The 55,417-nt window shown below is 68.4% G+C and carries 52 protein-coding genes and 2 tRNA genes (1 of these 54 running past the window's edge); 27 read left to right on the forward strand and 27 right to left on the reverse strand.

Going from position 1 to position 55,417, the window contains the following annotated elements:
- Positions 1-383: 383 nt before the first annotated feature.
- Genes ACWGL1_RS02380 through otsB form a run of 3 tightly spaced genes read right to left on the reverse strand, consistent with a single transcriptional unit; the run spans position 384 to position 4,320 of the window.
- Complete coding sequence (locus tag ACWGL1_RS02380) at positions 384-1,757, reverse strand: alpha,alpha-trehalose-phosphate synthase (UDP-forming) (protein ID WP_291782986.1); 1,374 nt, start codon at positions 1,755-1,757, stop codon at positions 384-386.
- Positions 1,754-3,538: a glycoside hydrolase family 15 protein gene (locus ACWGL1_RS02385; RefSeq protein WP_452111071.1), complete on the reverse strand. Its 1,785-nt coding sequence runs from the start codon at positions 3,536-3,538 to the stop codon at positions 1,754-1,756. Before ACWGL1_RS02385 ends, ACWGL1_RS02380 begins: the two co-directional genes overlap by 4 nt.
- Positions 3,535-4,320 carry a trehalose-phosphatase gene (otsB, locus tag ACWGL1_RS02390; protein ID WP_452111072.1) on the reverse strand — a complete coding sequence of 262 codons (786 nt, stop codon included), beginning with the start codon at positions 4,318-4,320 and terminating at the stop codon, positions 3,535-3,537. Before otsB ends, ACWGL1_RS02385 begins: the two co-directional genes overlap by 4 nt.
- A gap of 179 nt (positions 4,321-4,499) precedes the next feature.
- On the opposite strand from otsB, the gene ACWGL1_RS02395 reads away from it, so the two are divergent.
- Entirely contained in the window at positions 4,500-5,495 is a 996-nt protein-coding gene (locus ACWGL1_RS02395; RefSeq protein ID WP_452111073.1) for a KpsF/GutQ family sugar-phosphate isomerase, read from the forward strand.
- Between the two features lie 81 nt (positions 5,496-5,576).
- On the opposite strand, the gene ACWGL1_RS02400 is transcribed toward ACWGL1_RS02395, so the two are convergent.
- The 6 genes from ACWGL1_RS02400 to rpmH all read right to left on the reverse strand — a co-directional run bounded on the left by ACWGL1_RS02400 (position 5,577) and on the right by rpmH (position 10,303).
- Entirely contained in the window at positions 5,577-6,572 is a 996-nt protein-coding gene (locus ACWGL1_RS02400; RefSeq protein WP_452111074.1) for an LLM class flavin-dependent oxidoreductase, read from the reverse strand.
- Positions 6,573-6,647: 75 nt separating this feature from the next.
- Positions 6,648-7,151 (reverse strand): DUF3617 domain-containing protein, encoded by a 504-nt coding sequence (locus tag ACWGL1_RS02405; protein ID WP_291782971.1) that lies wholly within the window; start codon positions 7,149-7,151, stop codon positions 6,648-6,650.
- A 73-nt stretch (positions 7,152-7,224) separates the two neighbouring features.
- Entirely contained in the window at positions 7,225-7,893 is a 669-nt protein-coding gene (gene yihA / locus ACWGL1_RS02410; protein WP_312218592.1) for a ribosome biogenesis GTP-binding protein YihA/YsxC, read from the reverse strand.
- A gap of 4 nt (positions 7,894-7,897) precedes the next feature.
- Complete coding sequence (yidC, locus tag ACWGL1_RS02415) at positions 7,898-9,700, reverse strand: membrane protein insertase YidC (RefSeq protein ID WP_291782964.1); 1,803 nt, start codon at positions 9,698-9,700, stop codon at positions 7,898-7,900.
- Positions 9,701-9,705: 5 nt separating this feature from the next.
- Positions 9,706-10,134 (reverse strand): ribonuclease P protein component, encoded by a 429-nt coding sequence (gene rnpA / locus ACWGL1_RS02420; RefSeq protein WP_338576993.1) that lies wholly within the window; start codon positions 10,132-10,134, stop codon positions 9,706-9,708.
- 34 nt (positions 10,135-10,168) lie between these two features.
- Complete coding sequence (rpmH, locus tag ACWGL1_RS02425) at positions 10,169-10,303, reverse strand: 50S ribosomal protein L34 (RefSeq protein WP_003164000.1); 135 nt, start codon at positions 10,301-10,303, stop codon at positions 10,169-10,171.
- Positions 10,304-10,483: 180 nt separating this feature from the next.
- On the opposite strand from rpmH, the gene ACWGL1_RS02430 reads away from it, so the two are divergent.
- The 3 genes from ACWGL1_RS02430 to ACWGL1_RS02440 all read left to right on the forward strand — a co-directional run bounded on the left by ACWGL1_RS02430 (position 10,484) and on the right by ACWGL1_RS02440 (position 13,331).
- Complete coding sequence (locus ACWGL1_RS02430) at positions 10,484-11,212, forward strand: TVP38/TMEM64 family protein (protein ID WP_452111075.1); 729 nt, start codon at positions 10,484-10,486, stop codon at positions 11,210-11,212.
- Entirely contained in the window at positions 11,209-12,711 is a 1,503-nt protein-coding gene (locus ACWGL1_RS02435) for a sensor histidine kinase (protein WP_338577016.1), read from the forward strand. The genes ACWGL1_RS02430 and ACWGL1_RS02435 overlap by 4 nt, the downstream gene beginning before the upstream one ends.
- A gap of 104 nt (positions 12,712-12,815) precedes the next feature.
- Entirely contained in the window at positions 12,816-13,331 is a 516-nt protein-coding gene (locus ACWGL1_RS02440) for a cell wall hydrolase (RefSeq protein WP_338577018.1), read from the forward strand.
- Between the two features lie 67 nt (positions 13,332-13,398).
- Here ACWGL1_RS02440 and ACWGL1_RS02445 read toward each other — a convergent pair whose 3' ends face one another.
- On the reverse strand, positions 13,399-14,445 hold the full coding sequence (locus ACWGL1_RS02445) for a ribonucleotide-diphosphate reductase subunit beta (protein WP_312218584.1): 1,047 nt from the start codon (positions 14,443-14,445) through the stop codon (positions 13,399-13,401).
- 149 nt (positions 14,446-14,594) lie between these two features.
- On the opposite strand from ACWGL1_RS02445, the gene ACWGL1_RS02450 reads away from it, so the two are divergent.
- The gene (locus tag ACWGL1_RS02450; protein ID WP_338577020.1) at positions 14,595-15,251 is read left to right on the forward strand and encodes a glutathione S-transferase family protein; all 657 of its coding nucleotides are present in this window, start codon (positions 14,595-14,597) and stop codon (positions 15,249-15,251) included.
- 11 nt (positions 15,252-15,262) lie between these two features.
- On the opposite strand, the gene ACWGL1_RS02455 is transcribed toward ACWGL1_RS02450, so the two are convergent.
- The 3 genes from ACWGL1_RS02455 to ACWGL1_RS02465 form a co-directional block, all read right to left on the reverse strand.
- Positions 15,263-17,371: a response regulator gene (locus ACWGL1_RS02455; protein WP_452111076.1), complete on the reverse strand. Its 2,109-nt coding sequence runs from the start codon at positions 17,369-17,371 to the stop codon at positions 15,263-15,265.
- 72 nt (positions 17,372-17,443) lie between these two features.
- A complete protein-coding gene (locus tag ACWGL1_RS02460) occupies positions 17,444-18,763 on the reverse strand; it encodes an acetyl-CoA hydrolase/transferase family protein (protein WP_452111077.1) in 1,320 nt (439 codons plus the stop codon).
- A gap of 82 nt (positions 18,764-18,845) precedes the next feature.
- Entirely contained in the window at positions 18,846-19,583 is a 738-nt protein-coding gene (locus tag ACWGL1_RS02465) for a phosphatase PAP2 family protein (protein ID WP_291782930.1), read from the reverse strand.
- Positions 19,584-19,855: 272 nt separating this feature from the next.
- Between ACWGL1_RS02465 and ACWGL1_RS02470 the strand changes: the two genes are divergently transcribed.
- On the forward strand, positions 19,856-21,745 hold the full coding sequence (locus ACWGL1_RS02470) for a ribonucleoside-diphosphate reductase subunit alpha (protein WP_452111078.1): 1,890 nt from the start codon (positions 19,856-19,858) through the stop codon (positions 21,743-21,745).
- A 188-nt stretch (positions 21,746-21,933) separates the two neighbouring features.
- Positions 21,934-22,764, forward strand: a complete 831-nt coding sequence (locus ACWGL1_RS02475; protein WP_343830376.1) for a lipid A-modifier LpxR family protein — start codon at positions 21,934-21,936, stop codon at positions 22,762-22,764.
- A gap of 10 nt (positions 22,765-22,774) precedes the next feature.
- Here ACWGL1_RS02475 and ACWGL1_RS02480 read toward each other — a convergent pair whose 3' ends face one another.
- Positions 22,775-24,472: a gamma-glutamyltransferase family protein gene (locus ACWGL1_RS02480; protein ID WP_452111125.1), complete on the reverse strand. Its 1,698-nt coding sequence runs from the start codon at positions 24,470-24,472 to the stop codon at positions 22,775-22,777.
- Between the two features lie 233 nt (positions 24,473-24,705).
- On the opposite strand from ACWGL1_RS02480, the gene ACWGL1_RS02485 reads away from it, so the two are divergent.
- A tRNA-Arg gene (locus ACWGL1_RS02485) sits at positions 24,706-24,782 on the forward strand.
- A 67-nt stretch (positions 24,783-24,849) separates the two neighbouring features.
- On the opposite strand, the gene ACWGL1_RS02490 is transcribed toward ACWGL1_RS02485, so the two are convergent.
- The 3 genes from ACWGL1_RS02490 to ACWGL1_RS02500 form a co-directional block, all read right to left on the reverse strand.
- A complete protein-coding gene (locus tag ACWGL1_RS02490) occupies positions 24,850-25,275 on the reverse strand; it encodes a hypothetical protein (protein ID WP_338577027.1) in 426 nt (141 codons plus the stop codon).
- Between the two features lie 69 nt (positions 25,276-25,344).
- The gene (locus tag ACWGL1_RS02495) at positions 25,345-25,977 is read right to left on the reverse strand and encodes a hypothetical protein (RefSeq protein ID WP_452111079.1); all 633 of its coding nucleotides are present in this window, start codon (positions 25,975-25,977) and stop codon (positions 25,345-25,347) included.
- A 174-nt stretch (positions 25,978-26,151) separates the two neighbouring features.
- A tRNA-Arg gene (locus ACWGL1_RS02500) sits at positions 26,152-26,228 on the reverse strand.
- Between the two features lie 136 nt (positions 26,229-26,364).
- On the opposite strand from ACWGL1_RS02500, the gene ACWGL1_RS02505 reads away from it, so the two are divergent.
- Together ACWGL1_RS02505 and ACWGL1_RS02510 are read left to right on the forward strand one after the other, a co-directional pair.
- On the forward strand, positions 26,365-27,651 hold the full coding sequence (locus tag ACWGL1_RS02505) for a hypothetical protein (RefSeq protein ID WP_338577030.1): 1,287 nt from the start codon (positions 26,365-26,367) through the stop codon (positions 27,649-27,651).
- A gap of 69 nt (positions 27,652-27,720) precedes the next feature.
- On the forward strand, positions 27,721-28,026 hold the full coding sequence (locus ACWGL1_RS02510) for a hypothetical protein (RefSeq protein WP_312218205.1): 306 nt from the start codon (positions 27,721-27,723) through the stop codon (positions 28,024-28,026).
- 31 nt (positions 28,027-28,057) lie between these two features.
- Here the strand turns inward: ACWGL1_RS02510 and ACWGL1_RS02515 are convergent, their stop codons facing one another.
- Positions 28,058-28,690, reverse strand: a complete 633-nt coding sequence (locus tag ACWGL1_RS02515; protein ID WP_452111080.1) for a TlpA family protein disulfide reductase — start codon at positions 28,688-28,690, stop codon at positions 28,058-28,060.
- On the opposite strand from ACWGL1_RS02515, the gene argH reads away from it, so the two are divergent.
- Genes argH through lysA form a run of 3 tightly spaced genes read left to right on the forward strand, consistent with a single transcriptional unit; the run spans position 28,689 to position 31,670 of the window.
- Positions 28,689-30,119: an argininosuccinate lyase gene (argH, locus tag ACWGL1_RS02520; RefSeq protein ID WP_452111081.1), complete on the forward strand. Its 1,431-nt coding sequence runs from the start codon at positions 28,689-28,691 to the stop codon at positions 30,117-30,119. The genes ACWGL1_RS02515 and argH overlap by 2 nt on opposite strands.
- On the forward strand, positions 30,116-30,352 hold the full coding sequence (gene lptM / locus ACWGL1_RS02525; protein WP_046652811.1) for an LPS translocon maturation chaperone LptM: 237 nt from the start codon (positions 30,116-30,118) through the stop codon (positions 30,350-30,352). The genes argH and lptM overlap by 4 nt, the downstream gene beginning before the upstream one ends.
- A 37-nt stretch (positions 30,353-30,389) precedes the next feature.
- Positions 30,390-31,670, forward strand: a complete 1,281-nt coding sequence (lysA, locus tag ACWGL1_RS02530; protein WP_452111082.1) for a diaminopimelate decarboxylase — start codon at positions 30,390-30,392, stop codon at positions 31,668-31,670.
- Here lysA and ACWGL1_RS02535 read toward each other — a convergent pair.
- Entirely contained in the window at positions 31,667-32,206 is a 540-nt protein-coding gene (locus tag ACWGL1_RS02535) for a phosphoribosyltransferase (protein ID WP_291782898.1), read from the reverse strand. The two genes, lysA and ACWGL1_RS02535, sit on opposite strands and share 4 nt — an antisense overlap.
- Positions 32,207-32,274: 68 nt before the next feature.
- Positions 32,275-33,075 (reverse strand): MJ0042-type zinc finger domain-containing protein, encoded by an 801-nt coding sequence (locus ACWGL1_RS02540; protein WP_452111083.1) that lies wholly within the window; start codon positions 33,073-33,075, stop codon positions 32,275-32,277.
- A 69-nt stretch (positions 33,076-33,144) separates the two neighbouring features.
- Here ACWGL1_RS02540 and ACWGL1_RS02545 point away from each other — a divergent pair, with 69 nt between their 5' ends.
- From ACWGL1_RS02545 to ACWGL1_RS02565, 5 genes are read left to right on the forward strand one after another with little or no spacing between them, the layout of a single operon-like run.
- Entirely contained in the window at positions 33,145-33,888 is a 744-nt protein-coding gene (locus ACWGL1_RS02545; RefSeq protein WP_452111084.1) for a cell division ATP-binding protein FtsE, read from the forward strand.
- Complete coding sequence (locus tag ACWGL1_RS02550; RefSeq protein WP_452111085.1) at positions 33,885-34,766, forward strand: cell division protein FtsX; 882 nt, start codon at positions 33,885-33,887, stop codon at positions 34,764-34,766. Before ACWGL1_RS02545 ends, ACWGL1_RS02550 begins: the two co-directional genes overlap by 4 nt.
- A 10-nt stretch (positions 34,767-34,776) precedes the next feature.
- Positions 34,777-35,412, forward strand: coding sequence for a YdcF family protein (locus ACWGL1_RS02555; RefSeq protein ID WP_346519824.1), 636 nt, complete (start codon positions 34,777-34,779; stop codon positions 35,410-35,412).
- Between the two features lie 34 nt (positions 35,413-35,446).
- Positions 35,447-36,160, forward strand: a complete 714-nt coding sequence (locus ACWGL1_RS02560) for a lysophospholipid acyltransferase family protein (RefSeq protein WP_452111086.1) — start codon at positions 35,447-35,449, stop codon at positions 36,158-36,160.
- Between the two features lie 51 nt (positions 36,161-36,211).
- Positions 36,212-37,003, forward strand: coding sequence for a MipA/OmpV family protein (locus ACWGL1_RS02565; protein ID WP_291782880.1), 792 nt, complete (start codon positions 36,212-36,214; stop codon positions 37,001-37,003).
- 4 nt (positions 37,004-37,007) lie between these two features.
- On the opposite strand, the gene hisC is transcribed toward ACWGL1_RS02565, so the two are convergent.
- From hisC to ACWGL1_RS02580, 3 genes are read right to left on the reverse strand one after another with little or no spacing between them, the layout of a single operon-like run.
- Positions 37,008-38,117 carry a histidinol-phosphate transaminase gene (gene hisC / locus ACWGL1_RS02570; RefSeq protein ID WP_338577045.1) on the reverse strand — a complete coding sequence of 370 codons (1,110 nt, stop codon included), beginning with the start codon at positions 38,115-38,117 and terminating at the stop codon, positions 37,008-37,010.
- Between the two features lie 29 nt (positions 38,118-38,146).
- Positions 38,147-38,839 (reverse strand): hypothetical protein, encoded by a 693-nt coding sequence (locus tag ACWGL1_RS02575; RefSeq protein ID WP_338577047.1) that lies wholly within the window; start codon positions 38,837-38,839, stop codon positions 38,147-38,149.
- Complete coding sequence (locus ACWGL1_RS02580; RefSeq protein WP_291782872.1) at positions 38,839-39,897, reverse strand: DUF2125 domain-containing protein; 1,059 nt, start codon at positions 39,895-39,897, stop codon at positions 38,839-38,841. Before ACWGL1_RS02580 ends, ACWGL1_RS02575 begins: the two co-directional genes overlap by 1 nt.
- 102 nt (positions 39,898-39,999) lie before the next feature.
- Here ACWGL1_RS02580 and ACWGL1_RS02585 point away from each other — a divergent pair, with 102 nt between their 5' ends.
- Complete coding sequence (locus ACWGL1_RS02585) at positions 40,000-40,434, forward strand: VOC family protein (RefSeq protein WP_003166237.1); 435 nt, start codon at positions 40,000-40,002, stop codon at positions 40,432-40,434.
- Between the two features lie 5 nt (positions 40,435-40,439).
- On the opposite strand, the gene ybaK is transcribed toward ACWGL1_RS02585, so the two are convergent.
- Entirely contained in the window at positions 40,440-40,913 is a 474-nt protein-coding gene (gene ybaK / locus ACWGL1_RS02590; protein ID WP_291782870.1) for a Cys-tRNA(Pro) deacylase, read from the reverse strand.
- Positions 40,914-41,165: 252 nt separating this feature from the next.
- Positions 41,166-44,012, reverse strand: a complete 2,847-nt coding sequence (locus ACWGL1_RS02595; RefSeq protein ID WP_452111087.1) for an ATP-dependent DNA helicase — start codon at positions 44,010-44,012, stop codon at positions 41,166-41,168.
- Between the two features lie 58 nt (positions 44,013-44,070).
- Here ACWGL1_RS02595 and ACWGL1_RS02600 point away from each other — a divergent pair, with 58 nt between their 5' ends.
- Positions 44,071-46,701, forward strand: coding sequence for a ligase-associated DNA damage response DEXH box helicase (locus ACWGL1_RS02600; protein WP_452111088.1), 2,631 nt, complete (start codon positions 44,071-44,073; stop codon positions 46,699-46,701).
- The gene (gene pdeM, locus ACWGL1_RS02605; RefSeq protein WP_452111089.1) at positions 46,698-47,441 is read left to right on the forward strand and encodes a ligase-associated DNA damage response endonuclease PdeM; all 744 of its coding nucleotides are present in this window, start codon (positions 46,698-46,700) and stop codon (positions 47,439-47,441) included. The genes ACWGL1_RS02600 and pdeM overlap by 4 nt, the downstream gene beginning before the upstream one ends.
- On the opposite strand, the gene ACWGL1_RS02610 is transcribed toward pdeM, so the two are convergent.
- A complete protein-coding gene (locus tag ACWGL1_RS02610; protein ID WP_452111090.1) occupies positions 47,434-47,607 on the reverse strand; it encodes a DUF1328 family protein in 174 nt (57 codons plus the stop codon). The genes pdeM and ACWGL1_RS02610 overlap by 8 nt on opposite strands.
- A 79-nt stretch (positions 47,608-47,686) precedes the next feature.
- On the reverse strand, positions 47,687-48,175 hold the full coding sequence (locus ACWGL1_RS02615) for an Lrp/AsnC family transcriptional regulator (protein WP_291782849.1): 489 nt from the start codon (positions 48,173-48,175) through the stop codon (positions 47,687-47,689).
- A 148-nt stretch (positions 48,176-48,323) separates the two neighbouring features.
- On the opposite strand from ACWGL1_RS02615, the gene ACWGL1_RS02620 reads away from it, so the two are divergent.
- From ACWGL1_RS02620 to ACWGL1_RS02645, 6 genes are all read left to right on the forward strand, one after another.
- Positions 48,324-49,553 (forward strand): thiamine pyrophosphate-dependent enzyme, encoded by a 1,230-nt coding sequence (locus tag ACWGL1_RS02620; protein ID WP_452111091.1) that lies wholly within the window; start codon positions 48,324-48,326, stop codon positions 49,551-49,553.
- A gap of 2 nt (positions 49,554-49,555) precedes the next feature.
- Positions 49,556-50,581 (forward strand): alpha-ketoacid dehydrogenase subunit beta, encoded by a 1,026-nt coding sequence (locus ACWGL1_RS02625; protein WP_452111092.1) that lies wholly within the window; start codon positions 49,556-49,558, stop codon positions 50,579-50,581.
- Position 50,582: 1 nt separating this feature from the next.
- Positions 50,583-52,232, forward strand: coding sequence for a 2-oxo acid dehydrogenase subunit E2 (locus ACWGL1_RS02630; RefSeq protein WP_452111093.1), 1,650 nt, complete (start codon positions 50,583-50,585; stop codon positions 52,230-52,232).
- 6 nt (positions 52,233-52,238) lie between these two features.
- The gene (locus ACWGL1_RS02635; protein WP_338577065.1) at positions 52,239-52,721 is read left to right on the forward strand and encodes a hypothetical protein; all 483 of its coding nucleotides are present in this window, start codon (positions 52,239-52,241) and stop codon (positions 52,719-52,721) included.
- Complete coding sequence (gene lpdA, locus ACWGL1_RS02640) at positions 52,718-54,115, forward strand: dihydrolipoyl dehydrogenase (protein ID WP_452111094.1); 1,398 nt, start codon at positions 52,718-52,720, stop codon at positions 54,113-54,115. The genes ACWGL1_RS02635 and lpdA overlap by 4 nt, the downstream gene beginning before the upstream one ends.
- A 1,028-nt stretch (positions 54,116-55,143) precedes the next feature.
- Positions 55,144-55,417 carry the 5' portion of a hypothetical protein gene (locus ACWGL1_RS02645; protein WP_338577069.1) on the forward strand. It continues 83 nt past the right edge of the window, so only the first 274 of its 357 coding nucleotides appear in the window; its start codon is at positions 55,144-55,146; its stop codon lies beyond the right edge, outside the window.

The raw sequence follows: 55,417 nt of genomic DNA on the forward strand, positions 1-55,417 counted from the left end.
GGTCGCCGACGCTTCGGTGTTGATGTCGTCGATGATGTGGTAGCCGGCGTCGATCGCGCCGTACCAGCCATCGGGCTCCGCCGATGCAGCGCCGGCTGCGAACAGCCCCGCGGCAGCGACACTGGCCAGAAGTTTCAGCTTCATGGTGTCCTCACACTCTTGGTTGATCCGAAAGCCCGTGCGTTACCGCGAAGGCGCTCGAAAGCCGAACGGTATTGCAGTGCAGCGGTTCCCCATTTTGGCGCTGAATGTGTCCACTGTGGCGCCGTTTCAACACATAATGCCTTTCTCGTCGCCCAAGCCTCGGAAACTTGGTCATTTTGAAACATCAAAATCCGGACGAGTTTACAATATGAGACGATAAAGACGTCGTTTCGAATCACTCAAGTCGCCAGCAAGGCCCGGACGTAGTCATCGCGCCAGCGCGCGACGTCTGTGTCCCGCACGACCTGCATCAGCGCCTTCCACTTCCGGATGCGTTCCGACAAGGGCATGGTGAGAGCCTTCTGGATCGCCTCGGACAACTCTTCGCGGCTGAAGGGGTTGACCAGGAGCGCCTCCCCCATCTGTTCGGCCGCGCCCGCGAAACGCGACAGGATGAGGACGCCCGGATCATCCGGGTCCTGAGCCGCCACATATTCTTTGGCCACCAGATTCATGCCGTCGCGCAGGGGCGTCACCAGGCCGACCCGCGCCGCCCGATAGAGGCCCGCCAGCTGGTCGCGGCGAAAGGTGCGGTTCAGATAGCGGACCGGTTGCCAGTCCATTTCGGCGTAGGCGCCGTTGACCCGTCCCGCCAGAGCCTCCAGCCGCACCCGCATGTCCTGATACGTGTCCACCTCATCGCGCGAAATGGGCGTGACCTGCAGCAGGAAAACCTGACCGCGCTGGTCGGGGTTGTCCTCCAGGAACTGTTCATAGCCCAGCAGGCGCTGCTCCAGCCCCTTGGAGTAGTCCAGCCGATCAACCCCCACGATCACCGAGCGAAAAACAGCCGAGGCCGCCATCCGGTCATAAGTGCGTTGTCCCAGCGGAGAATCGCGCGCCGCCAGAAAGCCGTCCACGTCGATGCCGATGGGGAAGACCCCGGCCCGGACGCTGCGGCCGAAAGCTTCGAGACGGCCGTCGTCCAGCACCCGGCCGCGCGCCTCGACCTCGACATAGCGCTGGAACAGCCCCAGCCATTCGCGCGTCTGGAAACCCAGCAGGTCGAAGTCGAACATGGATTCCACCAGCCGACGGTGATGCGGCAGCGTCACCAGCAACTGACGCGCGGGCCAGGGCGTGTGCAGGAAGAAGCCGATGCGGTTGTTCACGCCCAGCCGCCGCAGATCCCGCGCCATGGGGATCATGTGGTAGTCGTGAATCCAGATGACGTCATCGGGCTCGAGCAGCGGCTCGAGCACCTCGGCGAAGCGCCGGTTGGTCCGCTCATAGCCCTCGCCGTAGGACCGTTCATAAGCCGTCAGGTCGACCCGGTGATGAAACAGGGGCCACAACGTCTTGTTGGCGTAGCCGTTGTAGTATTCGTCGACGTCCTGGGGCTCCAGGTCGACGGTGGCGACCGTCACGCCGGCCCGGTCCTCGACATTCAGTTCGCCGGTGAAATGTTCGACCGTCTCGCCGGACCAGCCGAACCACAGCCCCTCATACTTCCGCAGCGCCGCCGACAGGGCCATGGCCAGGCCTCCGGCGGAACCCGCCGCGGGGTCCTTGGGCGCCGAGACGCGGTTCGAGACGACAATCAGGCGGCTCATCGGGCGTCCGTCCACGAGCGACTGAGCAGGACCGCGCAGTTGATGATTCCGACCAGGGAATAGGTCTGCGGGTAGTTGCCCCACAGCTCGCCGTCCTGGATCGAGATGTCCTCGCTGAGCAGGCCCGCATGGGTGCGGCGGCTAAGCATCTCCTCGAAGATGACGCGCGCCTCCTCGACCCGGCCGTTCAGGGCCAGGGCCTCGATGTACCAGAAGGTGCAGAAGTTGAAGGCGGTCTCCGGCTCGCCGAAGTCGTCCGCGTGGGCGTAGCGGAACAGGTAGGGACCGCGCTTCAAATCGCGCTCGACCGCCTCGAAAGTCTTCACCTGACGCGGATCGTGGGCGTCGAGGAAGCCCAGGTCCGTCATCTGCAGAAGGGCGGCGTCCAGCTCCATCCCGCCGAAGCTGGCGGCGAAACGGCCTTCGTCGGGCAAGTAGGCTTCGGCTTCGATGCGCTCGCGGATGATGCGCGCCCGCTCGCGCCACAGCTCGCAGCGGTCGTCCAGACCCAGATGATGCGCCGCCCGGGCCAGGCGGTCGCAGGCCGCCCAGCACATGACCGAGGAATAGGTATGCACCCGGGCGATGGTGCGGAACTCCCACAATCCGGCGTCGACCTGATCGTGCATGGCGAAGGCGCGCTCGCCGACCTTCTCCAGGGCGCGGAAATCCTCGATCGTGCCGGGACGCAGCAGGCGATGATCGAAGAAGGCCTGGACCAGAGGCAGGACGATCTGGCCGTAGACGTCGTGCTGAAGATGCTCGTGCGCCTGATTGCCGACGCGCACCGGCTTCATGCCGCGATAGCCTTCGACGCTGTCGACGATACGCTCGACGATGGCCGGCTCCAGCCCTACCCCATAGACCGGCTGGACATGCCCTCCCGCAGAGGCGTCGACCAGATTGCGCAGATAGCCGAGGTAGCTCTCCAGGATGTCCACCGCGCCCAGCCGGTTGAGCGCCCGCACCGTATAGTAGGCGTCGCGGATCCAGCAGTAGCGATAGTCCCAGTTGCGCCCGCTTTCGGGGAATTCCGGCACGGAGGTGGTCATCGCGGCGACGATGGCGCCGGTCTCTTCATAGACGCACAGCTTCAGGGCGATGGCGGCGCGGATCACCGCTTCCTGCCAGTCCAGAGGCAGGTAGAGGGTCCGGGTCCAGTGCTTCCAGTGCGCGATGGTCAGGTCCAGGGCGGCGTTGACGCCCGCCAGGACCGATTGGTCATAACCTTCATCCGGCCCCAGGAAGAAGGCCATCTCCTCCTCCAGACGGAAGGTCCGCTCGTTCAGCACATGGCTGACCGGGCAGTTGGTGGTCAGCCGCAGGGTCACATCGCTGCACAGATAGCGGATGTGGTTGGAGCCCGAGGTATGCTGAGCGCGGCTCGCGCCCCAGTCGGCCGAAGGGCGCAGGCGTATGGTGACGCGCGGCGTTCCGACCAGCGGACGCACCACGCGCGCGAAGGCCACCGGGCGGTAGATGCGCGAATGCTTCAGGTGGCGCGGGCAGAAGTCGATGATCTCCATCGCGGCGCCGTCCGCCGCCGTCAGCACCGTCCGCAGGACGGCGGTGTTGCGGACGTATTCCTGCTCGACGGAGACCTGGCCTTCCAGTTCGATCGCCCAGAAGCCGTGCTCGGGGGCGGCGCCGTCCATGAGGGCCGAGAAGACGGGATCGCCGTCGATGCGCGGGGCGCAGGCCCAGACAAACCGCCCCTGACGGTCGATCAGGGCGCTGACCGAACAGTTGCCGATGGGCGCCAGATCCAGGTTGGGCGTCATGCGCGCGCCTCCTTCTCCTCTGCGGCGGAGGAGGCCAGGGCGCCGAGCCAGTCGAGCACCGCCTCCACATTCTCCAGCCTGTAGCGGGCGGCGGTGGGCCGCTCGGGGCCCACCAGGACGCCGAAACCGCCCAGCGCTTCGGCCGCCCGAAAGCCGGCCTCGTCGGTCAGGTCGTCCCCCACCATGACAGGCGTGGCGCCGTTGAAGGGCGGCTCGGTCATGAAGGCCGCGACCGCGACGCCCTTGTCCGCGCCGGGGGTCTTGAGCTCCAGCACCATCGAGCCCGGCTGAAGCGTCAGGCCGGTCTGATCCGCCAGGGCTGTCGCGAGGGTCAGGGCCGCAGCCGCCTCGTTCGGGGCCTGACGGAAGTGCAGCCCGGCCGACAGCCCCTTGTCCTCGACAATCACCCCGGGGCGACTCTGGGCGAAATCCTCAAAGGCGGCCACGGCGGTCCGCACCGAAGGCGCCGGAGCCCGCGCGCTCAGGGCGCCGTCGGCGCGGCGCCGCTCCAACCCATGCACCCCGGACGCCGCGCTCGCCGCGCCGTCGACGATGCGGTCGATCTCCGCCAGGGTGCGGCCGCTGACGACGGCGACCCGCCCGCCCAGGGCCTGTGTCAATTGCGTGAGGGTGCGGGTGCGACGCGGCTCCGGCCCCACGGCGTCGGGCGTCGGCGCTAGGGGGGCCAGCACCCCGTCCAGATCGAGAAAAAGCGCAGCCTCGGCCAGTCGGGCAGGCGGCGCGGGCAGTCGAGGGCAGGCGAGCCCCTGTGGTGATGACATACGTCTCAAGATTCTTTTTCTATCCCCAGGACGTATTGCAACGCATGAGGGTCGCTTTGGTTGTCATTTATTCATCGACCATTCACCCGCGACGGCGCCATTGTATCGAACTCGCGAATGAGGCATTTGCCACTGCGCTATGAAGAGCCGCCGAAGCGGCCCTGGCGTCTGGAGCCGTCATGACTGCTTTTTCCGCCCCCTCCTCTCCGGAACAATTGACCGCCATGTCCGATCGGGCGCGCGAAGTCGTGCGCCTGAACATAGAGGCGCTGGAGGCGCTGGAGCGTTCGCTGGATTCCTCCACCGCGCGCGCCGCCGACGTCATCCTGTCGCGTCCCGGTTATGTCGTGGTGACCGGCATGGGCAAGTCGGGCCATATCGGCGGCAAGATCGCCGCCACCCTGGCCTCCACCGGGACCAATTCCTTCTTCGTTCACCCGGCCGAGATGAGCCATGGCGACCTGGGGATGCTGCGCCCCGACACGACGCTTCTGGCCATCTCCAACTCGGGCGAAAGCCGCGAACTGCGCGATCCGCTGCTCTTCTGCGCCCGCAACGACATTCCGGTGATCGGCGTCACCCAGAGGCCCCAGAGTTTCCTGGGTCGCCATTCGGACGTCTGCCTGACCATGCCCAAGGTGGCCGAGGCCTGCCCCAACGGCCTGGCGCCGACGACCTCGACGCTGATGACCCTGGCCATGGGCGACGCCCTGGCGATGGTGCTGATGGACCGTCGCGGCTTCACGCGCGAGGATTTCGGCCTGCACCATCCGGGCGGGGCCTTGGGCATGAGCCTGCAGACCGTGCGCGAGTGGATGGGCGATAACGCCGCCGCCCCGGCCAGCGTGCCGCTGGACGCGGACTTCAGCGCGGTGGTCTCGGCGATCACTCAGGGGCGTAAAGGAGCGGTCGCCGTCTTGGCGCCGGACGGAGCTTTGGCCGGCATTATCACCGACGGTGATGTGCGCCGAGCTTTCGCCAACGACATCTCGACCCTGCGCGCCGCGGACATTATGAGCCGCAGTCCAATCGTCGTCGATCCGGAAGCGCGGATGAGCGACGTGGTCGATCTGCTGACGGCGAACAAGATCAGCAATCTGTTCGTTATCGAGGAACGCCGTCCGGTCGCCATCATCCATATCGCCGAACTGATGCAGGCGGGCTATGTGTCCTGAGACTTGGGGAGACCTAGGCGCGGCCTGGCGTCATCTGGACATCGAGGGCGTCATCTCGCCTCAGGCGCCCGAAAGCCAGCGTTAGACAGCCGCCAGTCCCGTCGCCGCCGCCAGCAGTTCGATCGATCGCACGCGGGCGGACGGGTCCCAGATCTGGCTGGTGAGCATCAGCTCGTCGGCGTCGGTCTGGGCGATGAAGGCGTCGAGAGCGGCCTTGGCCGTCGCTGGCGCGCCTACCGCCGAGCAGGCCAGGGCGGCGTCGATCATGCCGCGCGCCGCGCCGTCCAGCCGCTCGTAATAGCCCTCGACCGGCGGCGGCAGTTTGCCCGGACGGCCGGTCCTCAGGTTGACGAAGGCTTGCTGGACCGAGGTGAACAGCAGGCGCGCCGCCTCATCCGTCTCGGCCACGAAGGCGTTGTAGCCCAGCATGACATAGGGCTTGTCGAGATACGGCGACGGGCGGAAGGTCCGGCGATAGATGTCGAGGGCCCGCATCATCTCGCCCGGCGCGAAATGGCTGGCGAAGGCGTAGGGCAGGCCCAGATGCGCCGCCAGCTGGGCGCCGTAGGTCGAGGAGCCGAGGATCCAGATCGGCACGGCCTGACCCTCGCCCGGATTGGCGATGATGCGCTGATCCGGCGTGGCGGGCGCGAACCACTGCATCAGCTCCATCACATCCTGCGGGAAGGCGTCATGGTCGCCCTGAAGCGTGCGGCGTAAGGCGCGCGCCGTCGCCTGATCCGATCCGGGCGCACGACCGAGGCCCAGGTCGATCCGGCCGGGATGAAGGGCGTTAAGGGTGCCGAACTGTTCGGCGATGACCAGGGGAGCGTGGTTGGGCAGCATGACCCCGCCGGCGCCGACGCGGATGGTCTTCGTCGCCGCCGCCACCGCGCCGATGACGACGGAGGTCGCGGCGCTGGCGATGCCCGGCATGTTGTGATGCTCGGCCAGCCAGTAGCGGTTGTAGCCCAGCCTCTCGGCGTGGCGGGCCAGATCGATGGTGTTGGCAAGCGCCTGGCCCACGTCGGAGCCTTCCGGCACGGGGGCGAGGTCGAGAATGGACAGAGGGATCATCCGACCGATATGGGGCCGCTTTTCAGCGACGCCATACCGGCCGTGACGATCATGTCGTTATCCGGCAGGCCGCGATCAGGCGGCGGGGCAGTCGCCGATGCGCTCGGCCGTCATGGTGACCTTGGTCTGGGCCATCTGCGGCGTCGGCGCCGGGTCCATCTTGGTGGTGACCTCGGTGACGTAGCGGCTGTTGAAATCGCCGGTCACGCGGATGGTGGAGTCGGCCTTCATATTGCCCGGCAGGGTGCAGGTCGACGTGGCGACCATGGCGTCGCCCTGACGCGCGAAGGGCTGGGTGGTGCAATCAGCGCCCGGCTGCTGGGTGTTGGCCGGAGCCTCCAGCTTGGCTTCCTTGATGCAGACTTCCTGGGGCGCGATGGCTGCGCCGCCCGGCATGCCTTCCATGGCGGTGGACACGCGCCACAGGCCCGGCTTGGGCGCGTCGAGCGTCGCCGCAGGAGCCGTCGAGGCGGTCTCGGCCCCGTCGGCGGCCGGGGTTTCGGCCTTGTTGTTGTTTCCGCAGGCCGACAGACCCAGCAGGCAGGCGACGGCGACGCCGCCGATGATCGCTGAACGCATGGAGCGCTCCCCTCTCGTTAAGAACCGAGGGGACAACGCCGGTCCGGCTTAACGGTTCACGCCAACGTGAGATTCAGTCGAGAACGACGCCGGTGGTGCGCATGATCTCCGCGCGCAGTTCGGGCAGGCCGAAGCCCTTTTCCGAGGAGGTGACGGCGACGTGCGGATAGGCCGCCGGGCGTTTGGAGATGGCTTTCAGCGTCGCCGCCTGGACCTTTTCGGCCTCGCCCTTCTTCAGCTTGTCGGCCTTGGTCAGGACGATCTGGTAGGAGACGGCCGACAGGTCCAGCGCATCCAGGGCCTCGTCGTCCACCTTCTTCAGGCCGTGGCGGGCGTCGATCAGCAGATAGACGCGTTTCAGCGTCACCCGGCCGCGCAGATAGTCGCGGCCCAGATCCTGGAATTTCTTGACCGTGGTCTTGGACGCCTTGGCCCAACCGTAGCCGGGCAGGTCGACCAGGCGCATCCGCCCGTCCAGGTCGAAGAAGTTCACCTCGCGCGTGCGGCCCGGCTCGTTCGAGGCGCGCGCCAGCTTGTGCATCCCGACCAGGCCGTTGATCAGGCTGGACTTGCCGACGTTGGAGCGCCCGGCGAAGGCGATCTCGGGCAGGTCCGGCGTCGGCAGTTGCTCGATCTTGGCGCAGCCCATGATGAAGGTCGCGGGGCGCGCGAACAGGATGCGCGCCGCCTCGACCTCGGCGTCCGAGTATTCTCCGACCTTGGGCTCGTCCGAAGCGTCCAACCGATCAGGCCTTCTTGAAGCGGGCGATGAAGCTGTCGATCGGGTTCTCGGCGCCGAAGCGATGCATGATCACATACTGCTGGATGATCGACAGCACGTTGTTCCACGCCCAGTAGATCAGCAGGCCGGCCGCGAACGGAGCCATGATGAAGGTGAAGACGATCGGCATCAGGGCGAAGATCTGACGCTGCATCGGGTCCTGCGCCGGCGGGTTCATCGCCATCTGCAGCCACATGGTGAAGCCGTAGACGAGCGGCAGGACGCCCAGGTGCAGCGGGCCGTTCAGAATGCCGCCGAGGATCGGCAGGGTGGCCGGGTCCCACGGCACGGCGCCGAACAGGTTCCAGATCGTCGAAGGGTCGCGCGCCGACAGGTCGCGGATCCAGCCGAAGAAGGGCGCGTGACGCATTTCGATGGTCACGAACAGCACCTTGTACAGGGCGTAGAAGACCGGGATCTGCACCACCATCGGCAGACAGCCCGCCAGCGGATTGATCTTCTCCCGCTGATAGAGGGCCATCATCTCCTGCTGCTGCTTCTGCGGATCGGAGCCGTGCTTCTTCTTGATCTCCTCCATCTTGGGCTGGAGGGTCCGCATCTTGGACAGGCTCTCGTAGGACTTGTTGGCCAGCGGGAAGAGGATCAGCTTGACCACGACGGTCAGGGCCAGAATGGCCAGGCCGAAGTTGCCCAGAACGCCGTAGAAGAACTCCACCACCGTGAAGATCGGACGCGTCAGGAACCAGAACATGCCCCAGTCGATGGCGTAGACGAAGCGCGGCAGGCCCAGCGATTCCTCATAGCCCTTCAGCACTTCGGCGCGCTTGGCGCCGGCGAACAGACGCTGGGTCTCCTCGATCTGGCGGCCCGGCTGGATGGTGTGGGTGGCCCCCAGCATGGCGGCTTCGTGGATGTTCATCCCGTCGGCGTCGCGCACCGAGAAGCGGCCTTCGATGGCCTCGTCCTGGGTCGGGATCAGGGCCGCCAGCCAGTATTTGTCGGTGATGCCCAGCCAGCCGCCGGTCGAGTCCTTCTCGATGCGCGGCTTCTTGGCCCAGTCCTTGTACTTGACCTGTTCGGTGGTGAACTTGCCGTCCGAACCGAAGGCGCCGATCGCGCCCTCGTGCAGGATCATCTGCTTGCCCAGGTCGACCGGCACGCCCTGGCGCTCGACGCGGCCGTAGGGGGCGATGGCGATGGCCTGGGTTCCCAGGTTGGCCACCGTGTCCTTGACCGTGAACATATACTGGTCGTCGATCGAGACGACGCGGGTGAAGCGCAGGCCCGAGCCATTGTCCCAGGTCAGCTCGACCGGGGTGGTCGGCGTCAGGGTCGAACCCTGGGTCAGGCGCCAGACGGTGTTGGGGCCGGGCACGCCGCCGGGGACGTTCGGGCCGCTCCAGCCGAACTGGGCGAAATAGGCGTGCTCCATGCCCTGCGGGCGGAACAGCTCGACCGGGGGCGAATTCCTGTCGAGCGTTTCCTTGTAGTTGGTCAGGTACAGGTCGTCGATGCGCGCGCCCTGCAGCGACAGCGAGCCCTTCAGGGTCGGGGTCTGGATCGGCACGCGCGCGACCGTGCCCAGGGCCTCGGCGCGCTCCTTGATGAAGACGCCCGGCGCGGCGCTCGACGGCGTCAGACCGGCGTCGGCCGAAGCCTCGCGCGCCTTCTGCTGCTCGGCGGCGACGACCTGGGCCTGGCGACGCGCCTCGGCCTGCGGGCGCATCACCATGAAGTAGTAGACGCCCATGATCAGGGCCGCGCACACGAAGAAGATGATGGTGTTGCGCGAATTCTGGTTCTGCATCGGGATCAGCGGTCCTGGTCGGCGGGGCGCGGGTCGGGGGCGACGCGGGCGGTCGAAGCGGCCCGGTCTCCCATATCGGAAGCCGCGCGCGGGGTTGCGAGCCTTGTAAGGGCCGATTTCACGTCGTCAAGCAAACGGTCCCAGTCGCGGTCCGCCGTGCCCATCCGGGCGATGAATACATAGTCGCACCCGGCCCGGCCGTGCAGCGGGGTCAGCATGCGGGCGGCCTCCCGCAGGCGCCGCTTGGCGCGGTTGCGGATCACGGCGCCGCCGATCTTGCGGGTGGCGGTGAATCCCAGGCGCACCGTCGGGTCGCCGTCGGCGCGATCCAACTGCTGGACCACCACGGCGCCGCGGGCCTGGGAAACGCCTTTGGCGGCCGCCAGAAACTGGGGCCGCCGCAACAGGCGATCGATTTTCATCAGATCGGTCATGCGCCCCGCCCTGAAGGGAAATGGGCGCGTGACGTCAGGCCGTCAGGCGCTTGCGGCCCTTGGCGCGGCGACGCGCGACAATCTTTTGACCGTTCTTGGTGGCCATCCGAGAACGGAAGCCGTGACGGCGCTTGCGCACGAGTCGCGACGGCTGATAGGTCCGCTTCACGGTCGGCTCCGGGTTACTGGGGTTGGCGACAGACACAAGCGTCAGCCGCGAGAGAGGCGGGCGTATAAGCGGCGGCAGGACGAGAGTCAACGCCGAAGCGGCTTTTCCACATCGCCGACAGGGGCGCACGGCGTCTGGAAATACGCTAAGGATGTCAGGAAGAAGAGGACGGAGCGCGGCTTGGACCGGGTCAAAAGATTTCTGCCCCTGGCCGTGCTGCTGGCCGCCGTCGCCCTGATCTTCGGCATGGGCTGGAATCGCTATCTGTCGCTGGACACCCTGCGCGAGCATGGAACGGCGCTGGAGGCCCTGACCGCCCGACATTATCTGTTGATGCTCGGCGCGCTGATGCTGGTCTTCGCCCTGCTGACGGCCAGCGTGGTTCCGGGGGTGGTCTTCATCACGGTGACGGCGGGCTATCTGTTCGGTCCGTGGGTCGGGGGCGTCGCCACCGCCTTCGCCGCCACGGTCGGCGCCCTGGCCGTCTACTATGTGGGGCGCACCGCCCTGGGCGATTCCCTGCGCCGCCGCGCCGCCGCCGATACGGGCCTGCTGAACAAGGTCTGCGCCGGGGTGGACAAGAACACCTTCTGGTACGTGCTGGTCGCGCGCCTGGTCGTCACCGTGCCGTTCCACATGATCAATGTGGCGGCGGGCGTGATGGCGGCGCCGCTGCGGCCCTATGTGATCGCCACCTTCATCGGCCTGTTGCCCGCGCACACCATCTATTGCTGGATCGGCGACAGCCTGCACGACGTTCTGGTCACGGACCCGAATACCGACATTCGGAGCCTGTTCGCGGAATTCCTCTGGCCTCTGATGGGGGTCGCCTTCCTGTCCATGCTGCTGCCCCTGTTGCTCAAGCTGGCCCAGAAGCTGCGCGCCCGTCCCCGCATGGAGGCGTCATGACGGAGCGCGAGGCCCTTCCGACCGGCCTGCAGACGCCCATGGCCCCGGCGACGCCCGCCAGGACGCCTGCGGCCCTGCCCGCCCGGTGGAGCGCCCTGCGCCGGCGGCTGAAGCCGCGGGCGCCCGACGGCCTGTCCAGCCGACTGCTGCTGCTGACTGTCGCCTTCACCCTGGCGGTCGCCGCCCTGATCATCGTGCCCAGCGCCGCCTCCTTCCAGGAGCGGTGGCTGATGGACCGGCTGCAGGCGGCCGAACTGGCCTCGGTCGGGGTCGAGGCCCTGCCCTATTCCGCCGTCGAGGATTCCACCGCCGAACAGTTGCTGAGCATCGGCGGGGTGCAGTCGGTGGTCATCGGCGAACAGGGGGTGCGGCGTCTGCTGCTGCAGGCCCCCAACCTGCCGCGCGCGCCCGAACTGATCGACCTGCGCCAGCGCAGCGTCGGCGCCCGGCTGCTGGACCCGTGGAAGACCCTGTTCGGCCACCCCGACCGCTCGCTGCGGGTGCAGGCGGCGCCGCGCTATCGCTCGGGCGACCTGATCGAGATCCTGGCCCCGGCCCAGCCGCTGAAGAAGGAGCTGGAGAGCTTCCTGGTCAACAGCCTGATGATGTCGCTGCTGATCGCGGCGGTGGCGGGCGGCCTGCTGTACGCCGCCCTGTCGATGCTGGTGCTGCAGCCCCTGCGCCGCGTCACCCGCTCGATCGAGCGTTTCGCCGCCAATCCAGAAAGCCCGGCCGAAACGCCCTCGGACCGCAAGGACGAGATCGGCCGGGTCGAGCGCGAACTGGCTCGGATGCAGGAGGAGGTGCGTCAGTCCCTGCGCTCACGCGCCCGTCTGGCGGCGCTGGGCGAGGCGGTGGCCAAGATCAACCACGATCTGCGCAACATGCTGACCTCGGCCCAGATGGCGTCCGAGCGGCTGTCGACCTCGTCCGATCCCCTGGTGGCGACCGCCCTGCCCCGGTTGGAGCGGGCGCTGGGCCGCGCCTCGACCCTGGCGCGCAACGTCCTGGCCTACGGCAAGACCGAGGAGCCAGCGCCCCAGCTTCAGAAGATGCTGCTGGCCCGCGCCGTAGCCGCCGCCGCCGAGGACGCCGGGCTGGAGCCCGACGGCGTGCGCCTGGTGCGCGATCTGCCCGCCCGCTTCACCGTCAACGCCGATCCGGATCAGTTGCACCGCATCCTCGTCAATCTGATGCGCAACGCCCGCCAGGCCATCGAGTCCGCGGCCGGAGGCCTCAACAAGGGCAAGGGCGCGATCACCGTCAGCGCCGAGCTCCGCGACGGCATGGCCGCCATCGGCGTGCGCGACGACGGTCCCGGCATCCCGCCGCGTCTGGCCGACCGCCTGTTCGAACCCTTCGTCAGCGGCGGCGGGGCCGACGGCACAGGCCTGGGCCTGACCATCTCGCGCGAGCTGGCGGCCAACCACGGCGGCGCCCTGGTCCTGCTGGACACCGGCCCCCAGGGCACGCGCTTCGAGCTTCTGCTGCCGCAGTGAGGCTCAGGCGCAGCCTTCCCCGTTCCGGAACGTTGTTTCCATCAAGCGTCGGAAGCGCCAAGCTTGCGGCCTTTCGCATCCTCGCCCTGCAAAGGAGAGACCTCATGATCCGTCACACGCCTTCGCGCCCCCTCCCCTCGCGCGTCTGGACGGCGTTGATGCTGCCTTCGGCGCTGGCGCTCGCCCTGAGCGCCGGCGCGAGCTACGCCCAAAGCCAGAATCAGAGCGCCACGCCCCCGGCGCCCAAGGACCCCGTGGCCGAGATGCTGGCCAAGGGCGAGCGGTATCACCGCGCGCCGGATTCAGCCCAGACCCCCCAGGAACTGCGTGAGACCCAGGCCCTCAACGCCGAGATCGTCGCCCAGAACGACCTGGCCGAGAACGAGGACCGGGCCAACCAGGCCGCTCAGGCCGACGCCCAGCGCCGTTGGCAGGCCGAGGTCGATCAGACCCAGGCCGACGCTCGTCTCGCCCAGGAACGGCACGAGGCCGAACTGCGCGCGGCCGAGGAGGCCCAGGCCCGCTATGAACGCGACATGGCCGACTGGCGGGCCACCGTGGCCGCCTGCGAGCGTGGCGATACGGCGCGCTGCAACGCGGGCCGTCAGGCGCCGAACTGAGACGCCTGAAAAGAAAGGGGCGCCGCCGACCTTCCGTCGGGGCGCCCTGATCGCGTGACCGCGGGATTCAGGCCTCGGCCGGTTCCGTGCGGCGCTTCATCATGTTGTCGAAGCTGTCCCAGACGCCGTCGGCGCCGTGCCAGGACCCCTGCGTCGCCGCCTTGGAGTATTCGGTGGCGCGCGCCTCGAAGAAGTTGGCGTGCTCCACGCCCGACAGCAGCGATTGCAGCCACGGCAGCGGGTTCTCGGTCACGCCGTAGACTTCCGGCAGGTTCAGCTGGCGCAGGCGCCAGTCGGCGATGAAGCGGATGTAGGCCTTGATGTCGTCCGGCGTCATGCCGTTCACCGGGCCCATTTCGAAGGCCAGGTCGATGAACTTGTCCTCCATCTCGATCACCGTCTTGCAGCAGTCGACGATGTCGTCGGCCACGGCCTTGGTGACGGCGCCCGTCTCCTTGTTGAAGGCGTGGTACAGCTTGATGATGCCTTCGCAGTGCAGGCTTTCATCGCGCACCGACCAGGACACGATCTGTCCCATGCCCTTCATCTTGGACTGACGCGGGAAGTTCATCAGCATGGCGAAGCTGGCGAACAGCTGCAGCCCTTCGGAGAAGCCCCCGAACATGGCCAGGGTGCGGCAGATGTCGGCGTCGCTGTCGACCCCGAACTGGCCCATGTAGTCATGCTTGTCCTTCATGGCCTCGTACTCCATGAAGGCGCCGAACTCGCTGTCCGGCATCCCGATCGTCTCGAGCAGCAAGGCGTAGGCCGCGATATGGATGGTCTCCATATTGGCGAAGGCGGCCAGCATCATCTTCACCTCGGTCGGTTTGAAGACCCGGCCGTAGCGCTCCATGTAGTTGTCCTGCACCTCGATGTCCGCCTGGGTGAAGAAGCGGAAGATCTGGGTCAGCAGGTTGCGCTCGCCGTCGTTCAGATTGGCGGCCCAGTCCTTGACGTCCTCGCCCATCGGGACTTCCTCGGGCATCCAGTGGACCTGCTGCTGCTTCTTCCACATGTCGAAGGCCCACGGGTAGCGGAAGGGCTTGTAGGCGGCCGAGGGGGTCAGCAGGCCGGGCGTGCCGGGACGAATGATCGTGGCGGGAGCGTTCATCGTAGAAGACCTGAGGCGAATCCGGAGAAGGTGCGTTCCACCATGCGTCCGCCGGCGCGCGGGGACAAGGGAAGATGCGCACATCTAGCGATCACTTTTCATCAGACCGCTAGATATGGTGTTTCGATGACAGGAAACTGGGGAGGAAGATGGGGATGGTTTTCACACTCTACGGCGCAGCCGGGTCAGGCTCGGTTCCGGTCGAGGCGACGCTGCGGCTGATCGGACAGGACTATCGGGTGGTCGAGGCGCCGACCTGGGAAGGCGAAGCCGAGCGAGACAAGGTGGCGGCGGTCAATCCCATGCGCCAAGTGCCGGCCCTGGTCACGCCCGGCGGCGAGATCATCACCGAAAGCGCCGCCATCCTGATCTGGCTGGCCGATTCCCATCCACAGGCGCGGTTGTCGCCCGCGTTCGACGATCCGCGTCGGGCGCAGTTCCTGCGCTGGATGAGCTTCATCCCCGCCTCCATCTATTCGATGTTCTGGGTGCGCGACGAACCCGCGCGGCTTGTCGGCGACAACCTTGAAGCCCAGACCGAAATCCAGCGCCGCACCATCGACCGCATCGCCGATTGCTGGCGGATGATGGACGCCCAGGTCGCGCCGGGCCGCTTCCTGCTGGGCGAGGAGATGACGGTGCTGGACCTCTATGTCGCGACCGCCAGCCGCTGGACGCCGCAGCGGCGACGCTTCTACGCCGAGGCGCCCCGCATGGCCGAAGTGGTGCGCCGCGTCGACGCCCTGCCCGCGCTTCAAGCCTTCTGGTCGGAACGCTTCCCCTTCGAGGACGGCTGGGAAGGCTAGGCGGCCATAGACTAGGCGGCCAGACGCGCCTGGGCGGCTCGGAAGGCCTGGTCCACGGCGGCGTAAAGCCGATCATGGGTGACCGGCTTGGCCAGATGGCCGTCCATGCCCACGCCCAGGCATCGCGCAGCGTCCTCGGGCATGGCGTCGGCGGTCACCGCCAGAACCACCGCCTGCGCGGAGGCCGCGCCGCCGTCGCGGATCATCTGCGTCGCCTCCAGCCCGTTCAGGCGCGGCATCCGCACATCCATCAGAATCAGGTCGAAGATCTCCAGGGCGGCCCTACCGACAGCGTCGCGTCCGTCCACGGCCTCCGCCACGGCGCAGCCCGCCGCCTCCATCATGGTCCGCAGCATCAGACGATTGGTCGGATGGTCGTCCACCACCAGAACCCGAAGCGACGACGCCGCATCCGTCAATCCGCCCGGGCTCTCGACGTCTGTTTCAATCGCACTCAGGTCCAGTTGCGCCGTCAGGGTGAAGACGGAGCCTTGCGCCGAGGTCCGGCTCAGGATCACGTCGCCGCCCATGGCCCTGGCGTGTCGCCGAGCGGCCGGCAGGCCCAGGCCCGCGCCGCCATGGCGACGGTTCAGGGAATCATCGCCCAGTTGGAACAGGTCGAACAGCACCGGCTCCAGCTCCGGCGCGATCCCCGGCCCCATGTCCTGCACCGTCAGAGTCAGCCGACCGCCGTCCAGGCGCGCCTTGAGGGCCACGCGTCCCTGGTCGGTGAATTTGACGGCGTTGGACAGGAGGTGACGCAGGGCGGCCGCCAGTCGATGAGGGTCGCCTCTGCCCCTGACCGCCTCATCCACGTCCAGGTCGAGATCGAAGGCCAGCCCCTTGGCCTCGGCGGCCATGGCGGCGGATTCGCCAGCCTCTCGGACGAGGGCCGCGACGGGGAAGATCTCGGGTCGCACTGCGGCGTCATCGTCGGAGGCGTCCAGCACGTCCTCCACCAGCCTGAGCATGGCTTCTCCCGCATCGCGCACGGCGACGACCTGGGCGCGCGCCTCGTCCGTCAGATCCGCCCGCCGGGACAGAAGGTCGGCATAGCCGCTGACCCCGTTCAGCGGGGTGCGCATCTCATGGCTCATGAGGGCCAGAAAGCGGGCCTTGGCGGCCGCGGCGGCCTCGGCTCGCCGCCGCTGCGCCAGCGCCAGGGCGGTGCGTTGGGCCAGCCGCTTCGCCGCCGCGCGCCTTTCGGCCATCAGGGCGCTGAGGGGCAGGGAGCACAGAACCGCGACCAGAAGAAAGCCGTGGTACAGCGACATCTGCCGCAGCCGCCCCGGCACATGGGCCAGCGCCGCCACCTCGGACACCTGCGCCGCAGCCACGGGCCCATGCCCTTCCAGGGTCAGGATGCAGCTGACGCCGGCCGCCGCGAGAAGGGTCGCCGCCATCCAAGGCGGCGACAGGAGATAGGCCGCCAGCATGAGGGGCGGAAAGATGAGAAACAGCAGCGATCCCGACTGCAGGAACACTGCCGAGACCACCACCGCCGTCAACGCCAGGAGACTGAGAGACAGCCAGGGCGAGGCGGTCTCGCCCTGGAAACGATGCGCCCGCGCCAAGAACAGCAGGCTGGGGGTGACGACCAGGAGGCCCAGCGTCTCCATCATGACCAGGTGCGTCCAGACGAAGACGGCCAGCTCGGGCGAATAGCCGCGCACCCAGACCGCCAGCAGAACCGACGCCGTGCTGGTGACGAGCACCGCCGGAACCGCCGCGCCGAGAGCAAAGGTGAGAAGACGGCGGGGACGCCGCAGATCCAGGGCGGCGCCGCAAAGTCGCCGCGCCAACACGCCGGCGATCAACACCTGGGTCAGGTTCAGCAGGGGATTGAGCCAGACGTAGGGCGGCCCGTCCCCTCGCATCACCGTGCTGCCCAGGTTCAGGCCCAGGCAGAGCAGCAGCACGACGAACGCCTTGCGACGCGGCAATTGCAGGAAGGCGGCCAGCAACACCCCGTTCGCCGGCCAGACGATCACCGCCTTATAGGCGTCCACGCTCCACTGACCGACCAGAAGGCAAAGGGCGAACAGCGCCACATAGGCGACCGCCGGCGGACCGGCCTCGCGGCCGGCCGCATGACGAAACAGTCGCCAGCGCCCGTGCATAACTGGTCTTCTCTCCCCCGTTTGCGGGCAGTCTGTACGGGAATTGTAAAAAAAGCCTCCTTCGGGCGGCCTTTAAAGCAAACCCATCGCCTTCGCGTCTTCCTCCAACCCCTTGCGAAACTCGGGCGCGGCCAGGCCGATCAGGGCGCGGGCGCGGGCGTCGTCGGTCAGCCCCTTCAGATTGGCGGCCCCATGCTCGGTGACGACGTAGTGGATGTCGTTGCGGGGCGTCGTCACCGGACCGTCCAGCCGGGCCACGATGCGCGAGGCCGTCCCCTTCGCCGCTGTCGAATGGCAGGCGATGATCGACTTGCCGCCCTGCGACGCCGCCGCGCCGCGCACGAAGTCCAGCTGACCGCCCGCCGCCGTATACTGCCGCCCGTTCAGATGTTCGGAACAGCAGGCGCCGAACAGGTCGATCTGCAGGGTGGCGTTGACCGAAATCATCCGGTCATTGCGGGCGATGACGGCGGGATCGTTCACATAGTCGACCGGATGAGCCTCGAGCGCCGGATTCTCATGCAGGAATTCGTAGGTGGATCGGTCGCCCATGGAGAAGGTGAACACCGTCTTGCCCGGATGCAGGGTCTTGCGGGCGTTGGTGGCGACGCCCGCCTTCATCAGTTCGACCAGGCCAGGCGTCAGCATTTCGGTATGGATGCCCAGATCGCGATGGTCATGCAGGGCCGCGCAAACGGCGTCCGGCAGGGCGCCGATGCCCATCTGCAGCGTCGCCCCGTCCTCGACCAGTCCCGCGATCAGGGCGCCGATGGCCAGATCCTGCGGCTGCTGAGGCGCCTTGCCCGCCTCCAGCAGGGGCGCCGAATGCTCGACCAGGGCCGCGACCTGCGAAACATGGACGCGGCAGTCGCCGAACACGCGCGGCATGTGCGGATTGACCTCCAGGATCACCCGCTCGGCCGTCTTCGATACGGCCAGGGCGTAGTCGGTGTTGGTCCCCAGGCTGAAATACCCTTCGGCGTCCATCGGCGAGACGGTCGCCAGCAGGGTGTCGACGCCGATCTCGCGCGTCAGCACGCGCGGCGTCTGCTGAAAGCCGGTCGGCACGAACCAGACGGCGCGACGGCCTTCCTCAATCGCGCGCGCCTCCAGCTTCCGTTCGATGGCGCCGTGGAACAGGCTGTGCGGGCGGATGCGGTCGGTCAGCTCGTAGCGCATCACCGTCTCGCCCGCGATGGCGGTGGACAGCAGGTAGTAGAGGTTGACGTCGCCGACCTGCCGCGCCTCGGCCCGGTCGGCCAGGGCCTTCAGCAGGGTCGGCGGCTGGCCGACGCCCAGGGCCATGGCGACCTTCGCGCCTGAGGGGATCAGGGCGGCCGCCGCCTCGGGCGTCGTCAGCCGTTCGGCGTAGAGGGCGGCGAAATCGGTCATGGGAACCTCCTGAAGCGTCGTCCTTCTTTATCCGTCAGCCGCGCGCCGTCGCGGCGCTAGACCTTGGTCTAAGGAAGGACGGCTAGGGCGCATCCTGAAGCGGCGCGTCATGCAGACGCTGGCGGCGCTCGGCGGCGTAAGCGACCAGCCACAGGGCCATCGACCAGGCGGCGCCCACGCTCCAGCCCGCAAACACGTCCGACGCCCAGTGCGCGCCCAGGTAGATTCGCGTCAGCCCGATCAGAAGGGCGATCACCACCGCGCAGCCCAGAACGTAGGCCTTCAGCCGCTTGCGCGGAAAGGCGCGGGTCAGCATGACGCCCAGCGTCAGGTAGAAGACGGTCGACAGCAGGGCGTGGCCCGAGGGGAAGCTGGCGTTCAGCGTCTCCACCGCCTGATAGATCTGCGGCGGCCGCTCGCGCTCGAACAGGGCCTTCAGCCCCTCGCTCAGGGCCACCCCGCCGGCCAGGCCGACGATCAGCATGAGGGCCGACAGCCGCTTGCCCATGATCAGCAGGAAGCCGATGGCGATGACGGCGAACAGGGTCAGAACGGATATGCCGCCGAGCGAGGTCAGGTCCGCCGCCGCCTCGTGCAGCCACCACGGCCCCCAGGGCCGACCCGGATCATCGGCGAAGGGTCGGACCGCCGCCAGCACGGCCTGATCGAAGGCCTGGCCGTCCGCCTCGCGCATGTCGTCGGCCACCTCGATGAAGATCAGCACCCCCAGGGCGACCACCAGCATGGCGGCCACAGCGGCGATTTCTGTGCGGGCGACCCGCAGGGCGCGCGTCAGGAAGGCGGTAGGATGCGGAGCCATGGGGCGCTAACGGCCAAGCTGTTGCGACGTTCCCTTTCAGGCCTCGCAGAAATCGACGACGGTTCGGTGAAAAATGTGATCACCCCCAATTCCTGAGTCATTTCCACAGGGTGTGATCAGCCACCCACCGATTCGTCAGAAAAGCTCCCGTCAAGAGCTTTACCTGCGGTTAGGGATATGCACCCATATATCTAGCCGAACACCGGCGAGCAGCCACTAGATGTAGTGTCTCAAACCGGTACGGCCTTCTAATCGATTTGTTCGGGACAGGGATGAAAATGGCTGGCGGCGAAGCTCTGCAGACGACGGAATTCTCTACGGTTTCCTCGGCGCCGCCGGAGGCCAAGCCTCAGCTGACGGTGGTCGGCGGTCTGAAGCTGGACCGCACGCGCGACGCCCTTCTGACCGATTTCGGCAAGAAGACCCTGGAAGACCGCTACCTGCTGCCGGGCGAAAGCTATCAGGACATGTTCGCCCGCGTCGCCACGGCCTACGCCGACGACGCCGACCACGCCCAGCGCGTCTACGACTACATGTCCAAGCTGTGGTTCATGCCGGCGACGCCGGTGCTGTCGAACGGCGGCGCGGATCGCGGCCTGCCGATCTCCTGCTTCCTGAACTCGGTCAACGACAGCCTGGACGGCATCCAGAACGTCTGGAACGAAAACGTCTCCCTGGCCTCGAACGGCGGCGGCATCGGCACGTACTGGGGCGGCGTCCGCTCCATCGGCGAGAAGGTCAAGGGCGCGGGCCAGACCTCGGGCATCATCCCCTTCATCCGCGTGATGGATTCGCTGACCCTGGCGATTTCGCAAGGGTCCCTGCGTCGCGGCTCGGCCGCCGTCTACCTGGACATCCACCACCCGGAAATCGAGGAGTTCCTCGAGATCCGCAAGCCGTCGGGCGACTTCAACCGCCGCTCGCTGAACCTGCACCACGGCATCAACATCACCGACGCCTTCATGGAGGCGGTCCGCGAAGGCAAGCCGTTCGACCTGATCTCGCCCAAGAACGGCGAGGTCCGCAAATCCGTCGACGCCCGCAACCTGTGGACCAAGATCCTGGAAATCCGGATGCAGACGGGCGAGCCCTATCTGATCTTCTCGGACACGGTGAACCGGCAGATGCCGCAGCACCAGAAGGACCTGGGCCTGTCGGTCAAGCAGTCCAACCTGTGCTCTGAAATCATGCTGCACACGGGGCTCGACCATAAGGGCGTCGAGCGCACCGCCGTCTGCTGCCTGTCGTCGGTCAACGCCGAGACCTTCCTGGAGTGGCGCGAAGAGCCCCGCTTCATCGAGGACATCATGCGTTTCCTCGACAATGTGCTCGAAGATTTCATCACCCGCGCCCCGTCGTCGATGGCCGCCGCCGTCTATTCGGCCCAGCGCGAGCGTTCGGTGGGTCTGGGCCTGATGGGCTTCCACTCCTTCCTGCAGTCGCAGGGCGTGGCCTTTGAATCGGCCATGGCCAAGAGCTGGAACATGCGCCTGTTCAAGCACCTGCGCCGCGAGGCCGACAAGGCCAGCCGCACCCTGGCCGAGGAAAAGGGCCCCTGCCCCGACGCCGCCGATCGCGGCGTGATGGAGCGCTTCAGCCACAAGCTGGCCATCGCCCCGACCGCCTCGATCTCGATCATCTGCGGCGGCACGTCGGCGGGCATCGAACCGATCCCGGCCAACATCTACACTCACAAGACCCTGTCGGGCTCGTTCGCGGTCAAGAACCCCTATCTGCAGAATCTGCTGGGCGAGAAGGGCATCGACACCGAAGCCGTCTGGTCCTCCATCCTTGAACACGAAGGCTCGGTCCAGCACCTGGACGCCCTCAGCGACGACGAGAAGGCCATCTACAAGACCGCCTTCGAACTGGATCAGCGCTGGGTCATCGAACTGGCCGCCGACCGCACCGGCGACATCTGCCAGGCGCAGTCGCTGAACCTGTTCATCCCCGGCGACGTCAACAAGTGGGACCTGCACATGCTGCACTGGTCGGCGTGGGAGCGGGGCCTGAAGTCCCTCTACTACCTGCGCTCCAAGTCGGTGCAGCGCGCCGCCTTCGCCGGCGCCGAGGACAAGAAGGAAGAAGAGATCGATCCGAACCAGCCGGACCTCTTCTCCATCGCCCGCACCGACTACGACGAGTGCCTGGCCTGCCAGTAAGGCCGGCCCGCAAGGTCATCGCCATCGCCTTCAAGCCGCCCGCGGGAACCCTCTCCGGGCGGCTTCGTTCGTCTGACAAGGATTAAGGCGTAAAAGAGTCCGTTGCGGTTCCCTGGCGTTCGTGCACTGTGGAGGCGTTAACGGATCGGGAGGGACCGTTGATGCGACCGATGGCATGGGCAGGATGGATGATCGCGGCGGTCGCCCCGACGACCGTCTTCGCCATGCCCCAGACCATGGCCGAAGGCTCCGTCGCCGTTCGTGGCGGCGACGCCGTCCGGTTCGAGGACGCCGCGGCCCGGCTGGACAGCCGCCTGCCCTTCTCGACCGAACCTGACGCCGCCTTCGGCGCCCCGGTGCAGTTCAACGATGTCGCCCGACTGAGCGCCGATGAGGGCGAACTGCGCCAGGAAGCCTGGTTCGCCGGGGACGGCTTCACCGACCGGTTGCGCATCGTCACCACGGGCGAACTGCGCCGCGCCGACGGCGCGCCCCTGCCGCCGCGCGCCCTCGACCCGGCCGCCTTCTCGGGTGAGAGCTACGATGTCACCTATACGCGCGGCTGGACGGCGGCGAAGGGCCGCACGGCCTCGGGGCTGGAAGTGTCGCTGACGCCCCACGCCGGCTTCGGCGTCGGCAGCGACGGCCCCTCGGCCGAGGCGGGCGCCACCCTGCGTATCGGCGAGGGCCTGGACCGCCTGGCCCCCAACGGCGACGAGGCCTTCGGCGAGCGCCCGCGCTGGTATCTGTACGCGGCAGGCTCCAAGCGGGCGGTCGGCTACAATTTCGCGCGCACGCGCGACGGCGACTTCGCGCGTTCGGGCGTCAGCCAGGACGCCGGCGCCTATCTCGGCGACGCCTCCATCGGCGTGGCCTATCGCCGAGGCGCAGTGCAAAGCTCCTTCGGCGTCGTCTATCGCGAGATCGAGGCCAAGGGCCTGCGCGGCTATCAGGGCATCAACACGGACGTGTCGGAAGGCCTGGTGGCCTTCCAACTGACGATCCGCCCCCGCGAATAGGCTCGCCGCCCTACTGCGTCCGCGCCACGCCTTCGCGGCGGCTGTCGGCGGCTCCGTCCCAGCGCCCGTTCCGCCACAAGCCCCCATGCAGGCCGGAGGTTTCGGTCGTGTTCGGTTGCAAGGCGACGCCGCGCACCGCCATGCCTTCGCGCACGGCCTCGGGGAAGCCCTCGGTGTCGGCGCCGAAGCCGTCCCCCTTGGCCACCAGGTTCGGCAGGTCGAACGCTTGCTGCAGCGGCAGCCCCCAGGCCAGGGCGCCGATCAGCGCCTTGGCGTTATAGGCCAGGATGGACGATCCGCCCGGCGAGCCCAGCGCCCCGACCAGCCGCCCTTCGCGATCCAGGATCAAGGCTGGCGACATGGACGAACGCGGCCGCTTGCCCGCCGCCACGGCGTTGGCCGCCGGCGTGCCGTCCGACGCCGTGGGGACCAGGGAGAAGTCGGTCAGCTGATTGTTCAGGAAGAAACCGCCCGCCATCCGACCCGAGCCGAACAGACTCTCGACGGTCGTGGTCATGCTGACGGCGTTCCCCTGGGCGTCCACCACGACCAGATGCGACGTCCCCGCCGGTTCGCGCGTGGCGTCTGCGCCGACGTTCGGCGCCCCGGCCGGAACGCCATAGGGCGCCGCGCCGCGAAGGCCCGGCGCCAAGGTCGCCCGCTCGGCCACATAGGCCGGGTCCAGCAGCCCCGCCACCGGCACGGAGACAAAGGCGGGATCGCCGAAATAGCGGTCGCGGTCGGCGTACATCAGCCGCTGAAGCTGGCCGAAGGCGGCCCAGGCCTCGGGGCTGTCCGGCCCCTTGTCGATGTCCGGCGTCCGCTCGGCCATGGCCAGCAGCTCCAGGATGGAGGCCCCGCTGGACGGCGGCGGTGGCACGCAGATGGTGTAGATCTTGTAAGGCCCGCACACGGCCTCGCGCACCACGGGGCGATAGCCGGCAAGGTCGGCGGCGCTCAGGGCGCCGGGACGCGGCCCCTCGTGCACCGCCTCGACGATGGCCTCGGCCAGCGGGCCCTGCTGCAGGGCGGCCGCGCCCTCGCGCGCGATGCGGCGCACCGTCGCGGCGTAGGCCGGGTTCCGCAGGGTGTCGCCCGCCTGATAGCGCACGCCGTCCGGCTTGGTGAAATACTCCGTCGCCCAGCGGGTCTTCGCCTGAGGCGCGTCGCCGTTGATCATGCCGGCCAGGCGCGGACTGACGACGAAGCCGTCCTGCGCCAGCGTCTCGGCGTCGCCGAACAGCTCGGACCAGGCCAGGGCGCCGTGCTGCTTCTGGGCCAGGGCCAGCATGGGCATCACGCCCGGCGCCCCGGTCGAGCGCCCGCTCAGAACCGCATCGACAAAGGCCAGAGGCTTGCCGTTCTCATAGAAGAGTTCGGGCGTGGCGGCGGCCGGCGCCGTCTCGCGCCCGTCATAGACGGTGACGGCGCCGTTCTGGGCGTCATAGACCATCATGAAGGCGCCGCCGCCCAGGCCCGACGACTGCGGCTCGGTCAAACCCAGCACCGCCTGGATCGCCACCGCCGCATCCACGGCCGAACCGCCGCGCGCCAGCACCTTCATCCCCGCCTCGACCGCCAGGGGATTGGCCGCCGACACGAACGGCCCCCTGGCGACGGACGCCTGGGCTGCGGCCGGGCTCTCGACCGGAGCCGGCGCGGCCCCGGCCTGGACATGCTCGGCCGTCGTCGCGCACCCGGCCAGCATCAGGGCCGCCAAGGCCGTCCCCGCTGCGAGAGACGAAATCCTGCGCGCAGGACGCAGACGGGAGAAGGACAAGGCGCGCACTCAAGCACTCCGGCACGTTTGAGGGAGGCTTTATGCCTAGGCCCGCAGGCCCCCGAGGCCAACCCCGCATTTTCTCAAGATTTTCTGAGAAAACCTGCTTGCCAGCGCCAGAACGACCCGCTAGATACCCGGCCCTGCCCGCAAGGCGGTGCGCACCCGTAGCTCAGCTGGATAGAGCACCAGACTACGAATCTGGGGGTCAGGAGTTCGAATCTCTTCGGGTGCGCCATCTTCCTTTAAATGCTCAAGGCCTGTTCGTCGTGGCGCTATCGAGCGTGGAATCCGATCAGGCGCGGTCATTCTTCATCAGGCAGCCATGGTTCTCCTGGCGCGATGCTGCGTTCCGACAGGATCTCCAGGTCCAGCCTTGAGTCGACCCCGCTGTCTTCGCTGCTTATCTTTCGGATGACGGCGGACCCCAGAACCTTCCCATGCACGACCCTTATGACGGGCAGGTCGGGATCGGGGGATGACTGATAGACTCTTGGAGCTTCGCGCGGAGCCAGAGCCATTTCATCTGTGATCCTGGCGTGGTGGTTCGCCATGAACCACGCTTTCGACGTCTCATTATAGATGAAGGGCGACCGAGAGGCGTTCATCTGTCGAGCCAGACCCAGCCAGCGGCTGAGCCCGGATCTTTCCGAAGGCGCGGTTATGAAAACGCGGACCAGGTCGCCTGCGCGAGCTTGAACCGACGCTGCGAACCAGAAGGACTGCTTCATGCCGTCCCACACACGCAAAGAGTCATGATGGCGCTCCTGCCTTGGAAGGTCTCAAGCAGAAAGGGAAGTCTAGAGGCGCCGAATGGCGGCCTGCACAAACGAGTCGCCAGCATTCACAAAGCCGCCTGTTTCGCCTCTGGCTTTCGCCTCAAGACAGAGTTCCAGCGCTTCTCGCCGCCTCTCGGTTGCGACTAGGGTGGTGATGATGCTGGCCAGAATGGCGGGCTGATGCTCCCAAGCCTTGCGGCATTCGGCCTCGAACCAGGCCAGAGACGGCGGAGTACCGGCTCCCAGAAGCTCGCCGGCCATGGTCAGGGCCGTCGTCGCCGTATCACTCGCATCAGCCGCTTCGGCCACGTCAGCGGACACCATTTCCAGCGCGGGGCATGTCCAGGCCCCGAGAGCTCGAAAAGATAAGGGCTTATCCTTGTTCTCGGGAAATCCGCAGATGTCCCAAAAAATGGGATCAATCGCCATGGGCTTGGTTGAGACAATCAGGGAAGTTTGCTGCGACAGCAGGCTCGTTTCAAGGTGACTGGTGACGAACCATTGGTTTACTTCCTTAAACAGAATTCCCTGAACGCCCCTCCATCCGAAATCCTTCCCAAGATTTTGAAACGCCCGCTCCAGTTCACGCGCATAGGGGCGGCGTTGTTTTGGCGAGGCAGCTACAGCAAGCTGAGCGTGAACCTTTGTCATCATGACGCATCTCAACCGGTCTCCAGTCGCAGATGTAGCTTTCTCGACAATGGAAGTGAATATTTAGAGTCCGCTTTAAAACGTCTTGATGATGTTTTTGTATCAGCTCCCGGCGGCGACAGGCGAGCGAATAGCTTCTAGCAAACGCCTCAGCGTGTTCCGAGATATAGGGAGAGATGGCGCACCCGACAGGATTCGAACCTGTGACCTCTGCCTTCGGAGGGCAGCACTCTATCCAGCTGAGCTACGGGTGCGTGCGCGGCGTTGAGGCCGGACGGCGGTGCTTACAGCATGGGCGAGGCGGTCTCAATCCCGAATCTGGCCGCGCCTTCCTTCTTGGCGCGGGGGCTCCGTCGGCCTAGCGTCGCGGATCGGGAAGAGGGAATTTCCATGCGCGCCATCACCTTCGCCGCCCTGGCCGGCGCTGTCGTTGTTCTGACCGGCTGCGCCGCGTTCCAGAAACAGGACGCCGACAGTCTGGACGACGTGGCGCGCGACTATGTCGCCCTGACGCTGGAGATCGGCGAGCGAGAGCCGGGCTATGTCGACGCCTATTACGGACCGGCCGAGTGGGCCGAAGCGGCCAAGGCCAATCCGCGCGCCCTGCCCCAACTGGCCGAAGGCGCGGCGGACCTGGCCCGACGCCTCGAGACGCTGCCGGAGCGGGGACTGGACGCCCAGAGCCGCCAGCGCCGCGCCTATCTCAAGGCCCATGTCTCGGCGGCCTCGGCGCGGCTGCGGATGCTGCAGGGCGAAACGCTGGGCTTCGCCGATGAGGCCGAGGCCCTGTTCGGCGTGCGGCCGGAACTGCGGCCGCTGTCGTCCTATGATCCGGTGCTGGCGCGCATCGACGCCATGGTCCCCGGCGAGGGACCTCTGGCCGAGCGGGTCGCCGCCTTCCGCGCCCGCTATGTGATCCCCAAGGACCGGCTGGATACGGTGATGCGCGCCGCCATCAAGGAGTGCAAGGCGCGCACCGAGCGTCATATCACCCTGCCTGCCGGCGAGACCTTCACGCTGGAGTTCGTCAACGACAAGCCGTGGTCCGGCTATAACTGGTTCAAGGGCGGCGGCTTCAGCCTGATCCAGGTGAACACCGACCTGCCCATCTATATCGACCGGGCGGTCGATCTGGGCTGTCACGAAGGCTACCCCGGCCACCACGTCTATAACGCCCTGCTGGAGCAGACCTTCGTCAAGGACAAGGGCTGGTTCGAGATGAGCGTCTATCCGCTGTTCAGCCCCATGTCCTTCATCGCCGAGGGCAGCGCCAACTACGGCATCGACCTGGCCTTCCCCGGCCATGAGCGCACCGAGTTCGAGGCGCGCGTCCTCTATCCGCTGGCGGGGCTGGACCCGGCGACGGCCGAGGCGCAGACGCAGCTACTGGCCCTGACGCGGGAGCTGGCGCGGGCGGAATACACGGTGGCCGACGACTATCTGGCCGGGCGCATCGACCGAGAGACGGCGCTGGACCAGCTGCAGAAATACAACCTCGTCGCGCGCGACCGGGCGGCGCAGCGGCTGAGCTTCATCGAGACCTACCGCTCCTATGTCATCAACTACGGCCTGGGCCGCGACATGGTGCAGGCCTGGGTCGAGCGGCAGGGGCCGAACCACTGGAAGACGACGGAGCGTCTGCTGGCCAGCCAGACCCTTCCGGTCGACCTCGACTGACCCGGTTCGCAACCGCAGCGGGTCAGCGGCGTTAAGGCCAAGGTTCAAATTTCAGAGGGGCTATCACCCATGCGTATCCGCACCCTGACCATCGCCGCCGCCTCGGTCCTGGCGCTCGGCGCCGCCGCCTGCACCCAGGCCGAGCAGAACAAGGCCGAGGCCAACGCCGAAGCCGCCGGCGACAAGGCCGCCGACGTCGCCGCCCAGACGGGCGAAGTCGTCGAATCCGGCGCCATGAAGGCCGCTCAGGCGGTCGAGGAAGGCGCCGGCAAGGTCGCCGACAAGCTGGAAGACAAGCAGGCCCAGGCCGCCGCCGAAGGCCGACCCGGCGCCGTCGACCCGGCCACCGACCAGCGCGTCCCGGCCAAGAACTGATCCAATCCCTTCTCCCCTTGTGGGAGAAGGGTCACTGGTCTGCCAAAAGGTCGTCGATCAGCGCCCGAGCCTCGGGACTGGCCCAGTCCGCCTCGCCGACCAGGACGGCGCGAACCTGGCCTTGGCGATCCAGCACCATCGTCTGGGGCATGGCGCCCTTGCCCGGGAATTCGAAGGCCAGCTGGAACTTCGGGTCGATGTAGAACTGCAGCGGCGCATGGTCGGCGATGAAGGCGCGCGCCTCGTCAGCCGTCTTTTCCGCGTCCATGCTGATGGCCGCCACGGCGAAGTCGTCGCGCCCCTTATAATGATCGGCCAGCGCGGCCAGGGTCGGCATCTCGATCCGGCACGGCGCGCACCAGGTGGCCCACAGGTTCACCACGGTCACCTTGCCCGCGAAATCGGCGAAGCGGACCTCCCGTCCGGCCGCGTCAAGGAAGGCGTAGTCGGTGGCCGGGGCGGGCGGCGGCGCCTGCAGACGGGCGAGGGAGCCCCGCGCATACGCGATCAGGCGGGTGCTCGGCTGTTTCGATGCAGCCGCAACGGGCGCCGAGTCTTTGCGCCCCTTATGATGATTGACGTATAGCAACGCCGCGCCCACGCCGATCACGCTGATCAGGGCGAACGTCGCCACGCCCGCCCAAGTCCGTCCAGAGCCGCTCATGTCTGATACGCCTTCCAAACCACAGTCTGACAATTCCCCTTCGAAAGGGTCTGAGGGGCAGTCTCTATGGGGCGGGCGCTTCAGCGCCAAGCCCGCCGACATCATGCAGGCCATCAACGTCTCCATCGGCGTCGACAAACGCCTGTGGGCGCAGGACCTGGCCGGTTCGCGGGCCCATTGTCGCATGCTGGAGAAGCAGGGGATCATCGCCGCTGCGGACGCGCAGGCCATTCTGGGCGGGCTGGACGTCATCGAGGGCGAGATCAAGGACGGGACCTTCCCCTTCCGCGACGCCTATGAAGACATCCACATGAACGTCGAGGCGCGCCTGTCGGAGCTGATCGGCGAGCCGTCGGGGCGTCTGCATACCGCGCGCAGCCGCAACGATCAGGTGGCGACGGACTTCCGCCTGTGGGTGCGCGACGCCTGCGATCGCACCGTGGCGCAACTGAAGGATCTGCAGGCCGCCCTGCTGGACCGGGCGGAACAGCACGCGGGCGACCTGATGCCGGGCTTCACCCATCTGCAGACGGCCCAGCCGGTGACGTTCGGCCACCACCTGATGGCCTATGTCGAGATGTTCGGCCGCGACGCGGGCCGCTTCTCCGACGCCCGCGCGCGCATGAACGAGAACCCGCTGGGCGCCGCCGCGCTGGCCGGGTCGCCCTTCCCCATCGACCGCCACATGACGGCGCAGGCGCTGGGCTTTGATCGCCCGATGGCGAACAGCCTCGACGCCGTGTCGGATCGCGATTTTGCGCTGGAAAGCCTGGCCGCCGCCTCGATCGCGGCGGGCCACCTGTCGCGCCTGGCCGAAGAGATCGTGGTGTGGATGACGCCGATGTTCGGCTTTGCGACCCTGCCCGACGACCTGACGACCGGCTCGTCCATCATGCCGCAGAAGCGCAACCCCGACGCGGCCGAACTGGTGCGGGCCAAGACCGGCCGCATCAACGGCGCCCTGATCGCCCTGACCACGGTGATGAAGGGTCTGCCGCTGGCCTATTCCAAGGACATGCAGGAGGACAAGCCGCCGGTGTTCGAGGCCTTCGACGCGCTGGATCTGGCGCTGACGGCCATGACCGCCATGGTCGCCGTGATCCGCCCCAACACCGAAAAGATGGCCGCCGCCGCAGGCGCGGGCTTCTCGACCGCCACCGATCTGGCCGACTGGCTGGTGCGCGAACTGAACCTGCCCTTCCGCCAGGCGCACCACGTCACCGGCGCCGCCGTGAAGCGGGCCGAGACATTGGGCCTGGATCTGGGCGAATTGCCGCTGAGCGAATTGCAGGCCCTGGATGGCCGGATCACCGAAGGCGTGTATGAAGTGCTGACGCCCGAAGCCTCCTGCGCCAGCCGCCAGAGCTTCGGCGGCACGGCGCCGGAACAGGTCCGCGCGCGCATCGCCGACTGGAGAAGCCGCCTGTGAAGAAGACCCTGATCCTGGCGGGCGCCGCCGCCCTTCTGCTCTCGGCTTGCGGCCGCATGGCCGATCTGGAGCCGCCGCAGGGCGCCACGCCGAAGAAGCAGACCGAGCGCGCCATCCGCGACCGCTCGGCCGAGCACTTGCCGGAACCGGCGATGCAGAACCTGCCGCCGCGCCAGATGCCGATCGACAACGGCACGTCCGACCCGTTCGGCAAGCCGCCGCCGATGAACTGAGCCTTCGCGCTCCTCTCTCTGACTGGACTCCCCGCCGGTGCACTATTTTGACCTCAAGGACGGCGTCCTGCATGCCGAGGGCGTCTCTCTGGAGACGCTGGCGGACAGCGTCGGCACGCCGACCTATGTCTATTCCTCGGCCACCCTGCGCCGCCACTACGGCCTGCTGCGCGAGGCGTGCGACGCGCATAGGAGCGCGCTGGGCGAGGCCCTGATCGCCTTCGCGGTCAAGGCCAACTCCAACCTGTCCGTGCTGGCGACGCTGGCCAAGTTGGGCTGCGGCGCCGACACCGTGTCCGAAGGCGAGATCCGCCGCGCCCTGGCGGTCGGCATTCCGGGCGAACGCATCATCTTCTCGGGCGTGGGCAAGACCGACGCCGAACTGGCCTTCGCCATCGAACAGGGCGTGCGCCAGATCAACGTCGAGTCCTCGGCCGAACTAGACCGGCTGATCGCCGTCGCCGCCGAGAAGTCGGCGTCTCCAGCCATCGCCATTCGGGTCAATCCGAAGATCGGCGCAGGCGGCCACGCCAAGATCACCACCGGCGGGGCCGGCGACAAATTCGGCGTCCCGGTCGAGGAGGCGATGGCGCTGTACGCTCGCGCCTCGGTCTCGCCCCACGTCACGCCGATGGGCCTGGCCTGCCACATCGGCAGCCAGATCACGGACCTGAGCCCGCTGGAGGCCGCCTTCCGCGTGCTGCGCCAGATGACGGAGGACCTGCGCGCCGAGGGGCACAGCGTCACCCGCCTCGACCTCGGCGGCGGACTGGGCGTGCCCTATTACGGCGAGACGGCGACGCCCGCTCCGGCCGAATACGTCGCCATGGCCGCGCGCGTGCTGGATGGCCTGAACGTCGAGGCCGCCTTCGAGCCCGGCCGCCTGATGGCAGCCAATGCGGGCGTGCTGCTGAGCCGCGTCATCCAGGTCAATGAACGGACGGACGGCCGCCGCTTCCTGGTCCTGGACGCGGCGATGAACGATCTGATGCGCCCGGCCCTCTATGACGCCTTCCACGACCTGAAGCCGGTCCGTCCGGTCGCAGGCGAGGCGCTGCCTTACGACGTCGTCGGACCGGTCTGCGAGACGGGGGACACCTTCGCGCGCGACCGCGACCTGCCGCCGTTGAAGGCGGGCGACCTGGTCGTCTTCATGAGCGCCGGAGCCTATGGCGCGGTCATGAGCGGCGAATACAACACCCGTCCCCTGGCCGCCGAAGTCCTCGTCGACGGCGACCGCAGCGCGGTCGTCCGCCCCCGTCCGACCTATGAAGAGATGTTCGCCCGCGAGCCGATGGCGGACTGGCTCCAGACCTAGTCCAGAGCGCAGATGTCCGGCAGCCCGCGCAGGCCGCCCGCGTGGTCCAGACCGTAGCCGACCAGGAAGCGGTTCGGCGCCTCCCAGCCGACGAAGTCAGGCTCGGGCGCTCGGGGCTTGGGCCAGGGCTTGCGAGCAAAGACGCAGGTCAGCACCTCGGCGGCGCCCGCCTCGCGCGTGATCCGCACGGCTTCCGCCAGCGACAGGCCGGTGTCAAAGACATCGTCCAGGATCAGCACCTTCCGCCCTTCCAGCGAGCGCTGATAGGGCGCGCGGACCTCGATACGGCCGCGGCTGGTCTGTTCGTCGCCGTAGGAGGCCAGCCACAGGGCGTCGAAGCGGACATTTCTGCCTTCGCGCGCCAGGGCTCGGGTCAGGTCGGCGGCGAACCACAGGCCGCCGGTCAGCAGGACAGAGGCTACCGTCTCGTCATCGACATGGGGGGCGATGCGGCGCGCCAGATCGGCCACGACGGCCTCGATCTCGGCCTGGGACAGAAGAACCGTGGGGGCGGGCGTCGGTCGGGTGTCAGCCATGCCCCGGCGATACCCTTTTCGCACGGCCGGAGTCGAGAGGCGAAGCGGCTGGACGAAGGTCGAGAGGCTCAGCGGCGCAGGCCGCCGTCCTCGCGCACGGCGCTATCGGCCGAGGTCCTTGCGCGCGTGGTCGCGGAAGCCGACCCGGATGGCGCCTTGGCGGCGGGCTCGGGCGCTTGCTCGAGCAGATAGTCGACGCTCAACTTCGCCACCCGGCCTTGCGGATCGGGAATGACGACAGCGAAGCCCTGAACCTTCCCCGGCAGGATAGGCGGTCCGTCCAGGCGCACGATGCGGCGCGTCACCTCGACGCCCCCAGCATCCTTGAGGACGACCACCAGCGGCGGCGGGACGATTTCAATGTCGCGGATGTTGCGGAGCGCGCCCGAAACCAGGGTGCGGCCAGGGTCGTGCGGCGTGGTCCGGCCTCGCAGCGCCTCGACCTCCAGACCGACCGTATTCACGTCCAGCCCCAGCGACCTGTAGACCCCCGCCGCCGACGGAAAGGCGCGGGCGATCTCCTCGCGGAACAGGACGGCCCCGGTCAGCAGGCCCAGCGCCACGGCCGCCGCCGCCGCCCAGGCCGCCCCGGCGGCGGCCGCCTGACGCACGCGGCGCTTGCGCTCGGCCTTGGCGCGGAAGGCGCGCGGCAGCTCCGGCGCCGGGGTCTCGGCGAAGGTGTCGTAGCGGGGCGCGGTCTCGACCTCCTCGGTCGGGGCGGCTTCCGGCTCCAGTTCGAGAGGGGCGTCCTCAAGGGTCGCGCGCCAGTCGTGGCCGCACGCCTTGCAGCGCACGCGACGGCCGTTCGGACCGATCGCCTCGTCGGGAACGAAATAGCTAGTGGCGCAGGCGGGGCAGGTCAGTATCATGTCAGCTGACTGCGAGGCTTATCGCCCCCTCCTGTCGCGGCGCAACGCCCCGGTCCAATACGAAACTCGATGCCCGATCCGATCCGCCGCGCCGCCGACCCTGATTCCGCGCCTGACGCCGTCCGCCTCAGGGGCGTGGGCTTCGGCTATGCGGGCAGGCCCGCCGTGCTGCGGGACGTTAACCTTACTCTGCCAAACGGCTCTTTCCACTTCCTTACCGGACCCTCGGGCGCGGGCAAGTCCTCGCTGTTGCGGCTGCTGACGCTGGCCGCCCGACCGCAGGCGGGGCGAATCAGCCTGTTCGGCCAGGACGTGACCCAGTTGCCCCGACGCGAGGTTCCGGCGCTTCGCCGTCGCATGGGCGTCATCTTCCAGGACTTCCGCCTGCTGGATCATCTGTCGGCCTTCGACAATGCGGCCCTCCCGCTGCATCTGGCGGGCGAGCGTCCGGCCGAGTACGCCGCCGACGTGCAGGAAATGCTGCGCTGGGTCGGCCTGGGCGGGCGGCTGGACGCCCTGCCGCCGACGCTGTCGGGCGGAGAGAAGCAGCGGCTGGCCATCGCCCGCGCCGTGGTGGCGCGGCCGCGCCTGATCCTGGCCGACGAACCGACCGGCAGCGTCGACCGGCCGATGGGCGAGAAGCTGATGCGGCTGTTCCAGTCGCTGAACAGGCTGGGCGCCACGATCCTGATCGCCAGCCACGACGAGGCCCTGGCCGCGCGCAGCGGCGCCGCCGTGCTGCGGTTGGAAGGCGGGCGGCTGGAGCAGATCGCGCCCGCCGTCGCCCCGACCGCATCGGAGGATCAGACATGATCGGCCGCTTCGGCAGCGCCCAACCCGAACTTCTGCCGCGCGAGGCGGGCGGCGAACGCTGGCTGGTCGTGGTCATCGCCGTGTTGTGCTTCCTGGCTTCGATCGCCGCCGTCGGCGCCCTGGCCGCCGACCGGGCCGCGCACGGCTGGGCGCGTCAGCTGCGGGCCGAGGCGACCGTGCAGGTGCGCCCGCGCGTCGATGAAACCGGCCCCGCCGCCGCCGCGCGCGCCGCCGAGACCCTGGCCGGGGTCGACGGCGTGGCGGAGGCCCAGGCGATGGACCGCAAGGCCGCAGAGGCTCTGCTGCGTCCCTGGGTGGGCGAGGCGGCCCTGCCCGACCTGCCCCTGCCCTATCTGGTCATCGTCCATCTGGACCCGAAAGCGCCCGCCAGCGCGCCCAGCCTGAGCCGCGCCCTGGCCGAGGCCGGACTGGACGCCACCGTCGACGACCACAGCCTGTGGCGCGGCGAAGTCGAGCGTTCGGCGGGCCTGATCACGGCCCTGGCGGGGGCGGCCTTCCTGCTGATCGCGGCGGCGACGGCGGCGGCCATCGCCTACGCCACCCGCGCGGGCATGGCGGCCCAGGCGGCGGTGATCGAGACCTTGAGCCTGAACGGCGCCTCGGACGGCGCTGTCGCCTCCCTGTTCCAGAAGCGTTTCGGCCTGCTGGCCGCCGGGGCGGGGGCGGCGGGCGCCGGACTGGCGGCGCTGATGCTGGCCGCGCTGCGTCTGATCGGCGGCGAGGGCGGGTTGACGCCGGCCCTGCCGCTGGCTTGGCCGGACCTGCTGACGCTGGCCGCCTGTCCCCTGCTGGCGGGGGCGGTCGCGGTGCTGGCCGCACGCCTGACGGCGCTGGCGAAGCTGGGCGGGCGTCGCTAGTTAGTTAGGCATGAAGTTCCTGACGCTGATCGCCGTGGTGGCGCTGATGTGGCTGACGGGCCTGTTCGTCTTCGCCGAACGGGTGCGAGGACTGACGCCTGCGCCCGAGCCGGCGCGGGCCGACGCCATCGTCTCCCTGACCGGCCCCTCGGCCGAGCGGGTCAACGCCGCCGTCCGCCTGCTGGAGCAGGGCAAGGGCGACCGCCTGCTGATCTCGGGCGTCAACCGCGAGGTTCGCCGCAAGGAGCTGCGCGCCCTGACGCCGGGGTCGAAGAAGCTGTTCAACTGCTGCGTCGATCTGGGCTTCGAGGCCGAGAACACCGTCGGCAACGCCCAGGAGATCGCCGCCTGGGCGCGGTCCAAGGGCTATGACGACCTGATCGTCGTGACCTCCGACTATCATATGCCGCGCAGCCTGATGGAGATTCGCGGGGCCGCGCCCGGCGTGCGGCTGACGCCCTACGCCGTCTCCACGCCGTCGCTGGACACGCCGTCCTGGTGGCGCGCCACCGAGACCGCCCGGCGCATGACGCTGGAATACATGAAATACCTGGCCGTTCTCGGCCGCGAAGGGATGCATCGCCTGACCGGCCGCCACCCCGAGCGGCCCGCCGAAACGACCGCTCCACAGCCTGCCGTTCCCTAACGCTTCGCCCGTCCCCCTTCGCCAAGGCCGCCGCATGACGACCGTTCGATCCCTGCTCTTCACCCTGTGGCTGTATCTGTCGATGCCGCTGTTCGCGGTCGTCCTGTCGCCGGCGTTGCTGATGCCGCACAAGGCGGCCATGGGGGTGATCAAGCTGTGGGCGCGCTTCGTCCTGTTCGGCCTGCGCTGGATCGCGGGAATCAAGGTCGAGGTGCGCGGGCTGGAGCATCGCCCCTCCGGTCCGGCGCTGATCGCCGCCAAGCATCAGGGGATGCTGGACGTGGTCGCGCCCTTCGCCTTTCTGGACGATCCGTGCTTCGTCCTGAAGAAGGAGCTGATGCCCCTGCCCTTCTTCGGTTGGTTCGCCTGGAAGACGAAGATGATCGCCGTCGACCGCGCCGCCCACGCCAAGGCGCTGAAGGACATGGTGCGCCAGACCCGCGCGCGCCTGGCCGACGACCGCCAGATCCTGATCTTCCCCGAAGGCACCCGCACGGCGCCCGGCGAACCGGCGGACTACAAGCCGGGCGTGGCCGCCATCTATCGCGACGTGGACGCGCCCTGCTGGCCGGTCGCCACCAACTCGGGCGTCCATTGGCCGGCGCATGGCTTCAAACGTTATCCGGGCACGGTCGTTTTCGAATTCCTGCCGCCTATTCCGGCCGGGCTGAAGCGCGCCGAGTTCATGAAGCAGTTGGAGAGCCGGATCGAAGGCGCCTCGATCGCCTTGTTGCCGCCCCAAACCTAGGCTTTGCAGGACGGGCCCCTATATCATCAGTTGTTGACCTGGGACCCGCTCATGATTTTCCGCTCCACCGTCCGCCTCGCGCTCCTGACCGCCGCCTTCGCCGGCCTGCCCGCCGCCGCCCTGGCGCAGTCGCAGCCGTTCCAGCCGGTCGAGGCGCCGCAGACATGGAAGGTCGATGTCGGCGGCGGCTTCGTGCGCGGCTTCAGCGTGTCGGGCGACAAGGCCGAAGACTTCAACTTCACCGCCTGGGGCTCGGCCTCCTATCGCGACATCGTCTACGCCAACGGCTTGGACGGCCTGGGCTGGAACGCCATCAAGCGCGACGGCTTCCATGCGGGCGTCCAGCTTCGCCCTCGTTTCGCGGCAGGCGATATCGACGGCATGGACCGGCCGGACCTGGGCGCCGATGCGGCGCTCTACGCCTTCAAGCGCCTGCCGGGGAACATCGTGGTCGGCGGCCGCATCCAGCATGACGCCACGGGCGACGACGCCGGACTGGAATACTACGGCTCGGTCAGCCACCAGCGCGTGACGCCCATCGGCCTGTTGCAGACCATGGCCTATATGCGCGGCGGCAGCGACGAGCGGGTCCAGCGCTATTACGGCGTCACCGCCCAGGAGGCGGCCAACACCGACTACGCCGCCTTCACGCCTTCGGGCGGCCTGTCGGCGGCGGGCGCGGCGGCCTTGCTGGCCGTGCCGATCGGCGACCGCTACGGCGTCGGCGCCTTCTTCAACTACGAACAGCGCCTGGGCGACATCAAGGACAGCCCCCTGATCGAGGACGACCATGTCTGGCGCGCAGGCGTGATCGGCGTGGTCCGCTTCAACAGCGGCGACTGAGGCGTCAGCCCGCCGCGAACTCGCTGAGCGCGTCGATGACGGCGCGGTTCTGATCCTCGGTCCCGACCGTCACCCGCAGGCAGTCCGGCAGGCCATAGCTGGCCACGCCGCGCACGATGATCCCCCTGGACTGCAGATAGTCCTGCGCCGCCGAGGCCGGGCGCTTCGCATCCGGGAAGCGGATCAGGATGAAGTTGCCCGAGGCCGGGAACACCTCGAAGCCGAAGCCCTTGACGGCCTGGATCAGGCGCGGCCGCCACTCGGCCACCAGGTCGCGCGAGGCCTTCTGGTGCGCTTCGTCGCCCAACGCCGCGATGGCCGCCTCGATCCCCGGCAGGGAGACGTTGAACGGCAGGCGGATGCGGTCGATGGCCTGTTCCACCGCCAGCGGCGCATAGCCGAAGCCGACGCGCAGGCCCCCCAGGCCGTGCAGCTTGGAGAAGGTGCGGGTGACGACGATGTTGGGCGCCGTGCGCGCCAGGTCGAAGGCGCTTTCCCAGTCCGGCTCGGTCACGAACTCGGCATAGGCTTCGTCGATCACCAGGATGACGTGGGGCGGCAGGCCCGCGTGCAGGCGACGGATCTCCTCGCCCGTGGCGAAGCTGCCCGTCGGATTGGCCGGGTTCGACAGATAGACCAGCTTGGTCCGCTCATCGACCAGGCCCAGCATGGCGTCGACATCGGCGCGGAAGTCCGGCTCAGCCGCCTGCTTGACTTCGGCCTGACAGGCGCGGGCCGAGATCTGATAAGCGACGAAGGCGTACTGGCTGGTGACGATGTTGTCGCCAGCCTCCAGATAGGTCTGGTTCAGCAGGGCGAAGACCTCGTCCGAGCCGTTGCCGAAGATCAGCCGTTCCGGCTCCAGCCCATGCGCCTCAGCCACCGCCGCGCGCAGTCGGTCGGCCCGGCCGTCGGGATAGAGGTGGATCGAGGCGACGGCGGCGGCGAAGGCCTCGCGCGCCTTTTCGCCCGCGCCCAGGGCGTTTTCGTTGGAGGACAGCTTGATCGGCTTGGCCACCCCGGCGATGGCGCTCTTGCCGCCGACATAGGGGGCGATGTCCAGCACGCCGCTCTTGGGTTGAGGCGATCCCTCGGGGGCGTTCGCTTCGGTCATGCGCGGGTCATCCTGTCGGCCGCTGGGTTTCAGAAGACGGGAGCGGCGCCGATGACGCCGGTCAGGCCGCCGGGCGCGCCGTCCAGCCTGATGTCTTCCGCCTGCACATAGCCCGTCAGGACGAACAGCTTCAACCCGCCTCCGCCCGACAGAAATTCAGCCGCCAGGCCCGCCTGGCCCAGGGCCTCGACGATGCGGGCGTCCGGCCAACCGCTGTCCGTGACCCAGAAGGTGCGGTCGTCGCCGGTCGGCCCCGGCGCCTCGGTCCCGACCATCAGGGCGCGCGGCGCCCCGGCGGCGTCATCCGGCAAGGCGGCGATGACCTTCAGCATGGGCAGGGCCAGCAGCCGCCCCCACCACGGCCGCGCCGACAGATCGATCAGGGCGCGCGTCTTCTTCGCCGCCCCGTCGCGCACGGCGATCAGGGCCTGATCGGCCTCGGCCATCGGCCGCGCCGCCAGCCCCCAGCGGTCAGCCGCCAGCATCTGCGACAACGATCCGCAGGCGATCAACGGCCGTCCGTCGGCCGCCTCCAGCCGTCCCAGCACGGCGCGCACCGCCGCTTTTTCCGACAGGCTCGCGCCTTGCAGAACCGCGCGCAGTGCGATGGCGTCGCCGTCGACCGAGCCGCGCGGCCCCGCCGCCAGCCGGGCGCGAGCGGCCTCGACCACGGCGCGTTCCAGCGACAGGCGCGCTTCGTCGGCGGGCGGCTCGATCAGCATCAGAACAGCTGCGGCGCGGGCGCCAGGGCGAACGGCCCCAGATAGGTGCGGCCGCCGCGGAACAGGATGGCCAGCTCCACGCCCTGACCGTCGTCGCCGGTCCCGCCCTGCGGCGTGGCGGCGGCGGCCCTGGCGGCGGCGGCGCGGTCCAGCGCCCCGCCCTGCTGGGCGCCCGCCAGGCCGACAATGGCCGCCAGCGGCTTCTCGGCGCGCACGAAGACCTCGCCTTCCAGCCGGCCCTTGCCGTCCGCCGACAGGGCGTCGCTGGAGACGAAGGCCTTGCTCTCGCCGGCCTGCAGCTGGCCCTTCACGTCGATGAAGCGGCCGCCCGCCGCCGTCCAGGCGGTCAGCAGCCCCTTGGCGTCCGCGCCCTTGCGCAGGGCCGAGGCCTTTTCGATCACCGCCTCGATCTGCGCGTTCAACATCCCCGACTGGGTGAAGCCTTCGACCGGGCCGTTCGGGCGGCCCTCGCCGTCGACCAGACGGAACAGCACGTCCACATCATCGGTCGGCGTGTCCGAGCCGACCAGGTGCGGCCGCATGTAGAACTGCACCAGACGCGCCTGCTTCAGCGGGAAGGGCTCGGCGTCCGGCAGGGCGGTGAAGACCGGCTTCTCCAGCTCCAGCGCCACATTGGGCCAGCGCTGCGTCAGGCCGTGCACGCTCATGCGGATGCCCTCGGCGCGGATGGCGGTCTTGCCCTTCTCTGCGCGCGTGACGGTCAGGCCGTCCGGCGCCGCCAGCACCCAGCGCGTAGGATTGTAGGCGTTGGCTTGGGCGATCATCTCCGGCGCCGCGATCGCATGACCGGACGGGGCGACGACGTCCAGATGCTTGATCGTCACCCGCGCGTGCATCGGCCAGCCGGTGGTGGATATCCCGGCATGCTGGATGGTCCAGCCGCCCTCCTGCAGCCCGGCGATCTTGGCCTCCATGCGCCGCTCGATCTGCTGGGTCAGGAAGAACCACCAGCCGGTCCACAGGACCAGGCCCACGGCGACGATGGCGAAGGGGATGATCAAGCCCTTACGGCTGTGATGCGGGACGGCGTCGGTCATGAGCGCGCTTTAGCAGGATGAGCGGCTGCTGACACGTCCTGTCAGCAGGAACAGGCCAGGCTGCCGCCCGTTCGAATCGCAATCTGACAGGAGACGAGGACCATGGAGACGCAGCAGCTTCATCGCGGCCGGCTGATCGACCATCTGCAACTGGTGACGCCGGACCTGGAGGCCAGCCGCCGCTTCTACGGCGCTGTGCTGGAGGCCCTGGGCGTGCCGATCGGCGGCGAAGCCGAACGCTTCTTCTGGGCCGACGAACTGTTCGTCTCGGCGGTGGACAGCATCGCCGCGCAGGGCCGGCCGACGGGCCGCTGCCACCTGGCCTTCCAGGCGAAGGACCGCGCCATGGTCGAAGCCTTCCACAAGGCGGGGCTGGCGGCGGGCGGAACCGACAACGGCGCGCCGGGCGAGCGGCCCTATCACCCCGGCTACTACGCCGCCTTCCTGCTCGACCCGGACGGCAACAACATCGAGGCGGTGTTCCACGGCGAGGCCGAGCGTTCCGCCGACAGCGTGGTCGTGACGTTCGAGAGCTAGGCCGGTCAGGCCGTCAGGTCCGCCCACGTCGCCGTGCAGGCGCGCGCCGCCTCGTCCGGCGCCAGCTCCAGCAGCAGGCCGCGCTGGCCGCCGTTGATCAGCACCCGGTCGAACAGGATCGCCGTCTCGTCGATGAAGGTCGGGACGGCCTTCCTCTGGCCGAAGGGGCTGACGCCGCCGACCTTGAAGCCGGTCAGGCGCTCGGCGTCGGCGGGCTTCATCATCTGGGCCGACTTGCCCCTGGCGGCGGCGGCCAGCTTCTTCATGCTGACCTCGCAGTCGGACGGCACGACGACGCAGACGGGCTTGCCGTCCACCACTGTCATAAGCGTCTTGAACACCTGCTCGGGCGCCCAGCCCAGGGCCTCGGCCGCCTGCAGGCCCACGCGCGGCGCTTCGGGGTCGTAATCGTAGGGATGCAGTTCGAAAGCGACGCCGGCGTTGGTCAGGGCGACAGTGGCGGAGGTGGTCTTGGACATGGGCCTTGGGTCAGTTTGAAGCGCAGCGCTTTGAATAACCGACAGAGCGATCATGCGCAGGCCCCTTTTCTTTCGTCATCCTCCGGCGCCCCTCGCGAAAGCGAGGGAGAGCGGGGGACCTAGCGGCGCCCGGAGGGCGAAAACCCGCGCGCAGCGCCCGCAGCAAAGATCGCCTTCGGCGCCGCTGGGTCCCCCGGTCAGCGCCGCTGCGCGGCTTGCCGGAGGATGACGAAAGAAGAGGGAGCGGAGGCTTCAGCCCGATTCCGCCAGGAAGCCCTTGGTCAACTCCACCGTCTCGGCCAGGCCCAGGCGCAGCACCTCCGTCCCCGGCGGCAAGGCGGCGAACAGGCGCGTCGGGCAGGCGGCGTCCAGCATGACGAAGACGCCCCGATCGTCTGCGCGGCGGATCAGACGGCCGAACGCCTGAGCGATCCGCCCGCGCGCCAGGGCGTCGTCCCACGAACGCCCGCCCGAGCCCGTGCCGAACCGCTCGCGTCGCGCCTTGTGCAGCAGGTCCGGACGCGGCCACGGCACCCGGTCGAAGGCCAGAACGCGCAAGGACCGCCCCGGCACGTCCACCCCGTCCCTGACCGCATCGGTGCCCAGCAGGCAGCTGTCGCGCTCGGCCCTGAAGACGTCGACCAGCGCTCCGACCTCCAGCGGATCGACGTGCTGGGCGTAGAGCGGCAGGCCCGCCCGCGCCAGTTCCGGCCCCAGTCGCTCATAGACCGCTTTCAGCCGCCGGATGGCGGTGAACAGGCCCAGTCCGCCGCCGCCCGCCGCCAGAAACAGTTCGCGCATGGCCGAGGCGATCTGGCGCGGGTCGTCCTTGACGAGATCATTGACGACGATGACCCGGCTGTTGGTGGCATAGTCGAACGGGCTGTCGACCTTCAGCGTCCGCGCCGGTTCGATCAGCCGCGCCGCCCCGGTCCGCAGGCGAGCCAGGTCGAACGGATCCTCGGCCGCCGGATCGGACAGGGTGGCGGATGTCACCAGCACCCCGTGCGACGGCATGACCACCGCCGCCTCCAGCGGCACGGTCGGGTCGATCCAGTGACGGCGCAGGGCCACGTCGTGGATGCGGCCGAAAGCGGCTTCCGCCGAAAGCCAGTCGACATAATCGGGGTCCGGTTCATCGCCCCCCTCCTCCAGCGCCGCCAGCATGGAGCGCCAGCCGGGCAGGGTCATGCGCGCGCGCCGGTCCAGCCCGCGCAGCGAGCCTTCGATGCGGGCGCGAGCGGCGCCGTCCAGCTCGGCCGCCTCCTCGTCCAGAATGTCTTCGAGGTGGCGCGACAGGGCCAGCAGCGGCGCCTCGACGGCGGCGATGGCGCGGGCGGCCTCGCGCGCGGCCTCCAGCACCGGCTCGGTGACGGGGCGCAGGGCGCACTCCAGTCCGAACTCGGCGCCGCCGGTCTCGGCCGCGCGGGCGCGCAGTTGCTCCAGCGCCGCGACCAGAAATCGCTCGATTGGCCCGACGGGGTTCACCTCGCCGGACGCCGGAGCGATGCGGCCCGACACGCCTTCGCCCGGCAGTTGGGCGGCGGCCTGCAGCGCGTCCTTCAGGGCCTTGGAGGCGGCTTCGTTGTCGGCGGCCAGATCGCCCAGGCGCTGTTCTAGTCCGCGTCCGCGACGGCCGCGCCCCTCGGGCCCTCTGATCCAGCGGCGCAGTTCGGCCGCCTCCTGCCCCGACAGACACGCTGAGAAGGCGCTGTCGGCGGCGTCGAACAGGTGGTGGCCCTCGTCGAAGACGATGCGTTTCAGCGCCGCCGTTTCGCCGTCCTGCTTCAGACCGCGGGCGGTGCGGGCGCCGTCGAAGGCCGCCTGCGTCATCACCAGCGCATGATTGGCCACCACCAGATCGGCCCGACGGCTGGCCCGAATGGTCTTTTCAACGAAGCACAGGCGATAGTGGGGACAGACGGCGTGAACGCATTCTCCGCGTCGGTCGACCAGATTGGCCGGGCCCGCCTGATGCAGGGGCGCGGTGGCATAGAGGCCGGGCAGCCAGCCGGGATAGTCGCCGCCGGTCATGTCGCCGTCGCGGGTATGGGCGGCCCAGCGCGCGGCCAGAGCCATGCCGATCAGGTCGCCGTTCCCCAGTTGCGCCGCCTGCACCATGTCCTGAAGATTCAGCAGGCACAGGTAGTTCTCGCGCCCCTTGCGGACCACCGTCTTGCGCCTCCGCTCTGCCTCGTCGGGCCACAGGGCGCGGCTTTCGCGGTCGATCTGGCGTTGCAGGGCGCGGGTGTAGGTCGAGATCCACGCCGCCCCGACGTTGCGTTCGGCCCACAGGCTGGCGGGCGCCAGATAGCCCATGGTCTTGCCCGTGCCGGTCCCCGCCTCGGCCAGCAGGACGCGCGGACGGCCCTCTTCGTTGCGCGGCGAAAAGGCATAGGCGGCCTCGGCCGCATAGTCGGATTGGGCGGGCCGCGTCTCGTCCAGACCCGAGGCCTGAAGCAGCTTGTCCAGACGGATGCGGGCGCTCTCGGAATCGACCGGGGTGGACCCGGCCTCGCCGCGCGGCGCCTCGTCCTCCCACTCCTGCAGGCGAGCCCAGACGTCGAGGCCCGAGCCGCGCTGCTGGCGGCTGCGCAACGGCCCGGCGCGCAGGGCCTGAAGCACCCGCGACGCCCAACCCCAGCCTGCGCGCTCCAGCGTCAGGGCCAGCGTGTAGGCCTCCTCCCGCCCCGGATAGGCGGGCGCGGCCAGTTCGGCCAGCAGGTCGGCGGCGGCGGCGCGCAGGGCGGCGGCCTGGGCCTCGGCCCCCCTCGGCTCCTCGCGCCCGAGGGCCAGCGCCAGCCCGGTGGCCGACGGGGCGCAGAACCGGGCCGGGCGCACGAAGGCGAACAGCTCCAGCGCGTCCAGCATCTCAGCCGAGCGCGGCGGCGGCGCCAGACCCAGCCGCCGCGCCGTCAGCCCGGCGTGGGCGACGATGACGTCGCCGCCGGTGAACAGGCTCTCGGCGGCGCCGCGCCCGATCTTGCGCGCGCCCTGATCGTCGCACACGGCGCCGGCCCCCGGCGGCGTAGCCAACGCGGGCGGCAGGTCGAACGTCAGGGTCGACGCAGTGCTGATCTCGGCGGATTCGACAGTCACCTTTGCTAGATAGCGTCGAAGGTGACGAAACGGAACGGGAACATGCTATAGGCCTGTCGTGACGACGCCGATCACTGCAACGCTTCCGCCGCTGTTCGCCGACTGGTTCGCCGGTCGGGGCTGGTCGCCGCGTCGGCATCAGCTGGAAATGGTGGCGGCGGCCGAGGCCGGACAGCACGCCCTGCTGGTGGCGCCGACGGGCGGCGGCAAGACGCTGGCAGGCTTCCTGCCCAGCCTGATCGATCTGGCCGAGCGCGGCCCGAGGCCCGAGGCCGGGCAGGGATCAGGCGTTCACACCCTCTATCTGTCGCCGCTGAAGGCCCTGACCACCGACGTCGAGCGCAACCTGATGACGCCCATCCGCGAGATCGGGCTGAACATCCACGTCGAGAGCCGCACCGGCGACACCAAACAGTCGAAGAAGCAGCGCCAGCGCGACTTCCCGCCCGACATCCTGCTGACCACGCCGGAGCAGCTGGCCCTGTTCTGCGCCTGGGAGGGGGCGAGGGACTATTTCGCCGATCTGAAATGCGTGGTGCTGGACGAGGTCCACGCCATCTGGAGCGGCAAGCGCGGCGACCTGCTGGCGCTGGGGCTGGCGCGGTTGCAGACGTTCGCGCCTGAAATGCGTCGGGTGGCGTTGAGTGCGACGGTGGATGATCCGCAAAAGATCGCCGACTGGCTCTCCCCTTCTCCCCTTGTGGGAGAAGGTGGCAGGCGGAGCCTGACGGATGAGGGGTCTCGGGACGTTGCCGAGGCTTCTTCATCTCGCCCTGGAGGCACCCCTCATCCGAGCCCTTCGGGCCCACCTTCTCCCACAAGGGGAGAAGGGATTCGCGTCGTCCTCGGCGACCCCGGCGCGCCGCCGGTGGTCGACGTGCTGGTGTCAGAAGGCCGCGTGCCGTGGGCCGGGCACACCGGCGTCCACGCCATTCCCGAAGTCTATGACGCCATCCGCCGCGCAGGCCTCAGCCTGATCTTCGTCAACACCCGCTGGCAGGCCGAGTTCGTCTTCCAGTCGCTGTGGGCGATCAATGAGGACGACCTGCCCATCGCCCTGCATCACGGCTCCCTGGCCGCCGAGCAGAGGCGCAAGGTCGAGGCGGCCATGGCGCGCGGCGACCTGAAGGCCGTAGTCTGCACCTCGACGCTGGACCTCGGCATCGACTGGGGCGATGTCGATCTGGTGATCCAGCTGGCCGCGCCTAAGGGGGCCAGCCGTCTGGTCCAGCGGATCGGCCGGGCCAACCACCGACTGGACGAGCCGTCGCGCGCCCTGATGGTCCCGGCCAGCCGCTTCGAGATGCTGGAGTGTCAGGCGGCGCGCGAGGCCGTGGCCGAGAACGCCTTCGACTGGGAGCCGGAACATACGGGCACGCTGGATACGCTGGCCCAGCATGTCATGGGCTGCGCCTGTTCGGAGGCCTTCGACCTGCCCGACCTGTTCGCCGAGGTGACGACGGCCGGTCCCTATCGCGGCCTGAGCTATGAGGCGTTCGAGGAGGTGGTCGATCTGGTCGCCACCGGCGGCTATGCGCTGCGCACCTATGACCGCTTCGCCCGCATCGTGCGCACCCGCGACGGCAAATGGACCGTCCGCAACGCCCAGATGGCCCAGCGACACCGGATGAACGTCGGCGCCATCGTCTCGGCCGCCAATCTGAACGTGCGCGTCGCGGGGCGGCGCGGGGGCGGCAAACACCTGATCGCAGGCCGCAAGATCGGCGAGGCCGAGGAATGGTATTTCGAGCAGATGACGCCGGGCGACACCTTCGTCTTCGCCGGTCAGGTCTGGGCCTTTCAGGGCATCGTGAAAACGGACGCCCTGGTCTCGCCCGCCGTCGATAAAGACCCGAAGATTCCCTCCTACGGCGGCTCGAAATTCCCTCTGGGCACCTCCCTGGCCGAGCGGGTGCGGCGCATGGTGCAGGACCGCGACCACTGGCGCGTCCTGCCGTTCGACGTGCAGGAGTGGCTGGAGCTTCAGGCGTTGCGCAGCGCCATCCCCGAAGCGCAGACCCTGCTGGTCGAGACCTTTCCGAGGGGCACGCGGCATTTCCTGGTCGCCTATCCGTTCGAGGGGCGGCTGGCGCACACGACCCTGGCCATGCTGCTGACGCGGCGGCTGGACCGGATGGGCGTCGGGCCGCTGGGCTTTGTGGTCACCGACTACTCGCTGGCCATCTGGTCGATCCGACCGATGGACGACCTCGATCTGGACGCCCTGTTCGAGCCGGACATGCTGGGCGACGATCTGGAGGCCTGGCTGGAGGAAAGCTTCATGATGAAACGGTCCTTCCGCAACTGCGCCCTTATCTCGGGCCTGATCGAGCAGCGCCAACCGGGGGCGGAAAAGACCGGGCGGCAGGTGACGTTTTCCACCGACCTGATCTACGACGTGCTGCGTCGCCATCAGCCCGATCACCTGCTGCTGAGGACGGCGCGGGCGGATGCAGCGACGGGCCTGCTGGACGTGGCGCGGCTGGGCCAGTTCCTGAGCCGCATCCACGGCCGCATCATGCACAAGGCGCTGGACCGGCCCTCGCCCTTCTGCGTGCCGGTGCTGGTGCAGATCGGACGCGAACGGGTCGTGGGGGACGCGGCGGAAATGATCCTTGATGAAAGCGCCGAGGCCCTGATCGCCGAGGTCATGGAAGACGCGCCCGAAGCGCTGAAGGGGGCGGCGTGAACGCGGCCTTGCGGGAAATCCTGTCGCCCTATCGTCATCCGTGCGGCGGGTTGAAGCTGACGGTCAACGGCGAAGCCTGCGTGCTGCGCTGCTCCGGAGCCCTGTGGTTGCCGGGGCGTCAGACCCTGATCGCTTCGGACCTGCATCTGGAGAAGGGCTCGGCCTTCGCGGCGCGCGGGCAGATGTTGCCGCCATACGACAGCCCCGCCACCTTGGCCTGGCTGGAGGCCGAAATCGACGCGCTGGACCCGCGCGCGGTCGTCCTGTTGGGCGACAGCTTCCATGATTCAAAGGCTGTGTCGCGCATGGACGGCGCCCAACTGGCGCGGCTGGAGAGGCTGGCCGCGGGTCGCGACTGGATCTGGCTGGAGGGCAATCACGACCTGGACGCCCTGGCCGGCGCGCTGGCCAATCCCTTCAGGCGCCTGCCCGGCCGGGTGGTCGAGACCCTGGCGCTGGGCGGCCTGTTCCTGATCCACGAGCCGCAGCCCGACCCCGCGCCGGGCGAGGTGGCGGGCCACCTGCATCCCGCCGCTCGCGTCGCCGCCTATGGACGAGGCGTGCGCCGTCCCTGCTTCGTCACCGACGGACGGCGGCTGATCATGCCCGCCTTCGGCGCCTTCACCGGCGGATTGGATGTACGCGATCCGGCGATCGCGGGATTGTTCCCAACCCCGCCCCTGGCCGCGCTTCTGGGGCGGGACAAGGTTCACGCGGTGGCGTTCGAAACCCTCAGGTGACCTTCTTGGCCACGGTCACGCCCAGGATCAGGAAGACCACGAAGACGATCAGCGCCAGGACAGCCAGGAATTTGGCGATGCCCGCCGCCGCGCCCGCGATCCCGCCGAAACCCAGCAGACCGGCGACAAGGGCGATGGCGGCGAAGATGAGCGCCCATTTCAGCATGTCGGAAACCTCCGCTTTTCACCTCAGGCCAACGAGCCGCGTGAAATGGAGGTTCCGCCTGACCGAAAGGCGACGCCTCTCAGCTGACGTGCGGCGTGATGATGCCCAGCGGCAGGGTGGTGACGTTCTTGACCCCGCGAGTGACGATGTGGCTCTCGCAATTGGAGACGATTCCCAGCGTCAGCAGCTTGTCGCGCAGGAATTGATCGAAGGCGTGCATGTCGGTGGTGATGATGCGCAGGACATAGTCCTCGCGGCCGGTGATGGTGGCGCACTGCACGACTTCGGGCCAGCCTTCGACGGCCTGTTCGAAGATCTGCAGGTTGTCGCGCGTCGGCAGGCTCAGCTTGACGATGGCGTAGACTTCGAAGTCCAGGCCCAGAAGTCCGGCGTCCAAGAGCGTGACACGCTTGCGTATCAGGCCAGAGTCCTCCAGTCTCTTGATCCGGCGCCAGCACGGCGAGGCCGACAGGCCGACGCGATCGGCGACCTCGGCGACGGACAGGCCTGCGTCCTGTTGAAGGATGTCGAGGATGCGTGCGTCGATGGGGTCGAGTTCGTCGGCCAAAGGCTTTCTCCGAATTAGCTTTCTGCGCAATAAAATACCCCAAATCAGCATTTGGCAAGGGTGTTTTTGGGAGAGCTAACAGTGAGCCGACATGCTATGCCCTGCTTCATAAGGAAACGCGGCCGGTTCAACCGGACGGGAGGCATTGATGAAGAACACCCCGACGCTGTCGCTGCGCGTCCCGGAGCCTTCGGGCCGGCCGGGCGACACGCCTGATTTCAGCCACCTGAAGCTCGATGCGCCGGGCGCGGTCGACCGCCCCGACGTCAGCACGGCCCCCGCCGAGATGCGCGACCACGCCTTCCGCCTGATCCGCGTTCTGGACGATGAAGGCAAGGCCGTCGGCCCCTGGAATCCCAAGCTGGACCCCGAGACGATGCGTCGTGGCCTGAAGGCCATGATCCTGACGCGCGCCTTCGACGACCGGATGCACCGCGCCCACCGTCAGGGCAAGACCAGCTTCTATATGAAGTGCACCGGCGAAGAGGCCATCGCGGTCGCGCAAGGGATGATCCTGAGCCGCGAAGACATGGGCTTCCCCACCTATCGCCAGCAGGGCCTTCTGATCGCGCGCGACTATCCGCTCGCGACCATGATGAACCAGATCTATTCGAACGCCGAAGACCCCATCAAGGGCCGCCAGCTGCCGATCATGTATTCGGCCAAGGACTACGGCTTCTTCACCATCTCGGGCAATCTGGGCACGCAGTATGTTCAGGCCGTGGGCTGGGGCATGGCCTCGGCCATCCGCGGCGACGACAAGATCGCCATCACCTGGATCGGCGACGGCTCGACGGCCGAGAGCGACTTCCACTCGGCCCTGACCTTCGCCGCCGTCTATCGCGCGCCGGTCATCCTGAACATCGTCAACAACCAGTGGGCCATCAGCTCCTTCCAGGGCATCGCCGGCGGGCTTGAGACCACCTTCGCGTCCAAGGGCATCGGCTATGGCCTGCCCGCCCTGCGCGTCGACGGCAACGACTTCTTGGCCGTCTGGGCCGCGACCCAGTGGGCCGAGGAGCGCGCCCGCACCAATCAGGGCGCGACGATCATCGAGCTGTTCACCTATCGCGGCGCCCCGCACTCGACCTCGGACGACCCCAGCCGCTACCGCCCCGGCGACGAGCACGAGAAATGGCCGCTGGGCGATCCGATCGCCCGCCTGAAACAGCACCTGATCGTGCTCGGCGAATGGTCGGACGCACAACAGGAAGAAGCCGAGAAGGAAGCGGTCGAAAAAGTCCGCGCCGCCGCCCGTGAATCCGAGGCCATCGGCACGCTGGGCCAGTCGCGCCCCAGCGTGAAGACCATGTTCGAGGAGGTCTATGCGACCGAGGACTGGCGCCTGATCGAACAGCGCCGCGAGGTCGGAGTCTGACCATGAGCACCACTTCGATGAACATGATCCAGGCCCTGAACTCGGCCCTGGACGTCAAGATGGCCGAAGACCCCGCCGTCGTCTCCTATGGCGAGGACGCGGGCTATTTCGGCGGCGTCTTCCGCGTCACAGACCACCTGCAGAAGACGCACGGCCTGAACCGCAGCTTCGACGCCCCGATCTCGGAAACGGGCATCGTCGGCACGGCCATCGGCATGGCCGCCTATGGCCTGCGCCCGGTCGTCGAGATCCAGTTCGCCGACTACATCTATCCGGCCTACGACCAGATCATCTCCGAAGCGGCCAAGATGCGCTATCGCTCGGGCGGCCAGTTCACCACGCCCATGGTGATCCGCAGCCCCTACGGCGGCGGCATCTTCGGCGGCCAGACGCACAGCCAGTCGCCGGAAAGCCTGTTCACCCACATCGCCGGTCTGAAGGTGGTGATCCCGTCCAACCCCTATGACGCCAAGGGCCTGTTGACCGCAGCGATCGAGGACGACGATCCGGTCATCTTCTTCGAGCCCAAGCGCCTCTACAACGGCCCCTTCGACGGCTGGCACGAAAAGCCGGTCAGCCCGTGGAAGGCCCAGGAACTGGCCCAGGTCCCGACCGGCAAATACGTCGAGCCGATCGGCAAGGCGCGCGTGATGAAGGAAGGCTCCGACGTCACCATTCTGGCCTATGGCACCATGGTCTGGGTCGCGCTGGCGGGCGCCGAGCACGCGGGCGTGGACGCCGAGGTCATCGACCTTCGCACCCTGGTTCCGCTGGACATCGAGGCCATCGAGGCCTCGGTCAAGAAGACCGGCCGCTGCGTCATCGTGCACGAGGCGCCGAAAACCTCGGGCTTCGGCGGCGAACTGAGTGCGCTGGTGCAGGAGCGCTGCTTCTATCACCTGGAGGCCCCGGTGGCGCGCGTGACCGGCTGGGACACGCCCTATCCGCACGCCTTTGAATGGGAATATTTCCCCGGACCGCAGCGGGTCGCCGACGCGCTGAAAGCCGTCATGACGGGAGGTCGCTAAGATGGGTCGTTTTGTTTTCAAGCTTCCTGACGTCGGTGAAGGCACCGCCGAAGCCGAGCTCGTCGGCTGGCACGTCAAGGTCGGCGATACGGTCGCCGAGGATCAGATCGTCGCCGACGTCATGACCGACAAGGCCACGGTCGAACTGACCAGCCCGGTCGCGGGCGTCGTCACCGCCCTGCACGGCGAGCCCGGTCAGATGATGGCCGTGCGCGGCCCGCTGGCCGAGTTCGAGGTTGAGGGCGAAGGCAACGCCGCCGCCGACGAACCGGCCCCCGCGCCCGTCGCCGCTGAACCCGAGCCCGCTCCGGCCGCCGTCGAAGCGCCGAAGGCCGAAGCTGCACCTGTTTCCCCTGCGCCGGGCGGCGCCGCCAACCACGTCTTCAAACTGCCCGATGTCGGCGAAGGCACGGCCGAGGCCGAGCTGGTCGGCTGGCACGTCAAGGTCGGCGACGCGGTTCAGGAAGACCAGATCCTGGCCGAGGTCATGACCGACAAGGCGACGGTCGAACTGACCAGCCCCATCTCCGGCGTCGTCGTCGCCCTGCACGGCGAAGCCGGTCAGCAGATCGCCGTCGGCGGCCCGCTGGTCAGCTTCAAGGTCGAGGGCAAGGGCAATGTCGCCGAGGCCCCCGCCGCCGCTCCGGCGCCCGCCGCGAAGGCCGAAAAGGCCGCGCCGGCTCCGGTCGCCGCACCGGCCGCCAAGCCTGCTGCTGCGCCCAAGGCCGACGCCAAACCCGTTCCGGCCCTGACCGGCCGCCAGCCGGGCGAGCGCCCGCTGGCCTCGCCCGCCGTGCGCAACCGCGCGCGGGATCTGGGGATCGACCTGGTCTTCGTACCGGGCAGCGGCCCCGCAGGCCGCATCGAACACGCCGATCTGGACGCCTTCGTCGCGCGTGGCGGCACGTTCGCCCCCGCCACAGCCTCGGGCGGCTCGCTCTACGCCAGGGCCGAGGGAACCAACGAAGTCCGCATCATCGGCCTGCGCCGCAAGATCGCGGAGAAGATGGCCGAGAGCGTCCGTCGCATCCCGCACATCACCTATGTCGAGGACATCGACATGACGGCGGTGGAAGAGCTGCGCGCCCACCTGAACGCCCAGAACAAGGGCACAGGTCGCGCCAAGCTGAACGTCCTGCCCTTCATCGCCCGCGCCATCGTCGTGGCCCTGAAGGACCAGCCGAACATCAACGCCACCTATGACGACGAGGCGGGCGTGCTGACCCAGCACAACGCCGTCCACCTAGGCATCGCCGCCCAGACGCCGAACGGCCTGATGGTCCCGGTCGTCCGCCACGCCGAGGCGCGCGACGCCTATGACACGGCCGAGGAGATCGCCCGCGTCTCGGGCGCGGCCAAGGACGGCAGCGCCAAGCGCGAGGAACTGTCCGGCTCGACCATCACCATCACCTCGCTGGGCACGCTCGGCGGCGTGGTGCACACGCCCATCATCAACCACCCCGAAGTCGCCATCGTCGGTCCGAACAAGATCGAGGAGCGCGTCGTGGTGCGGAACGGCCAGATGGTCGTGCGCAAGATGATGAACCTGTCCTCCAGCTTCGATCACCGCATCGTCGACGGCCATGACGCGGCGGTCTTCGTGCAGAAGATCAAAAACCTGCTGGAGAATCCGGCGACCTTGTGGATGTAGAGCGGAATGCGAACGTCGCTCGCAGCAGCCATTGGCGCATGCATACTGTGCCTCTTGGGACCGAGCGCCACCATCGCCTGCACGGTGATGTTCGATGCTGACCATTCTGCAGATCTTGCAAGGCAGCGCTTGCATTGGGATCAAGCTGACAGCGTCGTTTTGGCTCGGCTCGATGGACGTGCTTGGCTCACGCGCGACCATGCGCGGCTAACCTGGCGCACCGTGGCGATCATCAAAGGGACTGTCGGCCCCGACGAGATCCACCGTATGCGGCATATCAACGGCGTCGACAGGGAATGCGGCTTCTTTCCTCCCGAGCGCGGCACGGTCGTGGTGCTCTATCTGAGACGTAACGGCTTGCCGACACGTCTTCTTCCCAACTCTGGCTGGTCCATCATCGACAGTGATGGACCTCGTTTCATCTACGATCCGCGTATCGCCGAAGCTCTTCGGGTAGCAGCTGATCGACTAAGGAGCCTGAACAGGTGACCCAGACCCTGAAAACCAAAGTCCTGATCATCGGCGCCGGGACCGGCGGCTATGTCGCAGGGATCCGTTGCGGCCAGCTGGGGCTGGAGACCGTGCTGGTGGACGCTTCTCCCGGCCTCGGCGGCACCTGCCTGAACGTCGGCTGCATCCCGTCCAAGGCCATCATCCACGCGGCAGGCAAGTTCGAGACGGTGGCAAAGGCCGCCGGCGACGGCACGCTGGGCATCACCGCCTCGACCCCGGCCATCGACCTGTCCAAGACGGTCGAGTGGAAGGACGGCGTGGTCAAGAAGCTGAACGCCGGCGTCGCCGCCCTGCTGAAGAAGGCCAAGGTCAAGGTCATCAAGGGCTGGGCCGAGTTCTCGGACGCCAAGACCTGCACGGTGAAGACCGACGACGGCGACATCCGCATCACCGCCGAACACGTCATCCTGGCCACGGGGTCGGAGCCGGTCGAACTGCCCTTCCTGCCCTTCGGCGGCGACGTGATCTCGTCCACCGAGGCGCTGAGCCTGCCGGAAGTGCCCAAGAAGCTGGTCGTCGTCGGCGGCGGCTATATCGGTCTCGAGCTGGGCATCGCCTTCCGCAAGCTGGGCGCCGAGGTGGCCATCGTCGAGATGGCCGAGCGCATCCTGCCGCTCTACAACAAGGCCCTGACCGACCCGGTCGCCAAATGGCTGGAAAGGCATGGAGTTAAGTTGCTGCTGGGCGCCCGCGCGGGAGGGTTCGGCGACGGCAAGCTGAACGTCACCGACAAGGACGGAAACCCGATGCAGTTGGACGCCGACAAGGTGCTGGTCACCGTCGGCCGCCGCGCGCGGACTCAGGGCTGGGGCCTGGAGAACATGGGCGTGGCCATGAACGGCCCGTTCGTGAAGATCGACAATCGCTGCGCCACCAGCATGAAGAACGTCTGGGCCATCGGCGACCTGACCGGCGAGCCCATGCTGGCGCACAAGGGTTCGGCCCAGGGCGAAGTCGTGGCCGAAATCATCGCCGGTCATGATCGCGTGTTCGACCCGACCACCATCGCCGCCGTCTGCTTCACCGAGCCGGAGATCGTCTCGGCGGGCCTCGGCCCCGACGACGTCAAGGGCCGCGACGACGTGATTCAGGCGGTCTTCCCCTTCGCCGCCATCGGCCGCGCCCTGGCCATCGAGGCGGGCGAGGACGGCGGCTTCGTCCGCGTCATCGCCTCGAAGACGGACCACCGCCTGCTGGGCGTCCAGGCCGTCGGCCAGCACGTGTCGGAGCTGTCCAACAGCTTCGCCCAGATGCTGGAGATGGGCGCGGTGCTTGAGGACGTGGCCGGAACCATCCACGTCCACCCGACCCTGGGCGAAGCCTTCCACGAGGCGTCCCTGCGCGCGCTGGGCCACGCCATACACATCTGAGGGCGCTATCGCTCGCGACGCGGTCGCTCGCTGCTTGAGCGCAGCTGAGGGCGCTATGCTCGGGTCGCGGACCCTCGCGACTTGAGCGCAGTCGAGCAGGCCGCGGTCGTCGGCCCTTCGGGACCTCCCGACCCGACGCGGCCTGAGCCCTTCTCCCCTTGTGGGAGAAGGTGGCCCGTCAGGGCCGGATGAGGGGTCTCTCCGAAGCTGGATGAAGGCCGGGGATTTGAGGTCGCGAAACCCCTCATCCGACCTCGCTCCGCTCGCCCACCTTCTCCCACAAGGGGAGAAGGAACGCGTCTGTCCGCCTCGGGGTGACCGGGCGGCGAGAGGGCTGGGCGGGGCGCCGGGGCTTCGCCCGGAGAAGATGTGATTTACCGTTTCGACGAAGGCCGACGCCCCGCGCGAAGAGTCGGACATGAGCTCGGGGCAGGCGCCGTTGTTCGCGGCTACCCCCGGCGCCCATGACGGGCAGGCCGCGCGACGACGCGGTCCTGGAACGGTCCGAGTAACCCCCTCGACCCTGGCCGGAGCCTCTCTGACGGACGGGTCGAACGCCCCGTCGCTAGACCCCGTCGGCTCCGCGTCCCGATGTCTGCGGCCGGTCGCGCTTGCGCACGGCTTGAGGCCGCGGAACGACGTTGGAGGCGTTCGCCTCGTTCCGCCGCCCACAGGACATCCTGAACCGCCCGCCCGAACCGTCGCCGCCTTCCGCTGGGGTTCCCCTTGCCCGGCGCGCGCGATGGGAGGCCGACGGTCCGACACGGACCCCGTTCTCTCCGCTCCCGCCGCCGCTTCGGTTCGCCGGCCGAGCGAGCCCTCCCCTGCGACGGGACGAGGGGCAGGATGCGGGAGGCGGGAGGTGGGGCGGGGAGATGAAGACGAGCGGGGCGCGGAGGCGGGAAATATCAGGCGCTGCGAAGCCTTGATGTGAAGGCCGGCGGATTTTCCTTCTCCCACAAGGGGAGGCGGTCCCGCTTGCCCACGGCCGACGAAAGACCGACCCTTGGCGCAAACGGGAGGCTTCGATGAGCGCGCAGACCCATTACCTGGCCGTCTTCACCAGCGACAAGACCGGCCCCAAATGGCGGGCCTGGCGCGCCATGAGCGAGGCCGAGCAGGCCGAGACGGCCCGCCTCGGCGTCGCCGCCGTCGCCGCCTGGGAAGAGGCGCACCGCGACTCCATCGTCTTTCAGGGCGGCCCGCTGGGCCCGACCAAACGCATCGACGACGACGGCGCCGTGAGCGACGTGGTCAACCTGCTGACCGTCTTCATGGTCGTGCGCGCCGACAGCCACGAGG

This window comes from Brevundimonas sp. NPDC055812 (assembly GCF_053616535.1).

Coding starts and splice junctions, on each gene's coding strand:
- rnpA (WP_338576993.1), bottom strand. CDS start 10,134: ATGACCGATCTGATGAAAATCGATCGCCTGTTGCGGCGGCCCCAGTTT.
- ACWGL1_RS02535 (WP_291782898.1), bottom strand. CDS start 32,206: ATGGCTGACACCCGACCGACGCCCGCCCCCACGGTTCTTCTGTCCCAG.
- ACWGL1_RS02575 (WP_338577047.1), bottom strand. CDS start 38,839: ATGCTGATCGAGCCGCCCGCCGACGAAGCGCGCCTGTCGCTGGAACGC.
- ACWGL1_RS02460 (WP_452111077.1), bottom strand. CDS start 18,763: ATGACCGATTTCGCCGCCCTCTACGCCGAACGGCTGACGACGCCCGAG.
- argH (WP_452111081.1), top strand. CDS start 28,689: ATGTCTGATACGCCTTCCAAACCACAGTCTGACAATTCCCCTTCGAAA.
- ACWGL1_RS02490 (WP_338577027.1), bottom strand. CDS start 25,275: ATGAAGCAGTCCTTCTGGTTCGCAGCGTCGGTTCAAGCTCGCGCAGGC.
- ACWGL1_RS02585 (WP_003166237.1), top strand. CDS start 40,000: ATGGAGACGCAGCAGCTTCATCGCGGCCGGCTGATCGACCATCTGCAA.
- ACWGL1_RS02440 (WP_338577018.1), top strand. CDS start 12,816: ATGATCCGTCACACGCCTTCGCGCCCCCTCCCCTCGCGCGTCTGGACG.
- ACWGL1_RS02400 (WP_452111074.1), bottom strand. CDS start 6,572: ATGATCCCTCTGTCCATTCTCGACCTCGCCCCCGTGCCGGAAGGCTCC.
- ACWGL1_RS02630 (WP_452111093.1), top strand. CDS start 50,583: ATGGGTCGTTTTGTTTTCAAGCTTCCTGACGTCGGTGAAGGCACCGCC.
- ACWGL1_RS02555 (WP_346519824.1), top strand. CDS start 34,777: ATGAAGTTCCTGACGCTGATCGCCGTGGTGGCGCTGATGTGGCTGACG.
- ACWGL1_RS02610 (WP_452111090.1), bottom strand. CDS start 47,607: ATGCTGAAATGGGCGCTCATCTTCGCCGCCATCGCCCTTGTCGCCGGT.
- ACWGL1_RS02505 (WP_338577030.1), top strand. CDS start 26,365: ATGCGCGCCATCACCTTCGCCGCCCTGGCCGGCGCTGTCGTTGTTCTG.
- ACWGL1_RS02480 (WP_452111125.1), bottom strand. CDS start 24,472: ATGCTGGCCGGGTGCGCGACGACGGCCGAGCATGTCCAGGCCGGGGCC.
- ACWGL1_RS02515 (WP_452111080.1), bottom strand. CDS start 28,690: ATGAGCGGCTCTGGACGGACTTGGGCGGGCGTGGCGACGTTCGCCCTG.
- ACWGL1_RS02385 (WP_452111071.1), bottom strand. CDS start 3,538: ATGACGCCCAACCTGGATCTGGCGCCCATCGGCAACTGTTCGGTCAGC.
- ACWGL1_RS02435 (WP_338577016.1), top strand. CDS start 11,209: ATGACGGAGCGCGAGGCCCTTCCGACCGGCCTGCAGACGCCCATGGCC.
- ACWGL1_RS02380 (WP_291782986.1), bottom strand. CDS start 1,757: ATGAGCCGCCTGATTGTCGTCTCGAACCGCGTCTCGGCGCCCAAGGAC.
- ACWGL1_RS02580 (WP_291782872.1), bottom strand. CDS start 39,897: ATGACCGACGCCGTCCCGCATCACAGCCGTAAGGGCTTGATCATCCCC.
- ACWGL1_RS02465 (WP_291782930.1), bottom strand. CDS start 19,583: ATGGCTCCGCATCCTACCGCCTTCCTGACGCGCGCCCTGCGGGTCGCC.
- ACWGL1_RS02455 (WP_452111076.1), bottom strand. CDS start 17,371: ATGCACGGGCGCTGGCGACTGTTTCGTCATGCGGCCGGCCGCGAGGCC.
- ACWGL1_RS02625 (WP_452111092.1), top strand. CDS start 49,556: ATGAGCACCACTTCGATGAACATGATCCAGGCCCTGAACTCGGCCCTG.
- ACWGL1_RS02395 (WP_452111073.1), top strand. CDS start 4,500: ATGACTGCTTTTTCCGCCCCCTCCTCTCCGGAACAATTGACCGCCATG.
- ACWGL1_RS02450 (WP_338577020.1), top strand. CDS start 14,595: ATGGGGATGGTTTTCACACTCTACGGCGCAGCCGGGTCAGGCTCGGTT.
- ybaK (WP_291782870.1), bottom strand. CDS start 40,913: ATGTCCAAGACCACCTCCGCCACTGTCGCCCTGACCAACGCCGGCGTC.
- hisC (WP_338577045.1), bottom strand. CDS start 38,117: ATGACCGAAGCGAACGCCCCCGAGGGATCGCCTCAACCCAAGAGCGGC.
- ACWGL1_RS02635 (WP_338577065.1), top strand. CDS start 52,239: ATGCGAACGTCGCTCGCAGCAGCCATTGGCGCATGCATACTGTGCCTC.
- yidC (WP_291782964.1), bottom strand. CDS start 9,700: ATGCAGAACCAGAATTCGCGCAACACCATCATCTTCTTCGTGTGCGCG.
- ACWGL1_RS02565 (WP_291782880.1), top strand. CDS start 36,212: ATGATTTTCCGCTCCACCGTCCGCCTCGCGCTCCTGACCGCCGCCTTC.
- ACWGL1_RS02470 (WP_452111078.1), top strand. CDS start 19,856: ATGAAAATGGCTGGCGGCGAAGCTCTGCAGACGACGGAATTCTCTACG.
- ACWGL1_RS02405 (WP_291782971.1), bottom strand. CDS start 7,151: ATGCGTTCAGCGATCATCGGCGGCGTCGCCGTCGCCTGCCTGCTGGGT.
- ACWGL1_RS02445 (WP_312218584.1), bottom strand. CDS start 14,445: ATGAACGCTCCCGCCACGATCATTCGTCCCGGCACGCCCGGCCTGCTG.
- ACWGL1_RS02495 (WP_452111079.1), bottom strand. CDS start 25,977: ATGATGACAAAGGTTCACGCTCAGCTTGCTGTAGCTGCCTCGCCAAAA.
- ACWGL1_RS02510 (WP_312218205.1), top strand. CDS start 27,721: ATGCGTATCCGCACCCTGACCATCGCCGCCGCCTCGGTCCTGGCGCTC.
- ACWGL1_RS02560 (WP_452111086.1), top strand. CDS start 35,447: ATGACGACCGTTCGATCCCTGCTCTTCACCCTGTGGCTGTATCTGTCG.
- ACWGL1_RS02540 (WP_452111083.1), bottom strand. CDS start 33,075: ATGATACTGACCTGCCCCGCCTGCGCCACTAGCTATTTCGTTCCCGAC.
- ACWGL1_RS02545 (WP_452111084.1), top strand. CDS start 33,145: ATGCCCGATCCGATCCGCCGCGCCGCCGACCCTGATTCCGCGCCTGAC.
- ACWGL1_RS02620 (WP_452111091.1), top strand. CDS start 48,324: ATGAAGAACACCCCGACGCTGTCGCTGCGCGTCCCGGAGCCTTCGGGC.
- otsB (WP_452111072.1), bottom strand. CDS start 4,320: ATGTCATCACCACAGGGGCTCGCCTGCCCTCGACTGCCCGCGCCGCCT.
- ACWGL1_RS02475 (WP_343830376.1), top strand. CDS start 21,934: ATGATCGCGGCGGTCGCCCCGACGACCGTCTTCGCCATGCCCCAGACC.
- ACWGL1_RS02550 (WP_452111085.1), top strand. CDS start 33,885: ATGATCGGCCGCTTCGGCAGCGCCCAACCCGAACTTCTGCCGCGCGAG.